Consider the following 53284-nt stretch of genomic DNA (forward strand, 5'->3'; position numbering starts at 1 on the left):
TCTGAAGCGGTTGAAACAAATCAACATTTTGCTTGAAGAGGCCAAGCGCAACCTCGACCGCCAGATAGATAATGAGGACCTCGTGGGACTGTCGCGCCTGCAGGATAGCTTGACCTACTTTATCACCTCTATCCGTGGCAACGAAACGTTGCTTTCGAAGCTCAAGTTTAAGTTGCCCGTCGATGAATTGGACGCCGACCTCATTGAGGACGTGACCATTGAGATGAACCAGGCGCGCGAAACAACCAACATCTACACCAACATTCTCGACTCCACCATGGAGACGTATGCCAGCATTATCAACAACAACATGGCTGGCGTGATGAAACAAATGACCTCGGTGTCCATCATACTGATGTTCCCGACACTCATAGCCAGTATCTTTGGTATGAACCTCGTGAGCGGAATGGAAACCGTTTGGTGGGGTTTCCCCGTAGTAATCATTGCCTCTATCGTGGTGACAGGCATTTTTTATGGTCTGTTCCGCTGGAAAGCTTGGATTTAAGGCCAGTAAGGCAAAGTTTTTATCCGATTTACTTGGCGTATACGCATTTATTGTGCAAATTTGCAATTCCCACACATGGGTGTGGGCTACTACATATATAACTCACGTACGATCCTATCCTATTTATTATGGACGAAATTAAGAACACTGCTGAAACAGAAGAACAAAAGGTGGTGGCTGCCGAAGCCAACAATGCCGAAACTGCTTCAGCCGAAGTAACAACAGACACTGCTGCTCCCGAAAAGCGTAACGAACCGACCACAAAGGCCGAGGTGATTGATCGCTTGAAGGATATTGTATATAATGGCGGTAATGTGGAGCGCGCTGAACTTGACCACTTGAAGATGCTTTACTACCGCATTCACAATGCCGATGTGGTTGCTGCCCGCGACAAATTTGTTGAAGAAGGTGGTAAGCCTGAGGACTTTATGCCGGCTCCCGACACTGAGGAGGAGAACTTCAAGGCTCAACTGTCGCTCATTCGCGAACTCCGCAACAAGGCAGCCGAGGAACAAGAGAAGGAAAAACTGGCCAACCTGAAACGCAAGCAGGAGATTATTGAACGCATCAAGGAACTCTCTGCCACTCCCGACGACGCCGACAAGGGCTACAACGAGGTGAAGGACCTGCAGGCCGAATGGAAGGATATCAAAGCCGTGCCGGCTGAGAACGCTACCGAACTGTGGAAAAACTACCAGCACTATACGGAGCAGTTCTACGACCAGTTGCGCCTCAACCACGAGATGCGCGCTTACGACTTTAAGAAAAATCTTGAAATAAAGACGCACTTGTGCGAGGCTGCTGAAAAGTTGGCCGATGTGGAGGACGTTATTTCGGCCTTCCACCAGTTGCAAAAGTTGCATCAGGAATATCGCGAAACTGGCCCCGTGGCCAAGGAGTTGCGCGACGAGATATGGAAACGCTTCAAAGATGCCTCGACCGTCATCAACAAGCGTCATCAAGACCACTTCGAGGCCATCAAGGCTAAGGAAGAGGAGAACTTGGTAAAGAAAACCGAACTCTGCCAAAAGGTGGAGGCACTTGAATTTGGCGAACTCAAAACCTACAACCAGTGGGAAGACATGACCAAGCAGGTGCTGGCCATGCAGGCTGAATGGAAAACAATCGGTTTTACGCCCCGCAAGGTGAACAATGAGGTGTTTGAACGCTTCCGCGTGGCTTGCGACCGATTCTTCCAGGCCAAAACGGCTTATTTCAAGGCTAACCGCGAAAAGCTCAACGCCAATCTTACTGCCAAGAATGCACTCATCGAAAAGGCTGAGGCTTTGAAGGATAGCACCGATTGGGGTGCCACTACCAACAAGTTTATTGAACTGCAAAAGGAGTGGAAAACCATCGGCCCCGTGGCGCACAAGGTGTCAGATGCCGTGTGGAAGCGATTTAACGACGCTTGCAACTACTTCTTCGACAAGAAGAACGAGGCTAATGCCGGACAGCGCAAGGAGGAGGAAGCTAACCTCGAACTGAAAAAGGCGGTGATTGCCGACCTTGAAAAGCTGGCCGAGAACGCTGGCGACAACTTGCTGCAGAGCGTGCGCGACCTGCAAGCGCGTTGGAACGAGATTGGCCATGTGCCTTATAACAAGAAGGAGAAGACTTATCGCCGCTACCGCGAGTTGTGCGACAAAATTTACGACACGCTGCACGAAACTGCTGGTCGACGCCGCATGGACAACTTCCGCAAGACTGTGGCAGATAAGGGTGGCTCTGAATTGACGCGCGAACGCAGCCGTCTGCAAAATGCCTTCGATGGCAAGAAGCAGGAAATTCAGACTTACGAAACCAACCTCTCATTCTTCCGTACCAGTTCGAAGAAAGGTAATTCGCTCGTGGCCGACATCGAAAAGAAGGTGGCCCGCTTGAAGGAGGACCTCGAAGAAATTGGCCAGAAGATTAAGGCTGTGAACGAACAAATCAAGGCTGAAAAGGCTGAGAAATAACATTGTAGAGCACAAGTATCAAGTATAAGTGTGGGTGGAGCGCCATAGGGTGGCTCCGCCCACATCTTTTTTGTAAGTCATGCTGTAGCACCGGAAGAAATCCCCTCTCAATTCATTGCGCAAATCAATTGATATACTTACCTTTGCAATAACAGAAATCGCTTGCATACCGCCTTATCTGCAAGCAAGTCGTTTTATATATGAACCAGAGAACGAGTGTAGTTTTTAGTGTTATTTCATAGTAGAATGAGGTCAGAATGAGAATCAAACATATATTCATTTCGCAACAGCTTATACGCCATATTACCTACCGCAGCGCATTGTACGCCCTTGGTTTGGTATGCGCCTTTTGGTTGCTTGTCATGCCCATGGGGTGCCACAAGCGCGATGCACAGCCCAATGAGGTGCAAGCCCCAACGGCTGCCGACTCTGTGCGCCGGTTGGTCATGACGGTGCGCAGCAGTGCACGCTTGTATGTGACCGAAATGCAGGTGCACAAACTCGTGACCAACACCGACGAACCCGTGTTGACGGGGCAGGTGCTCGGCATGCCGGTCAATATGCCGACACGCATTGGCAAACGACGCGTGCTCATTCCGCTCGACGTGACCATAAAGGCATACATCGACCTGCAACACTTTGACGAGCGCAACGTGGAGCGCACCGACAGCACCCTGATTGTGACGCTGCCCGACCCGCAGGTGGTTATAACAGCATCGAAGATTGACAACAAGGGTATACGCCAATATGTGGACATGGCGCGCTCACGCTACACCGATGCCGAAATTACGGCTTTGGCACGGCAGGGCGAGGACAGCATTGCACGACACATGGCCCACTATGGCATAGAACGCGAGGCACAACGCAGCGCTGCCAACCAACTGTTGCCGCTATTGCAGCAAATGGGCTATAAGGAGGGGCAGGTAACAGTGCGATTTAAGAAGACATTTACTGACAACGATTTTGTACGCATGACGCGCAGACAATGAAGCAGACTGATAAACAACATAGCATCATGACATGGCGCAAGGCTATTGGCAGCCTGTTGCGCTGGTGGTGGGTGGGGGCTGCTGCCATAGTGGCAGTGGCTGTGGCCTATATATATAAAGGAGTGACCGACAATCCACCCGTCAGTTTGCGTGTGGTGCATAACACGCGCATCGATGTCACGCCCGAACAAATAATGGCCGTGCGCGACGTCGGGCAGTGGGAGTTTCTCACCATCAACACCGAGGAGGTGGTGGAGTGGGAGCACAAGCGCACTTTCGGCACCGACCGCCTGGTGCGTATCTATCAGGGCACATTGCGGCTCGGGGTGGATATGCAAAAGGCTTCGGACGGGTGGTTTGTGTCATTGCCCGACTCCACAGCTCAACTCACCTTGCCACCAGTGTCGCTGCTCGACGAGCGTTTTATTGACGAGGCCGGGACGCGCTCCTTCTACGAACGGGGCACGGTGACACCCGATGTGCTTGACCAACTTTATGCGCAAGCGCAGCAAAAAATGCGACGCCGCTGTTTGACACCACAGAATATGCAGGCAGCGGAGAGCAACGCGCGGCAGCAATTCGAACGCATTTTCCGGCAAATGGGCTTCAAGCGTGTCATCGTCAAATTTGATGGCAAGCAATGAGTGAGTCTTCAGAGTTTATGGCTGTCCTGTAAAATGTTCAAGCACCAAACGCTACCACCAAACGCTACCACTAAACGCTACCACCAAACGCTACCTCTAATGGGGGCGACGCGTCTCGCGTTAGCGGCAAATGTCATAACTTAGAACCACCCATTAAAGATTGCGCAATTTGTTTGCTCATTCGCGCCAATTACAGTAATTTTGCCTGCAAATTCAATACATAAAATACACATAAAGTATTATGGCAAAGAAAGCACTTCTTATGATTCTTGATGGTTGGGGCATTGGTAAGCACAACCATGGTGATGTTATCTACGAAACTCCCACACCGTTTATGGACCACCTCAACGCTACATACCCCCACTCACAGCTGTTGGCCTGTGGCGAAAATGTGGGTCTGCCCGAAGGCCAGATGGGAAACTCAGAGGTGGGTCACCTCAATATCGGTGCCGGCCGCATCGTTTACCAGGATTTGGTAAAGATTAACCGTGCCTGTGCTGATGGTTCAATCATGCAGAACCCCGAGATTGTGTCGGCTTACGAATATGCCAAGAAGAATGGCAAGGGCTTGCACCTCATGGGCTTGACCTCAACCGGCGGTGTGCACTCATCACTCAACCACCTGTTCAAACTTATTGGCATTGCCAAGGAATATGGCGTGGCAGAGAATACTTACGTTCACTGCTTTATGGACGGTCGTGACACCGACCCGAAGAGCGGCAAGGGCTTTATCAAGGAACTTCAAGGCGTATGCGATGAAAATGGTGCACACATTGCCAGCATCATCGGCCGTTTCTATGCCATGGATCGTGACAAGCGCTGGAACCGTGTAAAGATTGCTTACGACCAGTTGGTTGAAGGCAAGGGACGCAAGGTGACCGACATGGTTGAAGGTGTGCAGAGCTGCTACGACTCAGACTCTGAGGAGCACAAGAACACTGACGAGTTTATGGAACCGCTCGTTAACGCCAATGTGGACGGCCGCATCAAAGAGGGCGATGTGGTAATCTTCTTCAACTATCGTAACGACCGTGCCAAGGAACTTACGGTGGTTCTCACACAGCAGGATATGCCTGAGGAGGGTATGCACACCATTCCCGGTCTGCAGTACTATTGCATGACTCCCTACGATGCCTCATTCAAAGGCGTGCACATTCTCTTCCCCAAAGAGAACGTACATAACACGCTGGGCGAATACATCTCAAAGCAGGGCTTGAAGCAGTTGCACACAGCTGAGACTGAGAAGTATGCACACGTAACATTCTTCTTCAATGGTGGTCGCGAAACACCCTATGAGGGTGAGGACCGCATCCTGGTGGCTTCGCCCAAGGTGGCTACTTACGACCTCAAGCCCGAGATGTCGGCCTTTGAGGTGAAGGACAAGCTGGTTGCCGCTATCAAGGAGAACAAGTACGACTTCATAGTAGTGAACTTTGCCAATGGCGACATGGTAGGCCACACCGGTGTGTACGAAGCTATCGAAAAGGCTGTAAAGGCCGTTGACAGCTGCGTGAAGGACGTGGTGACTGCCGCTAACGAAATTGGCTACGAAACTATCATCATTGCCGACCATGGTAATGCCGACAATGCAGAGAATGCTGATGGTACACCTAACACTGCCCACTCACTCAACCCCGTGCCTTTCATCTATGTAACAGAGAACAAGCAAGCTAAGGTGAAAGACGGCGTGTTGGCCGACGTGGCTCCGTCAATTCTGCATATCATGGGTCTGAAGCAGCCTGCCGAAATGACTGGCAAGGACTTGATTGAGGACTAATAACCTGAGCATAAAGCACTTTGTGGGTGTGTAAGCCCACATCAACAGGCGAGGCATTCACTCTCGACAAACCATATTATTAACTGAGTTATCAACAGGTAATATGGCATTTGCCGGGCGTGGGTGCCTCGCTTTTTGGTGGGGCTTATGTGGGTGGCAAGGCGTTTGTAAAGGCCCGTAATGCCCCGTAATGCAGCCATGTTTTTATTTTTTTATTACACCAAACACGTAATGCAATCACAGATATGTTTAACTTTGCATAATATCTATCTCAAGTTTCGCATTAAACTTGAACGGGCTGAAGGCCCAATGAATTTCATAGCCCAAGGCAGCACCTTGGGTTATCAGCAAGAGGAAAAGTGACGCCCTGTAAGGGCAAAAGTATGATGAAGTGTTTCTACTTCTGCCCTTACAGGGCGTCACAACCTTGCTCAATTTCACCCAGGGCGTTGCCCTGGGCTAAGTAAATACTTGGGCCTTCAGCCCGCCCATGCCAAATCCGAAACTTCAATAAAATAATATAGAGCACCATCTTAGCATATATGGAACACTCCAAAACAAATCAATTCAATGTGTTGGCAGAAAAGCCGGTAGGTTCGCTGCTCATGCAATACGCCATACCAGCTATTGTGGCCATGGCCGCATCGTCGGTGTATAACATCATCGACGGCATTTTTATTGGTCAGGGCGTGGGGGCAGAGGCTATCATGGGACTGGCCCTTACCGGTCCGCTCATGTCGCTCACTGCTGCTTTTGGCGCCATGGTGGGCGTGGGTGCTGCCACATTGATGAGTGTGAAACTCGGACAAAAGGATTATGGCACAGCACAAAAGATATTGGGCAATGTGGTCATTATGAACCTCACCCTCGGCATTGTGCTCGGTTTGCTGCTGCTCGTGTTCATCAACCCCATTCTACGTTTTTTCGGTGCCAGCGATGTCACGCTGCCATACGCTCGCAACTTTATGTCAATCATACTCGTGGGCAACGTGGTTACACACATGTACCTTGGCCTTAATGCTTTGCTGCGTTCAACCAACCGGCCGCAAAAGGCCATGTGTGCCACCATTGGCACCGTTGTGCTCAACTGCATTCTGGCCCCGATATTCATATTTGTGCTGGGGTGGGGCATACGTGGCGCAGCCACTGCCACTATTATGGCACAGATGATTATGTTGACGTGGCAGTTGCGGTTGTTCTCAAACAAGGACGAACTGATTCACTTGAACCGCAGCATAATCAAGCTCGATGTAAAGATAGTGAAGGAATCGCTCCTTGTGGGACTTCCCCAGTTCCTGATCAACCTATGTGCCTGCCTTGTGGCCGCCATGATGACACGCAGCCTGACCACTTATGGCGGCGATATGGCCGTAGGTGCTTTTGGCATCTGCAACCGGTTCATACTCTTTATCGTGATGGTGGTAATAGGCCTCAACCAGGGCATGCAGCCAATAGCCGGTTACAACTTTGGCGCACGCCGCTATGACCGTGTGCTCGGTGTGCTGGGCAAGGCCCTCATATTTGGGTCAGTCATTACGCTGATGGGCTTTGTCATTGGCGTGTTCTTCCCCACACCATTTGTCAGCGTCTTTGCCAAAGACTCTCCCCAGCTCATCAAGCTGTCGGCCCATGCACTGAGTTGCATGGTTATGATGTTCCCCATAGTGGGCATTCAGATTGTGTCGACCGCCTTCTTTCAAAGCATTGGTTATGCGCCTAAGAGCATCTTTCTGTCGCTCACGCGCCAACTCATATTCCTTGTACCTGCCATATTTATCCTGCCCCACTTGTATGCCGACCCGCTCGAGGGCCTGTGGCACGCTGCTCCTGTGGCTGATGGTCTGGCCTCAGTGTTGGCCATCACATTGTTGGTGCTGCAGGTAAAGAAGTTCAAAAAGCAGATGCAAGCTCCTGTCGAAAATATGCACACACCATTATAATACTACGACCATGACACAAACAGCAAATAACCCCGAACCATTCATCATCAACATAGGCCGCTCGCTTGGCAGTGGCGGCCGCGCTATCGGCCACATCTTGGCCAAGGATTTTGACATAGCCTATTACGACCGCGAGATACTCAACCTTGCGGCAAAGGAAAGCGGTTTCTGCGCCGAAGTGTTTGAACGCAACGACGAAAAAAATCGCTTCCTGCGCACCTTAGGCAACATCATACCCTTTATAGGCGGTGGGGCCACCTATTATGACAATGAATTGTCAAACGAGAACCTCTTCCGCATACAAAGCGAGGCCATACGCAAGGCTGCGGCCGACCATTCGTGCATCTTCATAGGACGCTGTGCCGACTATGTGTTGCGCGACAATCCGCGTTGCGTCAATGTGTTTATTACTGCCAACATGGAAGACCGCATTGCCAGTGTGGTGAAATGGAATAATTGCACGGCCGAAAAGGCACAAGAGATTATTGAAAAGGGTGACAGCGAACGTGCCAGCTTCTACAACTTTTACAGTTCCGGCACATGGGGCGCTGCCAGCACCTATCACCTGTGCATCAATTCATCGGTGCTGGGTATTGAAGAGACGGCAGTCCTCATCAAGAACTTCGTTATCCAAAAACTGAAATTGCCACAATGAAACAACAATTTGTCATACTATTACTTGCCCTGTTGTCGGCCCTGCCAGCTTCGGCACAACAGGCCCTTGTGATGAAGCGTAGCCAAACGCCTTTGCTTTATCCAGAATTTCGCGAGGCCAAGATACTTCAACCCTTCGGCCGTTTTGTCACAGCCAAGGCCAACATTTTTCTGAAGGACGGCTCCTTGGTCTATCTTGACGACAAAACGGGCAAGGTGATGCGCGCTTATGTCAGCAACATCATTGGGGTCAACTTTGGCGACAGTGTGCGCTATCTCAAGGTCGACTCCGTCATGGCACGTGTGGTGGCCGAAAAGAACTACAACTATCTGTTGTGCAACACCCACGTAAACATGTCGCTTTATCGTGAAGAGACTGATGGCACACGCGGCATGGACTTTTTCGATATGCCCGACAGCGGGGTTTTTCTCAATCTCGACTCGCAAAAGCGTAACGACGACAACGGCATACCTTTGACCGACACTTATTACTTCAGCATCAAGGGCACCATAATCAAGGCCAATGAGTCTGAGTTCAAAAAGTTTGTGAGCAAAGACCAGATGCAAGCCTTCAAGGTGCTCAAGGAAAACCGTTTTTGGAGTTGGAAAGACGCAGAATCTCTTAAAATGCTGCTCGACTTCCTGCCGCAGTAATCTACCTCAAAATAAAGTGTGACTGTGTGGCGTGACATAAATTCAGCGGCTTGGACATGCCGCATGGTCGCACCTGCTTATTAAACACCAAGTTAACCATAAAGGGTGGTTCTAAAAATTCTGTTTTAGAGTTCTGCTATTCTGAAATGTGATTTGCACACTCTCGAAAGTGCCTTTTTGAAAGTTAGTTCGGTCACATAGCCCGCTATGCTCCCTCACAAACTTTCAAAAATACACTTCCGATAGCGCACAAATCCCTATTTCAAAATTATTAGAACCACCCTAATCCAATTACATCGCAATGAACGACTACTTCTACATCGATGCTTCAGGCCAGCAAAAAGGCCCCATACCCCCCTCACAATTCTCAATGTTCAACGTCAGTGCCGACACCCTTGTATGGTGCAAAGGCATGGCCGACTGGCAGCGTGCAGGTGCCGTTGACGAGTTGAGGGCATATTTAGACAACGACGCCAATGGCGCCACCCCGCCGCCCACTCCCGGCACTGCTGGTACTGCCGGCACAGCCAGTGGCGCACCCTACGACAATGTGCACCACAGCATGGGCAGCGGCACCCCCAACCAGTCAATGCCTTGCCCGCCAAGCAATTTGGTGTGGGCCATCGTGTCAACCATATTGTGCTGCCTGCCTACCGGTATTGTAGCCATAGTATATGCTTGTAAGGTCGACAACCTCTACCTCATGGGCGACTATCAAGGAGCTGTCGAAGCCTCCAACAAAGCACGTAACTGGGCGATTGGCGGATTGATAGCCAGCATTGTGTTCTACTTTGTCTACATTCTGGTTCTTTTCAGTGTCGGTTTCGGCTCCATTGCAAGTATGTCTAATTTATAAATAAAGCCTTTTTGACCTATGAATCGAAACGCACTCCCCCCATGTCCTAAAAACCACATGGCCATGGCCGTCATTTCAACCATATTCTGCTGTCTGCCATTTGGCATTGTGGCCATTATCAAAGCTGCACAAGTCAATTCGTTTTACATGAACGGCTTTTACGAACGGGCGCAAATTTCGGCCAACGATGCTCAAAAGTGGATTATCATATCAGTCATTACAGGCCTGCTGTCGTGGGGCTGTTGGTGCGGACTGAATTTTATAAACTAAATGTCGAACACCTTTGACAGAATAGGTTGACAAGTTAACGGGTAAGTTTGTTGTATGCTATTGATTGATTAGTCAGAATGGTAAGAAACTTTAGAAGTTTGGCAAACTTACCCGTTAACCCGTCAACCCGTCAACCAAGTATTCACACCATTCCGAACACCAAATCAAGATGTATTCAGCACTATTCATGTTAGCCACATTGGTGGCATACTTCATACTGCTGTTGCTCGTTTCGCACCATGCCACGCGGCATGGTGCGAAAGGCAATGACGCCTTTTTCCGTGCAGGCCGCCAATCTCCCTGGTGGATGGTGGCCTTTGGCATGATAGGTGCCAGCATATCGGGAGTCACGTTCATTTCGGTGCCAGGTTGGGCAGCCTCAACGGGCATGACCTACTTGCAGATGTGCCTCGGTTTCATTGTGGGGTATGTGGTAGTGGCCTTTGTGCTGTTGCCACTCTACTACAGGCTGCGCCTCACCAGCATCTACGCCTATCTTGGCACACGTTTTGGCACTTCGGCCCACCGCACGGGGGCCTTGTTCTTTGTGCTGAGCAAACTCACCGGAGCCGCCGCCCGCCTATATTTGGTGTGCATGGTGTTGTGCCAATTCGTGGTACAGCCACTTGCCGGTGACGGTTTGCTCCCATTCATGGTCACCACATTGGCTGTGCTCACTCTGATATGGCTCTACACCCGCCGCAGCGGACTGCAGACCGTAGTGCGCACCGATGCCCTGCAAACCGCTTGTTTGTTGTTGGCTGCTGTGGGCATTATTATAGCCGCCGCCATACAGATGAACCTCAATTTCGAAGGCGTTATCCACACCATAACCCACAGCGCCATGTGCCGTGTGTGGGAGTGGGACGCAGCCAGTCCGCAAGCCTTTTGGCGCCAGTTCTTGAGCGGCGTGTTTATCGTCATTGTCATGACAGGACTCGACCAGGACATGATGCAGAAAAACCTCACCTGCCGCAATCTGCGCGAGGCGCAAAAGGACATGTGCACCTACGGCATGGCCTTCTTGCCAGTCAATGCCCTGTTCCTTGGTCTCGGCATACTGCTCTACACCTTGTGTGCCCAACAGAACCTCACCCCTCCAGCCGCAGGCGACAGCCTGTTGCCCTGGCTCATCAGCAGTGGTGTGTTGGGGCAGTGGGTCATTGTGCCCTTTACCATCGGCATCGTAGCCGCCGCCTTTTCGAGTGCCGATTCGGCCATGACAGCGCTCACCACCACTATCTGCATCGACCTTTTAGGCATGAGCGAGGCCCGCGAGCAACAACGTGCCGCATTACACACCCGTCATATCGTACATCTGTGCGTAGTGGCCGCCTTTGCGCTGTGCATCATCTTGTTCAAGGTGGTGGGCAATAGCAATGTGCTCAATGCCATCTATGTAATGGCCTCATACACCTACGGCCCGTTGTTGGGCCTTTACACCTTTGGTTTGTTTACCCGCCGCAACACCAATTTGCGCTGTGTGCCAATTATCTGTGTGGCAGCTCCCACAATTTGTGGGCTGCTCGACCACTTTGCGCCAATATGGTGGAACTACACCTTTGGCTACGAACTGCTTGTGCTGAATGGCCTAATAACCTTTGTCGGATTATGGGTGTGCAAGGCAGACTCTGAAACAAAAAAGACTTTACAACCATGCTAAAATATTGGATACTCGCTGCGCGGCCCAAAACGCTTACGGCCGCTCTCATTCCCGTGCTCACCGCCACGGCATTAGCCTACAGCGAAGGGCATGGCCGCTGGCAGCCCGCGCTGTTGTGCTGCCTGTTTGCGGCCATTATGCAGATAGCGGCCAACTTCATCAACGACCTGTTCGACTATCGCAAAGGCACCGACCGCGAAGACCGTCTTGGCCCCGAGCGCGCTTGTGCCCAAGGGTGGATAACCCCGCGGGCCATGACACGTGGCATAGTCATCACACTCATATTGGCTTGTGCCGTGGGGTGCGGCCTGTTACCCTTTGGCGGGTGGCCCCTGGTAGGCATTGGCGCAGCCTGCGTGTTGTTTGCTTTTCTCTACACCACACTGCTTTCATACATGGGGTGCGGCGACATATTGGTATGGGTGTTTTTCGGCATCGTACCAGTGTGCGGCACCTACTATGTGCAGGCACAAATGCTCACCCCCAGCGTGTGGTGGCTTGCTGCGGCAAGCGGGTTGGTAATCGACACCTTGCTGGTGCTCAACAACTATCGTGACCGCAAACAAGATGCGCTGAGCGGCAAGCGCACCCTCATCGTGGCATTAGGCGAGCAATTCGGCTCCATGTTCTATTTGTTACAAGGCGTGGCCGGCTGCGTCTGCGTGGCCATGCTGGCATTTTACGACCACACGCTTTGCGCCATCTTGCCCCTGTTGTATCTCGTGCCGCATAGCCTTACCTGGCGCGAAATGGTGCGCATCAACCAGGGCCGCACGCTCAACCGCATATTGGGCAAGACATCGCGCAACATGCTCATCTTTGCCGTACTCACTGTTTTAGCACTTCTATGACCGAAAAAACATTAAAGGAAAAAACCGCCAATGGCCTGTTCTGGGGCGGCATAAGCAACGGGGCACAACAGGCGCTGAACCTCGTGTTTGGCATATTCTTGGCCCGTTTGCTCTCCCCCGCCGACTATGGCATGGTGGGCATGCTCACCATATTTTCGCTCATTGCCACCACACTGCAGGAGAGCGGCTTCATATCAGGACTCAACCGCAAGCAGCACATCACCGATGCCGACTACAATGCCGTGTTTTGGTTCAACGTGCTTTGTAGCGTAACGGTCTACATCGTACTCTTTTGCTGCGCGCCACTCATAGCTGCGTGGTTTCGCCAGCCCGTGCTTGTGCCGTTAGCCCGTTTGTCGTTTTTGAGTTTCGTCATCTCCGCCCTCAACACTGCGCCACGCGCTTGGCTCTTTCGCAATATGCGGGTGCGCGAAACCGCCCTGCTCACCATGCTATCCCTTGTCCTTTCGGGCATAACCGGCATTTGCCTGGCATGGAATGGGTTTGCCTATTGGGGTATAGCCATACAGAATCTCATGTATTGCATAACCATGACCGTCGGCAGCTGGTGGTTTGCGGGTTGGCACCCCACCTGGCACATCAATCTGCGTCCGCTGCGAGGCATGATAGGTTTCAGTTCAAAACTGTTGGCTACAAACATCTTCACCCACATCAACAACAACATCTTCAGCATATTTTTTGGCCGCCTTTATGGCGAAAAGACGGTGGGCTACTACAATCAGGCCAACAAGTGGACAGGCATGGGCTACAACATGCTCACCGGCATGGTGTGGAGTGTGACACAGCCCCTTTTTGCACGTCTTGAGAGCGACGACAATGGCCGCATGTGTCAGATATTTCGCAAAATGTTGCGTTTCACTGCCTTCCTGTCCTGCCCGGCGTTGTTCGGGCTGGCGCTCATAGCGCCCGAGTTCATCACCATTGCCATTACCGACAAGTGGCTCACCAGTGCGCGGCTCATGCAGCTGCTCAGCATAGGGGGCGCTTTCGTGCCGGTAGCCTCATTCTACGCCAATTTTATTATCAGCCGTGGCAAGAGCAATATCTTTATGTGGAACACCATAGCCCTGTGTTTGGCACAGATGTTGCTGCTCGTAGTCTTGTACCCCTATGGCGTGGAGGCAATGGTAGTGGCCTACATCACGCTCAACACATTGTGGCTGTTTGTGTGGCACTGGTTCGTACGCCGCCTCATCGGTCTGCGTTTGAGGTATGCCCTGCGCGACGTGTTGCCCTTCGCCGCATTGGCCGCCTTGGCCATGGCTGCGGGGTGGGCCGTGTCGCAGTTGGCCAATGGCAACATCTACATCTCGCTATTGCTCAAAGTTGTCACAGCCGTAGTGGTGTATGCAGGCTCATTGCGTTTGCTCGGTGCGCAGATATTCGCCGAGTGTACGGCATTCATCAAAAGCAAGTTAGGCCATAAGGCCACCCCTTAACCCCTTAACACCCCGTAATTTACAAACCTTGCATAAATATCTTCAGTATGTATTTAATCCTATTTATTGGCATCGCCATACTCAGTTATGTGGTGCAAAGCAATCTTAACAGCAAATTCAAGAAATACTCTAAAATACCCATAGCGTCGGGCTTGAGCGGTCGCGAAGTGGCCGAAAAAATGCTGCGCGACAATGGCATCAATAATGTCACGGTAACCTGCACCCAAGGTTACCTCACCGACCACTACAACCCCGCCAATGGCACTGTCAACCTGTCCGAGGCTGTGTACAACAGCCGTTCTGTTGCCGCAGCCGCGGTAGCAGCCCACGAGTGCGGTCATGCCGTGCAGCACGCTGTGGCATACGCGCCGCTCACCCTGCGTTCGGCCCTGGTGCCCGTGGTATCGTTTGCCTCCAATTGGGTGCAATGGGTGCTGCTTGCCGGCATCATATTGATACATTCCATGCCGGGCATACTGTTGGCCGGTGTTGTGTTGTTTGCCCTCACCACATTGTTCAGCTTCATCACCCTCCCCGTCGAGATTGACGCCTCGCGCCGTGCCACCGCCTGGCTGCTCAGAGCCGGCATCACCTCGGCATCTGAGCAACCCATGGCCGTATCGGCCTTAAAGTCTGCCGCCTACACCTATGTGGTGGCAGCACTCAGCTCTTTGGCCACTTTGGCATACTACGTCATGATATTGGTGGGCGGCCGTTCAAGAGATTAAAGAGTCTTAGTTGACAGGTTACCCCGTCAACTAATTAACTTATCAGATAATGATTAAGCCCTGGCTTTCCTTGCGAAAGTCGGGGCTTTTTCATACCTTTGTCTCAAATACCTAATACTAATCAACAATCAAGCTAAGAACATGAAGCACAAGCTACTATCGTTTTTGCTGCTGCTGTCTTTGTTGCCAGGGGCAACATGGGCACAGACATTCGTAAACCTCACCCCGCGTCCAGCCTCCATGACAGTTGGTACGGGCTCCTTGGCCTTGCCCTCACAGTTCACTGTGAGCTATACTGGGCTTGACGAGGATGGCGTGAATGAGGTAAACCAATTTGCCAAGTCATACACCGACGTGACTGGCGCCGCAGTCAGTGTGGCTGCCGACGATGCCAGCGCCCTCTTCCAGGTGTCGCTGCTCCCCGCCTCGTCTTCACTGAAGACGGACGGCTACAAACTCGACATTACCGACAGCAAGGTCACCATTCAGGCCAAGAGCGCCTTAGGCCTTTTCTATGCCTTCCAGAGTGTGAAAAAGATGTTGCCCGCCAATGTCATGGCTGGGGTAAAGGACGCCACTGTCACTTCGTACCCCTTGCCCGTGGTGAGCATCACCGACCAGCCGCGCTTTGACTACCGTGGCTTTATGCTCGATGTGTCACGCCACTTCTTCACCGCCAACGAGGTAAAGCGCATTATCGACCTCATGGCCGCTTACAAGATGAACACCTTCCATTGGCACTTGACCGACGACCAAGGCTGGCGTGTACCCATCAAAAAGTATCCCAAACTCACTACCATCGGTGCTACAGCGCCCAACAGACGCTATACCGATATGTACGAACTGACACAGTACTGGATAAATAAGCCCTACGGCCCTTACTCTTACACCGAAGAGGAAATAAAGGACGTGGTAGCTTATGCCAAGGCTCGTCACATCGACATCGTGCCCGAAATTGACATGCCCGGCCACTTCTCAGCAGCCATGACGGCCTATCCCGAATTTAGCTGCACACCCGACGGCGCCCACAACGTGTGGGACGATGGCGGCATCTCTAACGACATCTTGAATGTGGCCAACCCCAAAGCCGTACAATTTGCCAAGGATATTTTAGAGGAACTCATGGAACTCTTCCCCGGCAAATACATTCACATTGGTGGCGATGAATGCCCCACTTATGCTTGGGAGAAAAATGCCGAATGCCAAGCATTGTACAAGGAACTCAAACTGACCAGCTACCGTCAGTTGCAGAGCCACTTCATTCAGCAACTCGACGAATTTGTCAAGTCTAAAGGCCGCCATTTGGCCATTTGGAACGAAGGCATCACTGCAGCAGGCGCCGACACCGACATCATGAAGTCTACTGGTGCGGTAGTATACTGTTGGACAAACCCTGAAGCCGCTGTTAATCAGGCTAAGAAACTTGGCATGCCAAGCATCTACACCCCCTGGGGACCCTACTACATCAACCGCCGCCAGGGCAATGGTCCCACCGACCCTCCTGGTGCAGGCTCTGGTTCCGACAATGTACAAGCTACTTACAACCAAACTATCCCCAGCGCCACCACATACGGTGTGCAGGGCACTTTCTGGTGCGAACACGTGTCTGACACCGACTATTTGGAATGGCTCGCTTTGCCGCGTCTCATAGCTGTGGCCGAGCGTGGCTGGACACCCGAATCGGGCAAGAATTTCAGCGACTTCCAAAAGCGTATGTCGGCCGATACCGTCATGCTTAACTATGGCAACTACAAATATTGCAAGTACTTCATGCTTGACAACGGCCACGGAGGCGAAACCACAATGGTAATGCCTCATGCCAACACCGCCGACAAGAAATACTACTACCGCATCATTTCGGGTGGTACAGACAACACACGTGCAGGCCGCTGCATCGAACTCCTGGCCGACGGCTCGTCACTCATCTCTGCCAACAGTGGCAAGGGTGCAAAGGCCGGCGTACTTTGGACAAGTCCTCAGGCTGCCGAAGGTGATGCCAACTACAACTACCAGTGGTGGAGCATCGAGGAAGACCCTGCCAACCCGGGCAAATATGCGCTCGTATGTATGGCACAGCCCGATGGTTCAGTCAAGCCCGATCCGAGTGCGGTAAGCACAAGTGGTCGCTGGAGCTACGACAACTCTGCCAAGCACTACAACTTTGTACTCGGTAGCGGCTCATACGGCAAGAAGGGCGACAACTATTACTACACCATAGCAAGCGACAAGGTAAACGGACAGTACCTCAATTCGTCAATGGGCGGTCAGGGACTTGCTGTCAATCTTTATAGCAATCCTAACGACGGCAATGGCGGTTGCTGGGAGTTCTCACCCAAGGAGGATTACGGCGGCGGTTCAAGCACCAAGCCTGTCACCTTCGACTACCTTGAAGAGGGCAAGACCTACATGCTGACAAATGCTGTCGAAGGCTTTGAAGGCATCACACTGAGCGATGACAACAGTGGCAACAGCCTTAAGGCTAACAACAATGCCTTTGCCAATAACGCATGGACGGTTGAGGCTTCAACCATCAATGCCGACGGCTCACAAACTGTCAAGGTAAAGAACGTTGCCACAGGCCGCTACATCAACTCGCTCGGTGCGTATGCCGACCGTGTGGGCTGTCCCGTCAATATGGGCAACGCCACTGCCGATGCCAACGTCACCATCAGTTATGTAAAGAACTATAATGATTTGCGCATCAAGGTGGGAGGCAAGAGCCTCTTTGCTGTGCCATCGGGCGTAGCCAATGCAGGTGCCACCACTGGTGCCGGTGTGTCATACGATGCCGCCCGCAACCAAGGCGCTGAATGGACTGCCACCGAAGTGAAAGTTGTTACCCTCAACTGTCAGGACGACAAGGGTGTGCACCTTGGCACATTCAAGCGCAGCGTACCCGTCAGCGTAACCGAAATCACTGGCGACCTTTGCCCCACATTTAAGAACACTGCAGTTGAGCATATCGAAGCTGATGGCGACAACAACTATAACGTAACTTACAAGCGTTCGGCATACACGCTCAACATTGTTTGTGCCGACAAGGCCGGTGTACTCATCAGCAAGGACGAGGTAACTGTGCCCGTGGGCGAAAGCTACACCATGAAGGTGCCCGAAGTAAAGTATTGCACATTGCTCAACAGCGATGTGGCCGACGGCACACAAATCACTCCCGATGCCGACCGCACCATCAATGTGACTTACGAAATCAATGCCATTGTAGGTGTAAAGGCTGAGGGCGAACCTGTGAAAGAGTTGAAGAGCAACAACAAATATTTGTTCTACGATGCCACCACTGCTGCTGGTCGTGCCGGCTATCGTGCCATCAGAGACAATAATGTCATCAACCGTTACCTCTCTGCCGAAGGCATGCTTCCTACTGGCGTGTGGACACTCCAGGGCAGCGGCAACAAGTTCAAGGTGTTGAACGAGTATACAGGCTTGTATGTGCCGCAACTCAAAAATTCAGCAGCTACAACGGCTACAAGGGTTGGTGGCGACACATTCACCTTTGCTACCAATGCCGACGATACTTGGAACATCAAGAGCACCAGTGGACAGTATTGGGACGGTTTGGCAAGCGGTGACCTCGTAGGCTGGAACGGCGGCACAGGCCACCCCATACGTATTTCAACATTCTACGCTCAGCCCATGTTCACCGTCAACATCGTTTGCCGCGATGCTGATGACGATAAGGTTATTTTGAAGCAGAGCAGCGACTTGGTTGTAGCTGGCACTGCTTACCCCATCGTTATCCCCACCATCGAGGGTTACACCATGCAGAGTGTAACGGGCAACGAAACCTATGGTGGCACGGTTGAGGACTTTGTCAACATCGTTGTGACTTATAAAAATAACGCAACTGTTGGCATCAACAATGTCAGCACAGACAAAGCCTCTGCAGCCGTTCGCATTTACGACCTTCAGGGCCGCCGCGTGCAGCGTGTGCAGCAGCCGGGTCTCTACATCGTTAATGGCAAGAAGACTTTGGTTAAGTAACACCTTGCACACTTTCTCACGCTCTAAATAATAAGAGCGTGCACTAATTAAGAATGCCTTTCAACGTTAGCACCGCACAAACGGGTGTAAATGTTGAAAGGCATTTTTCGTTTATTGCTGTTCGGTGAAACCATTCTGATATTATGCTCACGGATCACACCGATTGCACGGATTTTTTTCGCTTGTACAACGTGCTTTAGCACCACGGAGATGACGGAGATGACGGATTTTGTGAGCATTGCATGCTCACTTCGCTATTGGCCCGTAACGTACCCGTGGCGAAATACGTTAGCACAGATTATGTAGTAAAGTACCTATCCGCTGCAACGAGCTAATAGCGAAGTGAGCATGCAATGCTCACAAAATCCGTAAAATCCGTCATCTCCGTGGTGCTAAAGCACGTTGTACAAGCGAAAAAAATCCGTGCAATCGGTGTGCTCCGTGAGCGATAATATCAGAATGGTTTTACCGGACAGTTCCCTTTGCCAGAATGGCAAACAAGTTGAGATAATAACAAAGATGATATTTTGAACTTTGTTATATAGAAGCAATAACTTGGAATAAAACTGGCGTCAACGCAAGTAACATTTTTGCTAACATTAATAATAGCAAATCTCTACCACAAAGTGTTTAGGAAGAACTATCTTGCATCTTACATAAACTCTATATAACAAACTGAAAATCAAATGATTACGCAGTGTAGGATACCTCGTGCAACATCTTACACTCCGCCAGTAAAGTTACACACTTCATGCAGGTCGGGTATACCTTGTTGTCTGCACTGTATGATGGTACATACACTTGTGTTTGTCTGTATAGGGAGAGCCGATTTTTAGTCGGATAGACAGAAAATCCTACCTCACATTGCCCGAAAATGTCTCCCCCGTTACCACACAACGTGCCTGGCACCACAGAATATGACATGTGTAAGATACTAAGGTGTGCAAGAAGGTGTGTAAGATGCTTCTAAGTATATCCTACACTGTTGAACGCTTTGAAAATCAGTTGTTTATGGTCGTTTTGTGTAAGATGTATGAAATGTGCGTGATAAAAAGATGTAGTGTAATATTGTCCGGCAAAACGCAAACATTCGAACGGACTCAAGCACCAAGCGCTACGGGACGACGCGTCTCGCGGGAATTAAGGCAGAAGCTCACAGACAGACGTGTAATTGGTACTGTTTGCGAGTCTATATTTAGTGTATGAACATTGCATTTTTCCCGCGGGACGCGTCGTCCCCATTAGTGCTTGCGTTCTTTGCAGCGTTTTGTTGGGTGTTTTTGTGGCATTTCGTTGGGTGTTTTTGTGGTATTTTGTTGGGTGTTTTTGCGGTGGTGCATAACAATTCGGCTTAGAATTGTTTGAGCTTTATGCGAATTGCATAATGAAAGCGTTTGAGTTCGTTTGCCTTTGTTGAACTTATTTTTTACTCAAGTTTCGGATTTGGCAAGGGCTTTCCCACTTGTTAAATCCGAAATTTCAGTTATATTATAGGGGGTGTTTTACAAAATAGTGTATTGCATGTTAGTCCTTCAAGCAAGCGAGGGGTATGATCTTGACACCATCAGGACGGGTGTAGGCCATTTCTCCTCCAGTTATAACCATAAGCAGATCCGGTTCACGCAGTTTAATTTGTTTTTCAGTCGTATTGTGCTCTTGCACAAGTCTTTTTATTTCCTTTAGGTGTTCTGCTCCTTCTTCAATCTCTCGACTGCCCAGTTTGAATTCGATTAGAGCATATCGTCCATCCTCAAGATGAAGAACTGCGTCAGCTTCCAAATCGTATCTGTCATGATAATATGAAATGGTCCCACCAAGGGATAATGAATAAGCTTTTAGATCGCGGATTGCCATACATTCGAACAAGAAACCGAATGTTTTCAAATCAGTATAGAGAGCTTCAGGTGACAGGCCTAAAGCTGCAACAGCAATAGAGGGGTCAACAAACTCACGTTTCAAACCTCGTCGTATGGCAGATGCAGAACGGATAGCAGGGCTCCACGCTTCTATGTCTTGAATAACAAACAAACGTTCAAGAGCATCAATATATGTGTCGAATGAAGTCTGGCTAACACCATCTAAATGCTCGTTTGTATCTTTGTATACTACGTTCTTTTTGGCTAATGTTGAGATGTTGCGAGCATAACTTTTAAGTATTGTGCTTGCAACTTTTTCATTCCTCTTTATTCCATCTATTGTCGAAACATCAATACTGCATACTGTTTTTACATAGTTCTTGGCAATTTGCAGTTTTGCTTTGTCAAACTTTGCATGCAACGATGCAGGCCAACCACCGCGGCAAGCTGCAAATATCAGTTCTTCAATAGACATTTCAGACGTTATACCATCGATGTCTAAATCCTTGTTGTTAAACAATTCTTTTAGCGAGATTCTGCCGTTAGATTCCAAAGATTCATGCAGGCTCATAGTAAGCATTTGCATCTTTGCAATTCGTCCACTGCCAGAATGTTTGATAAATTCTTTTTTCTTATGGGGATCAATCGAGTTAGAACCTGTCATAATGAATTGTCCAAATTCATTACGTTTATCAACCATAGCTCGCACCGAATCCCATAGAACGGGAGCTTCCTGCCATTCATCTATAAGACGTGGCGTGTCGCCTGCCAGAAGAAGTGAAGGTTTTATTCTGATGGTGGTTTGGTATCTGTCGCGCATGTCAGGATCCTGCAGACTGATAGTGCTATTTGCATGTTGCTCTGCAGTTGTTGTCTTGCCACACCATTTTGGACCTTCTATGAGCACGGCTCCAGAGGAAGCCAGTAGCAAACTCAAATGCTCGTCAGCAGTTCTTTTAAGGTATTCCATGTCGTTTGTTGTATGATTTGTTGCAAAGATACAGATTCTTTGCCAATTCTGTATTTTGTTTGGTGTTTTTGTGGCGTTTTGTTGGGTGCTTTTGTGGTATTTCGTTGGGTATTTTTGTGGTATTTTGTTGGGCGTTTTTGTGGCGTTTTATTGGGCGTTTTTGCGGTGGTGCGTAACAATTCGGCTTAGAATTCTAAAAACAGAATTTTTAGAACCACCCTTACATTTGTTCCCCTCGCTCCCATTCACATAGTGGGCTATGTGAATGGGAGCGAAGGGAACATCTGCAACCCCGACAAAGCGCTTTCAACGTAAAGGGTGCCCCCCCTTGTCAGTAAAGCAAACCACGCAAAGTTGAAATGGCTTGTTGCGCTTGCCGCTCCGTGTCGAGCAGCGTGGTGCGTGCCGTGTAGTAAAACGACATTTCAAGCAGATAGTCGAGCAGCGAAATCTGACCCTCGTCCAGGGCGCGGCGCAGCAGGGTGGTGTTGCTCGTGGTAGATAAATCGCTCCGCAACTTGTCAGATGCGTCAAGCAGATGGCGCGCAGTGGCGTATTGCTGCATGAGTTGTGACGACTGTTGGTGGCGCACATCATCGGCATCGAGCTGGCGAGCAACCACCTCGGCCTTAGCTTGCTTCACTTTGCGGCGCGTGTTGCCCCACAACGGCAGACTAAAGCCTAATGACAGACCGCTGTAATTGTTATCTTTGATGTATTCGCCTTGAAAGCCCACCATGAGAGCCGGCAAAGCCTCGGCTTTGGCCAGTTTTACCTCAGCTTGCTGCTGTGCCACGGCAGCCTGCGCAGCAAGCAAGGCCGGCGACTGTGCCACAGCACTTTGCAAGTCGGCCAGTGCGGGCAGCGGCTGGTTGGCGTTGGGGTAACAAGTGTCGGCCAGTTCGAGAGGTTGCCCGCCGTTGAGGCGCTGCAGTTGCAGCAGCAATTCCTGTCGCTCGTTGCGTGCGCGTTCAAGTTCGGCCTGGCTCACCGAGGCATTAAGCTTCACCTTGTTCACCTCAATCTGGTTGATGTCACCTTGTGCAAACTTTTGTTGGTAGAGTTGGCACACCTCGTTGGCCAAGGCAGCACGCTGCGCCAGTTCGGTGCACAACTTGTTGTAGTATACAACCGAAGTGAGCGTTTGGTCGGCCTCGGCAAGTAATTGCTGTTCCGCCTGACGGTAAGCCGCTTCGGCCACTTGGTTGCCAGCCCCGGCCAACTGCTTGCGGCGGCCCGTCAGCACACCCCAATCGAGCGTTTGTGTCACGCTCACATTGGTGCGGTTGGGCACGCCTTGCGGACTGCCAAACAAATAAGCCACCTCGGCCTCTGGGTCGGGCAGTTTGAGCGTTGTGCCGTTGGCCAGCCGCGAGGCTTGCAACTGGCTGCGGGCAGCCTTGAGTGTAGAGTTGTTGTGCACAATGCCCAGCAGGGCGTCGCCCCAGGCAGAGTTTTGTGCGTTTTGAGTTTGTGCGTTTGCCACGGCAGTGCAGCAGCCAGCGAGCGCAGCTATGATGATGTGTCGGTATTTCATTTTTTACGCGTTTTGAGTGGGGCCATGATGGGCACAATAAACAGGTTGAGCAGGGTGCTTGTGAGCAGTCCACCAAGCATGACCTGGGCCATGGGACTTTGAATTTCGTTGCCAGGCAGCGTGCTGCCAAGTGCCAGCGGAATGAGGGCCAATGCCGAGCAAAGCGCCGTCATGAGTATGGGGAGCAAACGGTCGGTTGAGCCCTTTGTCACCACTTCGATGCGTGAAAGTCCGCGGTGCGACAGCTCGTTGTAGCGGTCGACAAGCAGCATGCCGCCACGGGTGGCCATGCCAAAGAGCGATATGAAACCAATGATGGCCGGAATGCTCACCACACCGCCCGTAAACACCAGTGCCAATACTCCGCCAATGAGTGCCAATGGCAAATTGAGCAGCACCACAACAGCCTGTGGCCATGAGCGGAACTGCAGATAGAGCAGTAACAGTATGACGATGATGCTGACAACCGACAAGCCGAGCAGCAAACGCGATGCGGCGGCTTCGCTCTCAAACTGTCCGCCATATTCGATGTGGTAGCCTTCGGGCAGCTTTACTTGTTGGTTGATGGCCCGTTGCATGTCGTTGACCACCGAGCGCATGTCACGTCCTGTGGCATTGGCCGATACCACCAATTTGCGTTGCGCATTTTCGCGGCTGATGGTGTTGGGGCCGGCTGCTGACACCACATCAGCTACGTCGGCCAGTGGCACTTGACGCCCGTCGGGGGTGTTGATGAGCAAGTCCTTTATATGTGCAATAGAGTTGATGTCGTCGTCGGCCATGCGCACGGTAAGGTCGAGGCTCTTGGCGCCGTCCTGCACCTGGCTCACCACCTCGCCACCGATGGCGGCATTGACAAACTCGGCAAACTGCGGCAGGGTGATGCCGTAGCGTGCAAGCAGTGTGCGGCGTGGACGAATGTTGAGTTGCGGACGTTCCACCTGTTGCTCCACGTTGAGGTCTGTCACCCCGTCAATGCCCTTGGTGGCTTGCCGAATTTGCGTGCCGATGGCATGCAGTTGTGTGAGGTCGGGGCCAAACACCTTGATGGCAATGCCGGCCTTTGTGCCCGACAGCATGGCGTCGATGCGGTGCGATATGGGTTGGCCTATTTCGATGTTGACACCAGGCAGTGTGCGCAGCCGCTGGCGAATGTCGTTCATGACCTCGTCCTTGCTGCGCTTGTCCAGTGTAAAAGGCACTTCCATTTCGCTGCCGTTCACCCCCTGTGCGTGTTCGTCAAGTTCGGCACGCCCCGTTTTGCGTGCCACATCGCGCACCTCGGGTATTTGCAGTAGCAGTTGCTCGGCTTGGCGCCCTATGCGGTCGCTCTCCTCAAGCGACACCCCGGGCAGTGTGCTCACGTTGATGGTGAACGAGCCCTCGTTGAACGAAGGCAAGAATGAGCGCCCTAAGGTGAAGAACAGGCTTACCGTCAGTACCACCAGTGCCGCTGTCACGCCCAATATCCAGCGAGACGGTTTGCGGCCCAAGGCCCACATCAAGGCCTGTTCGTACCGAACCTTGAGCCGACGTACCCAGCGCGGTTCGTAATGGTGCACCTTCTGCGTCACGGCACCTGGTGTAAGTTGCGCTTGAGGGTCCTTGAGCAGCAGACGACAGAGCACGGGGGTGAGTGTGAGTGCCACGAGCGTTGAGGCAAAGAGCGATACGATAAAGCTTACGCCGAGCGGTGCAAGCATGCGGCCTTCGAGCCCGCTCAGGAAGAACAGTGGCACAAAGCTCACCACAATAATCAGTGTGGAGTTGAGTATGGGCATGCGCACCTCTTTCGAGGCATTGAATATGACCTCGGTCATGCGCAGCCTTTCGGCTTCGGACTTGCGGGCATTAAGGCGCAACCGCTTGTACACGTTTTCAACGTCCACTATGGCATCGTCTACCAGCGAACCAATGGCTATGGCCATGCCGCCAATGCTCATGGTGTTGATGGTGAGACCCATAACCTTGAGCACAAGTAGCGTGATGAGCAATGACAGGGGTATGGTGACAAGCGAAATAAGCGTGGTGCGGGCGTTCATCAAGAATATGAACAGAATGAGCACCACAAATATGCCGCCTTCGACGAGCGACTTTTTAATGTTCGAAATAGAAGCGTCGATAAAGTCCTGCTGGCGGTAAAGGTGCGTGTTGACCTTTACGTCGGCCGGCAGCGAGGGCTTGAGCGATGCCATGGCCGAGTCGAGCTGCGTGGTGAGGTCGAGCGTGCTGATGGACGGCTGCTTGGTGACGGTGAGCAGCACGGCGGGACGGCCCGACACGGAGGCCAGTCCTGTTTTGGGACTTTTGGCGCCCAGCTTGATGTCGGCCACGTCGGCCAACACAATGGGCTGGTTGGCGGCGTTGCGTTTGATTACGGCTTGTGCCATATCGTTGGTGCTGGTGGTTGACAGCACCCCGCGCACAATGTATTCGTTGCCGTGCTCATACAGCACCCCGCCCGTGGCATTGCGGTTCATGTTGCGCACGGCGGTCATAACCTCGTCAAGTGCCACACCATAGTGACGCATGCGCTCGGGGTGGAGGCGTATTTGATATTCGAGCAAGTCGCCACCCATGACAGTGACTTGTGCCACGCCGCCGGTGGAGAGCAGCCGCGGACGTATGGTCCAGTCGGCCAGGGTGCGCAGCGAGCCGAGCGAGGTGGTGTCGGCTGTGAGGCCGATGAACATGACTTCGCCCATGATGCTCGATTGCGGACCGAGGGTGGGCTGTCCTACGCCTTCGGGCAGGGCATCGCCAATGGTGGCCAACTTTTCAGACACTATTTGGCGGTCGCGGTATACGTCTGTGCCCCAGTCAAATTCTACCCATACGACAGAGAAACCTGTGGTGGACGATGAGCGCACGCGGCGCACATCGGTGGCGCCATTGAGGGCTGTTTCGATAGGGAAGGTGACAAGGCGTTCCACCTCTTCGGCCGCCATGCCCTTGCCTTCGGTCATCACCACCACGGTGGGGGCATTGAGGTCGGGGAATACGTCCACCTCCATTTTCCACGCTGTCCAGCAGCCGGCAATGATAAGTAGCAAACTGAAGAACAGTATGACTGGCCGGTTGCGCAGCGAAAAAGCTATTATTTTGTTAAGCATAGTAATATCAAGAGTTTTATGAGGGGGTTAGGGGGGAGAGGGGGATAGGGGGTAGAGGGTTAGAAGGTTAGGGGGTTAGAAGGTTAGGGGGAGAGAGGGTTAGAAGGTTAGGGGGTTAGGAGGTTAAAAGATTACCTTGTTCTCCCGTTAACTTCTCAACTCTTCAACTTCTCAACTCTTCAACTTCTCAACTCTTCAACTCCTCAACTTTTCAACTTTTCAACTCTTCCCCCTCTTCCCCTCCTTCCCTAATGTGAATGTCCTTCGGGTACGGCGCCACTGCTGGCAGCCAGTCGCACTTGGGTGGCGCCATGCGTGACGACCTTGTCACCCGCCTTGAGGCCGCTCACAATTTCGGTGCGCAGTCCGTCGGTAGCACCAATTTTAACCTCCTGGCGGCGGTAGCTGTCGGCATGCTCCTGCACATACACAAAGTACAGACCTTGCGCTTCGGTAAGCGCTTCGGTTGGCACGGCCAGCACACCGTGGCGCTGCTTGCCTTGAAGGTAAATCTGCGCCATGCTGCCGGCCACAATGTTGCCGCGGTTGTTAAACTCAAAAATCACAGGTACGAAATTGCCATTGGTGGCGGTAGATTTGCCTTTCGATACAAGGCGGCCCCCAAGTGTGTTGAGGGCAACAACTTGTGCAGACTCTTGATATGTTAAACGGAAATTGGCAGATGTGATGTCCGCCAAAAAACGGTAATAGCGTTCGGGCACATCGGCTCGCAGTTGCAAATGTTGGCTCTGTGTGATGGTGGCCAGCGGTTGGCCAGCTGCCACATAATCGCCGGGCTTTACAAGCAAATCCTTGATGTAGCCGCCAATGGGGGCACTGATGCCACGGCTTTGTGCCGCATTGCCCAAACTTTGTGCTGTGGCAGCGGCCGCCTGATAGCGTTGGCGTGCGTCCTCTAATTCGCGTTGCGCGATGATGTGCTCGGCGGCCAACTTCTGTGCCCGCTCATAGGCACTTTTGGCAGCAGCCAGTTCGCTTTGTGCCACGGCCGCCGGGTTGCCGTCGGCCATGGGCTTGCCGTTTATTACAAACAGTGTTTTGCCATTGCCTACGGCACACCCCTCGGTGAGTGCGTTGCTGGCATATTTTACAATGCCTGCCATGGTGGCTGTAACGGTGGCCTCGCTGCCAGTGGCGGGCAGCACTTGCCCTGTGACCTCTATCACTTCGGCAAAAGTGGTGGGTTGTAAAGTGGTAATTTGCAGTTCTGCAGCCTTGGCTTGTGCCTCGGTAAAGGTTATTCCGTCGGCACCGTGGTCGTGGTCGTGCTCGTCGGCATCGGTGTGCTCACCTTCGTGCGCTTCGTGCTGGTGGGCATTGTGGCATGCGCCAAAGAGCGTAACCGATAGTGCGGCTACACTTATAAGAAAAATGTTGAAGTTCATGTGTTATGCTGTGTTGTTGATATGAGAATAAATAGCAGAATGTGTTTATCAACAACATGCAGGTGGCCCACGCCGCGTGACGTGTTTGCCAATACGGAAAACGGTAGTAGAAACGGGACATTTGCCACAAAGTGCTTCTCCCGAAGTGGTGATAATAATAGTGTGGCGTTGCTGCCAAAAGTCGGTTGGCAGGAAGCAGGGTAGAGGACCGCCGCCAAATGGGACGGAAAGGGTGCGCTGCGGCACATTTTGCACACTGTGCCAATAGCACAAATGCCGGTTGTCGCCGGCATGGTGGCGGGTGTGCACATCATTGGCACGTCCGTCGTCATGGCATATTTCTGATGTCCAACAAGCTGCCCCGCCATCATGATGGTGGTGGGGAAACAGTGTGAGCAGCATGAGCAGTACAACTGCCAGCGCCACGTGATATGTGCAGCGGGTGGATTTCATTTTATGCAAAGATGGTGCAAGGTGAGCGTAGAACACTAAACGCCGCAGCCTATCTTGTGCAAAGATAGGCAATGTTGTTTGCAACTCCGTTGCATGTTCGGCTTGTTTGACAGGTTTGTCAGTTGCGTATGCGCCACTCCTGTGGGTAGAGGTTGTTGGCGCGTGCTCCCAAATTGTTTAAGAACCCGAGCGCATGGCCTTTGTAACTGGCCACAACATAGCCGCGTGGCACATCGGGTGGGAGCGTGATGCCCTCGCGGCGCAGGTAATTTAGTGCGTCGTCGAGTGAGAGTTCGGCCACGGGAAATGCCTCCTTGGCGCGTTGTACTGACAGGGCAAGGGCGTGTTGCGGAATGCGTTTCCGGCCTTTCTCCTCAACCAGCATGATGCCGGCCGTAAGGGCCCGCACCGAGCTGCACACGCGTTGCACGTCGTCGGCAAGCGATTGGCGTACAGCTATGACGTGCGCCTCGTCGGTGCGCAACAACTTGAATTCGTGGCTGTTGGCTATCCATTTAATGATTTCGGCACCGCCCTGTATGCCGGGCTGGTTGTTGTTGCCACGTTGCTTTTTGCCTTTCTTCTCTTTGGCAACCGGTGCTTCAGATGTCTTGCGTAGCAGGGCAAGGAAAAGCCCCTCGCCCTTGGCCTTGTGTGGAAAGAAATGGTACACTGGCAAATTGCGCCCCGTGGTGTCGCCCGCAATGCCCCACTCGGGTTGGGTGGCAATGGGTACAAGTTCGGCACCGAGTTCGTTGCAGATGCGCACCACATTGTCTTCGTCCTCCTGGCGGTTGTAGGTGCATGTGCTGTACACCAAATAGCCGCCTTGGCGCAGGGCGGGCCATACACTTTCGATAATCTGCCACTGGCGGGCCGCGCAACTGTCGACGGCCTGTGGCGACCATTCGTCAATGGCCACAGCGTCCTTGCGGAACATGCCCTCGCCCGAGCACGGCACATCGGCCGCTATCACATCGAAGAAACTGCCCAATGGGGCAAACTCGTCGGGGTAGGCCGAGGTGCATACCACGTCGGGGTGTCCCCATTTGGTCAAGTTCTCGGCCAATATCTGGGCACGTTGGCGGATAGGCTCATTAGCCACAAGCAGGTCGCCGTCGCACATCAAGCTGCGCCACAGGGTGCTCTTGCCGCCAGGGGCTGCACAAAGGTCGAGCAGACGGTGGGGCGTAAAGTCGGTTGTGATTTGCTTGTAGGCTTGCTCTACAAACATTGATGCGGCCTCTTGCACATAGTAGCACCCGGCATGCAGCAGAGGGTCGTAGGTGAAGCGCGGACGTTCGACAAGGTATTGCCCCGCAGCACACCAGGGCACTGCACCGTCGGTGGGGGCGCGCAGTGTGTCAGATGGTTTGAGCGCATTGACGCGCACACTGACGGGCGGCGTGCTTTGCTCTATGGCTTGTGTCAGCATGTTGGCTTCGTCTTGACCCAACAAGGCCTCCATTTGTATGCAGAAATCTTGCTTCATGCTATGTGCTTCGTATTGTTTGTTATTAGAACCACCCTAATGAGGTTCTTTGCAGACGGAATGGCTTGATGAACTTTCATTCACAGCCCTTCTCCTTTATACCGACACCTGTGCCGAGATGTGTGGCCATGGGTCGTAGCCCTCGAGTTTGAAATCCTCAAACTTAAAGTCGAACAGGTCCTTTACCTCGGGGTTGATAATCATGCGCGGCAACTGGCGCGGGGTGCGTGTGAGTTGCAAGCGTGCCTGGTCAAGATGGTTGAGGTAGAGGTGCGTGTCGCCCGTGGTGTGTACAAAGTCGCCGGCTTTGAGTCCGGTTACCTGTGCCATCATTTGCAGCAGCAAAGCGTAGCTTGCTATGTTGAAAGGCACACCCAGGAAAGTGTCGGCAGAGCGCTGATAGAGTTGCAGAGACAGTCGGCCGTCGGCCACATAGAACTGGAAAAGCAGGTGGCAGGGCGGCAAGTTCATTTTGCCAAGGTCGGCCACATTCCATGCCGACACAATCATGCGGCGTGAGTCGGGCGTCTCCTTTATCTGTCGTATCACTTCCTTTATTTGGTCAATGTGTCCGCCGTTGTAGTCGGGCCATGAGCGCCACTGGTAGCCGTAAATGTGGCCAAGGTCGCCTTGGGCGTCGGCCCATTCGTTCCAGATGCGCACACCATGCTCCTGCAGGTAGTGTACATTGGTGTCGCCACGCAGAAACCACAGCAGCTCGTAGATGATGGACTTGAGGTGCAGCTTTTTGGTGGTGAGCAGCGGAAAGCCCTCTTCAAGGTTAAAGCGCATTTGATGGCCAAAGATGCTCTTTGTGCCGGTGCCGGTGCGGTCGCTTTTTACCACACCGTCGTCGAGTATATGTTGTAGTAAATTGAGGTATTGTTTCATTTAAGCACGTTTTGTCGGCAAATTTACACAATATACGCTACCTTTGCATCATATAATTGTATAAAATAACCTGTTGGCGGAATTAATTTAGTGCATACTTAATTCTGCCAATGGGCTTGTCGTTAATGAAGTTTACGTATTGCAGAATGGTAAGTGCACTAATTTTGCCAATGATCCTGGCAAACAAACCATTCGTTATTTTCGCATAGTTCCTGATGACCAAGAACTGGTCTGTAAGTTGTGAGAATATTGTCTCAATCCTCTTTCTTGCCTTTGCAAACGGAATGAATGTCGGTTTCCAATCCTTTTGGTTGAGCCGATACGGACACTCCAGTCTTATGTGTGCGGTTTCGAACAAGTCAAGCTGTACGTCAGCTCCAATATACCCTTTGTCACCATAGATGCTACAGTCGTGATAAGTATGTTTTACATCCTTCATATAATGGAGGTCCGCCACACTTGCCTTTGACAGATCATAGGAATGGATAACTCCACTTAACCCACAGAGAGCGTGTAACTTATAACCAAAATAATACGTGTTCTGCGAAGCACAGAAGCCGAAGTCGGGAGCTTGCGAGAAATTGCCGGTACGTCCCATCTTGCAACGTTTTCCTCTTGCAACCCTACAGACCTCTATCGGCTTGGAGTCAACAAAGAATTGTTCCTCTCCGCCATCCATTTCCATGGCAATCCGCTTGCGCAGTTCCTCACACAGGCCTGCCGTTTTCTTCCTGCGGTCATTGAACTGTCTCCTTGATATGAGATTAGGAANAAGTCAAGCTGTACGTCAGCTCCAATATACCCTTTGTCACCATAGATGCTACAGTCGTGATAAGTATGTTTTACATCCTTCATATAATGGAGGTCCGCCACACTTGCCTTTGACAGATCATAGGAATGGATAACTCCACTTAACCCACAGAGAGCGTGTAACTTATAACCAAAATAATACGTGTTCTGCGAAGCACAGAAGCCGAAGTCGGGAGCTTGCGAGAAATTGCCGGTACGTCCCATCTTGCAACGTTTTCCTCTTGCAACCCTACAGACCTCTATCGGCTTGGAGTCAACAAAGAATTGTTCCTCTCCGCCATCCATTTCCATGGCAATCCGCTTGCGCAGTTCCTCACACAGGCCTGCCGTTTTCTTCCTGCGGTCATTGAACTGTCTCCTTGATATGAGATTAGGAATGTTGTCCTTGTACTCTTGCAATTTATAGTCGAACAACCACTTCTCACTATCAATGCTCTCGGTCTCTGCCGTCAAGGATAGCGCCACCACTTCCAAATCCGAAAACTTGGGAACAGGACCACGACGTGGAACATTACCCGATTCATTGACGAGATTTTCAGAGAATTGCTTGCATATCTCGAGTATTTTGACGAATTTTGTATAAAGGTTGTACATACGATGGTTTGGACTTAATGTTTTGAACACCACTAAGTTACTAAAAATCAGCGATATGTGCAACTTTTTACTCATATTTATCAACTTAAATTAATTCCGCCAACGGGTATAAAATAATGACATTATCCATCATTTGTGCGCTCACTGCAAACAGCGCCATAGGCAACAAGGGCGGCTTGCTTTATTACTTGCCCGCCGATCTTAAACATTTCAAGAACCTGACCACGGGGCATACTATTGTAATGGGACGCAAGACATTCGAGTCGCTGCCCAAGGGCGCTCTGCCCAACCGCCGCAATGTGGTGATTACCCGACAAACCGATTATTCGGCACCCGGCATTGAGGTGTTCCACTCATTTGACGAGGCACTGCAGGCTTGCACCCACGACGACGAGGTGTATGTGATAGGGGGCGAGAGTGTGTATGAAGCTGCATTGCCAGTGGCCGACCGCTTGTGCCTGACGCATATCGATGCCGTGCCCGACGAGGCCGACACGTTCTTCCCCGATTACGACCATGCACAATGGGAGATCGAGGAAACTGAACACCATGAGCCGGACGAGAAAAACAAACTGGCTTATACCTTTACAAACTACCGTCGCAAATGAAGCGTTTCTGCTCCTTTGTTTGTGCCGCACTAATTTGACTGCTGTTGGGCTGGCACAAACCTGTGAGGTGAATAAAGTGCCACAAGCACACGTCCGTCGCCGGGCTGTGCTTGTGGCACTTATTATATATATTAGTAAATAAGTAGGTGCTCAGAATAATCTTGAACACCTACTTATATGCTTATCTGTGTAAAAGTTCAATAAATCGTAGTGGGCAGATTACTCACCGCGCTGCACGTAGGCAATGACATCGCCCTTGTTGATGCGTGCACCCTGCTTGGCGTTAATCTCAACCAACTTGCCACCAAGGGCTGCGGGCAGTTCGATAATTTGACCGTGTGTGTTCTCAATGTAGCAGAAGCGGTCGCCCTCGTTGTATTCCTTGCCAATAAACGGTTCGATGCTCTTTACGCACTCGCCGTCGCCGCCAATTTCCCACAGAATGGTGCCGCTCTCGGGAGCCACAATGGCGTCAGCCTTGGCGTGCTTGAAGGCGGTAGCCTCTTCAATGCTCATGCCGCTGGCACCAGCCTTGTCCTTGGCAGCCTGCAAGTCGGCCAGGAAACGTTTCTTGGCGGCACCGCTCTTATAGTCGCGGTATTGCGTTTCGTGCATGGCAAACTCAAGGAGTTCCTCATCATCTTCGCCGCGTTCCCAACCATTCTCTTCCATCTCCTTGATAAAGCGGTCGAGGTCGTCGGGATAGTAGCTCTGCGGGTCAGCATCGGTAAACTCAAAGCCCTTCTCCTTAGCCAGTTCCTTGATTTCGGGAGCCACCTCACCGGGCAGACGTCCACTCTTGCCCAAAATCATGCCCCAGATAGAGTTGTCCATCATAGAGTAGCGTGGCTTGCCCATCGACTCGGTGAGCAGGTTCATCAAGGCAATGTTCTTGACATACTGTGAGAAAGGTGTTACCAAGGGAGGATAACCCACACGCGGCCACACGTAAGCCACCTCGTTGAACAGCTTCACGAGCAGTTCGTCCTCAGAGAGTTCAGCCTCGCCCTTAGCCTTGCGGTTGTTGTTGATAGCGCCCATCACACCAGTAAGGTCGGCCATCATCGAGCCCATCATGCCGCCCGGCAGACCGCAGCCCAGCAACAGCGATGACATCAACTTGTTGGCAGGGTTCATAAAGTAGCCAAGGAAGTCGTCAATAAACTCCTGTGTCAGCTTGCGGGCCTCCATGTAAGCGTCCATGTTGATTTCGGGCACATCAAAACCAGCGTGCTTCAGCATAGACTGTACCGAGATAACGTCCGGGTGAACCTTACCCCACGACAGCGGCTCGATGGCAGTGTCAATCACGTCGGCACCATTGCGGCACACCTCCAGAATGCTGGCCATTGACAGACCAGGACCAGAGTGGCCATGGTATTCGATAATCACCTCGGGGTGCTTGTCCTTAATCATCTTGGTCAGTTTGCCAAGCATGGCGGGCTGACCGATACCGGCCATATCCTTCAAGCAGATTTCGGGTGCACCGGCTTCAATCAGCTGGTCGGCAATTTTGGCGTAATATTCAGCAGTGTGAATGGGCGAGTTGGTGATGCACAGCGTAGCTTGCGGCGTCATGCCGGCCTCAAGTGCATAGTGGATAGACGGAATGATGTTGCGCACATCGTTCAAACCACAGAATATGCGGGTGATGTCCACACCCTGAGCGTGCTTCACTTTGTACATCAACTTGCGCACATCAGCCGGCACGGGGAACATACGCAGAGCGTTCAAGCCACGGTCGAGCATGTGGGTCTTGATGCCCACCTCGTTAAAGGGTTTGGTAAAGGCGCGTACCGCCTTGTTAGGGTTCTCGCCATAAAGCAGGTTAACCTGTTCAAAGGCACCACCGTTGGTTTCAACACGGGCGAAGCAACCCATCTTTATGATAACAGGTGCTATGCGTTCAAGCTGGTCCTTGCGCGGCTGAAACTTGCCGCTGCTCTGGAACATGTCGCGATAGACAAGACTGAATTGAATCTTACGCTTTGTCATTATAGTAGGAGTATATATATTATATATGTGTATACTACGCAAATTGCGCAAATCTTGCTTTTTTGCGCAGTGCGCTGCAAAAGTACAAAAAACTATTTACACCGCGCACATATATAACTGCAAATGTGGCAAACCTCCCGTCAATAAGTTAAGGGTGGTTCTAATAATTCTGAAATAGGGATTTGTGCGCTATCGGAAGTGTATTTTTGAAAGTGTGTGAGGGAACATAGCGGGCTATGTGACCGAACATACTTTCAAAAAGGCACTTTCGAGAGCGTGCAAATCACATTTCAGAATAGCAGAACTCTAAAAACAGATTTTTTAGAACCACCCTTAAGAGCTAAAAACAATACGGAACTTGCCGATATCGGCAAGAAAACAGTATAGTTGCTGCTAAAAATAATACAAAACTTGCCGATATCGGCAAGGAAACAGCGTATTTGCTGCTTAATTGATTGATTTTATGCCGATAAGAATGATGATGTGTATTTCAACAAAAGAATATGCAAAGGCACACGGACTCGTAGAACGAACGCTTGGTGAGTATTTTTCTAAAAAAAACTAACGATTTGTTTGTCAAGAATAATATTTGTATTACTTTTGCCATCGGAAACAAGCTCATAACGACTGTTTGAAAAGTTTCAAGGTAGTAAATGCTTGCAAAACGAAAGCAAAAGCTGCATATTGTCAACACAGCGTCAAGGCTTGCATATATACACCAACAACAAACTGATACACCACATGCTGACTAACGCATTCTACTTTTACGGTTTTTATTTTTACTTTGCCGGACAAGCAGAGCGGGATGTCGCATGCCAACATCAATAAATTGAAACGCATACAAAAATCCCGCTCCCATGCAAGGAGCGGGATTTTTGGTATAAGGCGCACGCAATAATACCACATGAAGAAGATTGCAATACAAGGCATCAAAGGGTCGTTCCACGACATTGCCGCACACCAGTACTTTCACGACGACGATGTAGAACTGATATGTTGCAACACCTTTGAGGACATATTCCGCCAAATGCGCGACGACTACTCACGGCTCGGCCTCATGGCCATCGAAAACACCATAGCCGGTTCGCTGTTGCACAACTACGAGTTGCTGCGCGAAAGCGGAATGACCATCATTGGCGAGCACAAGTTGCACATTGAGCACAGCCTCATGTGCCTGCCCGACGACGATTGGGACACCATCACCGAGGTTAATTCACACCCCGTGGCCTTGATGCAGTGTCATGACTTTCTCAAGCAACACCCCAACTTCAAGGTAGTTGAGGCCGAAGATACCGCCGGTTCTGCCGAGATGATAAGCCGCAAGCATATGCGTGGCCATGCCGCCATTTGTCATGCAGGAGCCGCACCGCTTTACGGCATGAAGGTGCTCGAGCAGGGCATCGAGGACAACAAACACAATTACACACGTTTCCTCGTGCTGTGCGACCCCTGGTCGGCCGATAAGTTGCGTGACCTGCACCACACCAACAAGAGCAGCATCGTATTCTCGTTGCCACACGAGGAAGGCTCCCTCTCGCAGGTGTTGAGCATCTTCTCATTCTACAAAATCAATCTGACCAAAATACAATCGCTCCCCATCATCGGACGCGAATGGGAATACCTGTTCTACGTAGACGTGACATACGACGATTATGTGCGCTACCGCCAAAGCATTGATGCTGTGCGCCCCTTGTTACGTGAACTGAAAATATTAGGAGAATATGCAGGAAAATAGCTACAACATACAGCCCGCCCAACGCCTGCAGAGCGTGAGCGAATACTACTTTTCGCGCAAGGGCAAGGAGGTGGCCCGCCTCAATGCCGAGGGCAAGGACATCATATCTTTGGCCATTGGCAGCCCCGACATGCCGCCTTCGCCCGAAACCATCGAAACGCTTTGCACCGAAGCACGCAAGCCCAATGCTCACGGCTATCAGCCCACAACGGGCATACCCGAGCTGCGCCAGGCCATGGCAGGTTTCTACAAGCGTTGGTTCAACGTCGACCTCGACCCAAAGACCGAAATCCAGCCCCTTATAGGTTCAAAGGAGGGCATACTTCACACCACATTGGCTTTTGTCAATCCCGGCGAGAAGGTGCTCGTGCCCAATCCGGGCTACCCCACCTACACCTCGTTGTCAAAGTTGCTTGGCTGCACCATAGTCAACTACAACCTGCGTCCCGATAACGGCTGGCAGCCCGACTTCGACGAGCTCGAGGCCATGAACCTCGACGGTGTGCGCCTCATGTGGTGCAACTATCCCAACATGCCCACCGGTGCGCCTGCTTGTCGCCAAACGTATGAGCGCCTTGTCGACTTTGCCCGCCGCCACAACATTGTAGTTGTCAACGACAATCCCTACAGCTTCATCTTGGGCAAGGAACACCTGAGCATATTGCAGGTGACAGGCGCCAAGGACTGCTGCATAGAGTTCAACTCAATGAGCAAGAGCCACAATATGCCCGGCTGGCGTGTAGGCATGCTTGCCACCAATGCCACCTTTGTAAGCTGGATACTCAAGGTAAAGAGTAATATCGACTCCGGCACCTTCCGCGCCATGCAGCTGGCTGCCGCACAGGCTTACCAAAACTCCGACGAGTGGCACACCGAGGCCAATGTCAACGTGTATGCACGCCGCCGCAAGTTGGCTGGCGAGATAATGGACGCCCTGCATTGCCACTACGACCCCTCGCAGGTGGGCATGTTCCTCTGGGGACGCATACCCGACACTTATGCCGATGTGGAGGACCTCACCGAAAAAGTGCTGCACGAGGCACGCGTGTTTATCACCCCCGGCTTTATATTCGGCTCAAACGGCAAACGTTACATACGCATCTCGCTCTGTGCCAAGGAGGAAAAACTTGCCGAGGCGCTGACACGCATCAAACAAGTGTTCTAACTTATTAAGAACCACCCTTAACCGCAAACTCTTAAAATCTTAATTATATGGAACTCAATCTCACTCCACTCAATTTGACAGACCAGGACAACAAACGTCCTATCGTGATAGCCGGTCCTTGCTCGGCCGAGACCGAAGAACAAGTAATGAACACCGCCACCCAGCTTTCAAAGAAGGGCATAAAGCTTTTCCGTGCCGGTATATGGAAACCCCGCACCAAGCCCGGAGGCTTCGAGGGCGTGGGCGAACCTGGTTTGGCATGGCTGCAGCAGGTGCAGAAGGAAACTGGCATGAAGGTGTGCACCGAGGTGGCCACTCATGCCCATGTTGAGGCTTGTCTTAAAGCAGGTGTCGACCTGCTTTGGATTGGTGCGCGCACCGTGGCCAACCCCTTTGCCATGCAGGAAATTGCCGACACGCTGAAGGGTGTAGACATTCCTATATTGGTAAAGAACCCCGTCAATCCCGACCTCGAACTTTGGATTGGAGGTTTGGAGCGTATCAATCAGGCCGGCATCACCCGTCTCGGTGTCATTCACCGTGGTTTCTCAACCTACGAAAAAAAGCTTTACCGCAACTTGCCCATGTGGCACATACCCATCGAGTTGCGTCGTCGTTGCCCGGGCTTGCCCATCTTTGGCGACCCCAGTCACATTGGCGGCAAGCGCGAACTCGTGGCACCACTCTGCCAGCAGGCCATGGACCTCGGTTTTGATGGTTTGATTGTTGAGAGTCACTGCAACCCCGATGCAGCTTGGAGCGATGCCAGCCAGCAGGTAACGCCCGATGTGCTCGACTTTATTCTCGACAAACTTGTCATTCGCAAAATCACCGAGACCACTGAAAGCCTTTCAGCCCTCCGCCATCAGATTGACGAAATTGACAACTCGCTCATCGAGCTCATGGCCAAGCGTATGCGTATCAGTCGAGAGATTGGTGAGTACAAGCGCCAGCACGACATGACGGTTGTGCAGACCACCCGTTACACCGAAATTCTCGACAAACGTGGTGCGCAAGGTGTGCTCTGCGGCATGTCGTCTGACTTTATCAAAGATGTGTTCGAGAGCATTCACGAGGAAAGTGTACGTCAGCAAATTGAGATAATGAATCAATAAATCGGCAAGATCGATTTATGACAGAATTAGTAAACGCGTTGACAAGTTAACGGGTTGACAGGTAAGTTTGCTAAGTTTTTTAAGCTTCGCACCAGTCATACTTTAACATAATAAGTAGTGTATTGATATTTACCTGTTAACCTGTCAACTTGTAAACCCGTTAACCAAGAATTCCGCCAGCGGGTTATCACATTAGCATATTAGCACACCACAATGAAGATACTTATACTTGGAGCGGGCAAAATGGGGTCGTTTTTTGTCGACCTGCTCAGTTTCGACCACGAAACAGCGGTCTATGACGTTGACCCCAAACGCTTGCGCTTTATGTACAACACGCAGCGCTTTACTACGATTGAGGAAATTGAAGCCTTCAAACCCGAACTCGTGATAAACGCCGTCACGCTAAAGTACACCCTCGATGTGTTCCGCAGCATCATGCCGCATTTGCCCAAAGACTGCATCATCAGCGACATAGCCTCTGTCAAGACCGGCTTGCGCGAGTTTTATGCCGAATGCGGTATGCGCTACGTCAGCACCCACCCCATGTTTGGCCCAACGTTTGCCAATTTGGGCGCGCTGAGCAACGAAAATGCCATCATCATCAGCGAGGGTGACTATATGGGCCGCCTTTTCTTCCGTGACCTTTACAACCATCTGGGCTTGCATATCTGCGAATACACCTTCGACGAGCACGACGAAACCGTGGCCTATTCGTTGAGTATTCCCTTTGTCAGCACATTTGTGTTTGCAGCCGTCATGAAGCACCAGGACGCACCTGGCACCACCTTCAAACGTCACATGCAGATAGCGCGTGGCGTATTGGGTGAGGACGACACCCTGTTGCGCGAAATATTGTTCAACCCCCGCACAAGCGGTCAAGTGTCAAAAATCCGCGACGAGCTGAAAGACTTGCTGCACATCATTGACAACAAGGACGAGCAGGCGCTCAACGAATATCTTAAGCGCATTCGCGAACATATTAAGTAACGAGGCTGCTGAAAAAAACGACGCGGGACGCGCCGCCCCCATTAGTGCTTGCGTTTTCTATCAGACTGACAGGTTAAAAAGCGGATTTGAAGCCGTGGGAAGAACTGTTATGCCAGAAAATTGCGCTCTAATGGGGGCGACGCGTCTCGCGTCGGGCATTTTTCAGCAACCTCAGTAACGTTCCGCCCCTCGCAAACGAAAAATAACGAGGGGTGCTGAGAGAGACAAACAGTTGCACACACCTCCCTGCATAGGTAGGGAAGGAATGCAGCTTTTTGTCTCTTCTTTTGTTTATAGTTATCTGCGTTAGCGGTCCGCTACGGTGTCAGCCCTTATGTTTCTTTGGCCACGCGGACGTTAGTCCGTGGCCAGCCGCGTAGCGGCCTTGTGTGTATTTTACGTAAACTTATGTTGCTTATGTATTCTGCGCTAAGCGGGCTAACACAAGCGTTATATCTTTTGTTCTTCTGTCCTTTTGTTCTTATGTCCTCCGCGTTAGCGGCAAATCTCATAGAGCACCACAATATCCTGATTCCATCACTTTCTGAGCCGTTGAATGGCGCGGTCACTATCGTGTTACGCACCAGTTTGCTCACGGGCACAAACCCTTTGTCCGTCTGGTCGCGCCATTGCACCTCGGGCGTGCGGTCAAGCACATTATAGCTAATGTTGCACTGTTCGTCCATAAGGGTAATACCGCAGTCCGTGGTGTTGTCAGTTGTTTGCGGTGCGCAGTCAGTGTTGTTACCCATGCTTTTTTGCGGCTGGGGTGTTTCAGCGTTTTTAGTTTGCGGTTCCGCACTATGCGCGATAGTGTCTATCAGTTTGTCCACGCCACGTTTCACAATGGCATCGGCATAGTGCAGCATTCTGTTAAGCATTCGTTTCATGGTAGTCAATAAAATTTGGTTTTGTACAAAAGTGCTGCAAAGGTAACACCGAGGCATTGCACCCAACAAAAAAAGTGTACAATTTGTACACAAATATTTGCCCCCTCCCCGTCATCCCTCATGTAAAAGAGTGCGTGTGTTTTTACTGCCATCTTACACTTTTTGCACGTAACAAGTTGATACACAGAGGTTTCAAGAGTGTAAGATGATTTCAAAGTATCTTACACTCCCTTGCATACATCTTACACACCTTACCCCGCTGCCACGCAGTCGGTTTGGACGTATGCGGCGGATTTTACGCCATAGGGACGTAGGAGAATCTGTCGGAGCAACAGACTTTTCTGTTCCCCTATGCCGTAATATCGCTCTCCCATGCTTGTGCCGTGTGGCAGCGTGCAGGTTGTGTAGGTTGTGTGTAGGTGGATTTGGCAGCATCTTACACTGCGTAAAATATTGATAGCCAATGAGTTATGACGTATTTGTGTAAGATGTAAGATATTCGGTATGTAAAGCTATTGTAGCATTGTAAGCTAAATTGCACATATTTAGAATTGTTCAGTTAATGCCTTCAGCGGGAGCACGCATTAACAGAACAATCCTGTTTTAGGGGGCCTAAATATGTTTTTTCGGTTTTAGTATATGATTTTATGTGCAAAACGTGACAAATGTAATTTTTTATCACTATGTTTGTAAACAAAACGAGATGTAAGAATATATGGTGAAAGATAATTTTCCGATAAGGCTGAAAGAAGCGCGTTTGATGATGGGCTTCAGCATGGACAAACTTGTGGAGCGCGCGGGTGGTGCCATTACCAAGCAGAGCATATCCCGCTATGAGAGAGGCATAATGCACCCGAAGCATAAAGCACAGGCTTCCTTGGCCAAGGCTCTCAACATCAGCATGGATTACTTCAATGGTACCAATCTTAAGATTGACCTGCCAATGCTTCGTACTACCTCAGGTAACCAACTGACAGAAGAGGAACTTGTTGCTTTAGAAGCCAAGCTCTCCTTTTGGGCGGAGCAATATCTTGACAAGGAAAAGAAAGCAGGTATTTCCACTTCTTTTACGAATCCAATTCCGAAGACTCCAGTCTCAGAATTGGAAGACATCACACGCATGGCAAACTTCCTTCGGCAGGAATGGCACTGTGGCGACGGCCCCTTGCCATGTATATTGCGACTGTTGGAGCGAAAAGGCATCAAAGTTTTGATAACAGAACTTCCTGGCGATGTGTGGGGCGTGAGCACGTGGGCCGACAAAGTGCATCCACTCATCGTGATAGACCCATGTCCTGGTAAGACTACCACAGATCGCCTCCGCTTTACTGCGGCACACGAGCTGGCCCATCTGTTCCTCACCTTTCCGAAAGATATGGAGCCGGCACAAATAGAGAAACTATGCAATATGTTTGCCGGTTTTTTCTTGTTCCCGAAGGACACGTTCATCGACGAGATGGGAGGCCCCAAACGCGCGCAGCTCACACTGGAAGAACTGATAGACCTCAAGGAGGTGTATGGTGTGTCGGTTTCTGCCCAAGTGCACGAGGCCAAGGACTTGCAGATGATATCCGATGAGCACTACCATTGGTGGTACAACGAGCGAATTAAAAAGAACAGCATGGAAACAGGGTGGGGAGACTACAAAATTTCAGAAACGATTGGCAGAGAGAGAAGGATAGATTCGAGAATAGGGAAAAAGGAAGATTTATGAAATACATATCTCATATATATCAAGACCAAGCAGGACATTGGATTATACAATCCAATGAAGCCCATACTGCTGGTGTCGCAAAACTTAGTTCTCAATTTGCTGCAGAATTTGGCATGGGTGTATGGGGTAAGGTTTTAGGCCAATTCCATGATAAGGGAAAAGAAACAAATGCTTTTCAGCAACATATTAAGAAGGATAGTGGATTTGCTCCAGAAACTAAGGTTGTAGGTGATTATCATCATGCGTATATAGGTGCTATTATTGCAAGAAACCTTTATGGAAAAACTGCTGATAATTTCTTTGTAAACCAAATATTGTCTCATCATTCAGGGTTGCATGATTCGTGTGAATTGGACGGTGAAAAAAGCGAACTTAAAAAGGATATACCAGCGGAGGTTAATACAAATGCGGAGAAAGATGTTTTAGATAAATTATCTTTCAAATGCGGAGCAAGTGATATACATCATTTGTCTCGTATGTTGTACTCTTGTCTTGTAGATGCAGACTATCTTGATACTGAAGCTTTTATGGACAAAGGGTCCTCAGAGTTGCGTGCAAATAAGACTGCATTAAAAGATTTGCTGCCAAAATTGGAAGCCTATCTTCGCAATCTGAAAGATAGAGCGGAGAATACAGAGGTGAACCATATAAGGTCAGAAGTGCAGTTGCGATGTGTTCAAACAGCTGTGTCGCCTATAGGTTTTTATAGTCTGACAGTTCCTACAGGTGGGGGCAAAACGCTTTCATCGTTGGTTTGGGCCATGAAGCATGCTATCCATAATGGACAAAAGAGAATTATTATAGCGATACCATATACAAGTATTATCGTACAGACTGTAGCTATATTGAGAGACATCTTTGGGGCAGAGAATGTATTGGAGCATCATAGCAATGTTGACCCAGAGCAAATAAAAGATGAGAAGCTCAGAGAACAGATGAAGTTGGCGACCGAAAACTGGGATTATCCTATTGTGGTCACAACCAATGTGCAACTGTTTGAGTCGATGTTCAGCAACAAGCCGTCTGTTTGTCGCAAACTGCATAACATTGTCAATAGTGTACTGATTTTGGACGAGGTGCAGACGCTCCCCATGGGTTATTTGCAACCAATTGTAGATTCTTTGAAAACCTATAATAGTTTATTCAAGGTGTCTGTATTATTCACCACTGCAAGTCAGCCTGTCCTGAGTGGCCTAATAGAGGGGTGCAATCCAATGGCATCATTTCAAGGAATAAAAGCAATCAATGAAATCATTCCCAAAGACTTTGGACTCCATGAGCGATTGAGAAGAGTAAAACTTGATATAGATAATTCGGGCAAATCATACGATGAAGTAGCGGAGATGCTTAAAGCACACAAGCGGGTGCTTTGCATCGTGAATACACGAAAGGACGCTAAAGAACTCTATGAACGTTTACCGCAAGAAGGCATAACCCTGCATCTTTCGAAGATGATGTGTCCTGCACATATTAGCGAGACAATAGAGCAGATAAAGACTGCGCTCAAAGATGATGACAATGAAATTATCCGTGTGGTATCTACCCAATTGATAGAAGCTGGAGTTGACATTGACTTTCCCATTGTGTTTCGGCAAGAAGCAGGATTGGACTCCGTATTGCAGGCCGCAGGCCGTTGCAACAGAGAAGGAAAGAAGAAAGTATGTACAACATTCGTTTTTAGTCTTGCTAAAGAGCACAACCTTCCTAAAGGCGGAATACAAAATGGTAACAATGCAAGGCTTAGCTTGGATCCGTCATCTGATTGGTTTGCTCCCGAAACGATGAGTAGTTATTTCCGTCAACTCTATTGTCGAAATGATAGTTTTGACAGAAAGGACATAAAGCATTACTTATACGATGTGCATAATATGTGCTTTGCCAGTGCAGCAGAGAAATTCCGGCTTATAGAAGATGCAGGAGAAACGGTTGTTGTATGTTGGGAAAATAGCATGGAACTGGTGCAGAAACTTCTGCAGAACGGACCTTCATATCTGCTAATGAAGAAAATCTCAAAGTACTGTGTCAATATCTATCAAAGAGACTTTGAGGCATTATGCAAGATGGGAGTCGTGACAGAGAAAAGAGATGGACTGTTTGTGGTAGATTACGCACAACAATATGATGAGCGCGTCGGTTTGCGCATTGATAACAATTGGGCAAATGAGTCGCTGATAATTTAAGAACTAACAATAAAAATAACTATGGAATATACAGACAAAGAATATTGCTTGGAAGTTTGGGGCGATATGGCTTGCTTCACTCGGCCAGAGCTAAAAGTGGAACGTGTAAGCTATGACGTTATTACGCCATCTGCTGCACGTGCCATATTTGAGGCTATATTTTGGAAACCTGCCATTCATTGGCAAATAACCAAGATAGAAGTACTGAATCCTATAAAATGGACATCGGTACGCAGAAACGAAGTGGGTGCAGTTGCAAGCACTTCCTCTAAATCTCCCATATATATTGAGGAGAAAAGACAACAGAAAAACAGCCTCCTTCTGAAAGATGTACACTATCGTATTTGGGCAAAAATGGAATATCGTTCGGTTGCCAAACGAAAAGCGGAAGGAGATTTGTTCTCTCACGAACCGGGCAAAGATGAGAATCCTATGAAGTATTACCAAATGTTTGAGCGAAGAGCAAACAATGGCCAATGCTTCAACCAACCATACCTTGGAACTCGTGAGTTCTCGGCTTCGTTCCGTCTTGTCAATACAGAGGCTGATGACTTGAAACCTGCAATATCACCTGAGCAGGGCGGCAACAGAGATTTGGGAATTATGTTCTATGACATGGATTTTTCAGATCCAAAGAATGTTCAGGCTATGTTTTATCGTGCAGAGATGAAACAAGGTGTAATCATTGTTCCACCATTAAATAGTGAGGAGATTTTAAGATGATACTAAAGGCATTGTATGATTATTATAATAGGTGCGAGGGGCTCACTCCAAAAGGATTAGAAAATAAGGAAATCGGCTACTTGATTGTAATTGAACCAGATGGCACGTTTGTTCGGATAGAAAGTAGAATGCAAGATAAAAAGACTGCAGCTTCATTTGTTGTTTTACAATCTGTCAAACGATCAGGAACCAAATTTACTCCTAATTATTTTTGGGACAATTACGAGTATGTTATTGGAGGTAAAGAAGCAAATATTAAAAAACATAATGCGTTTATTCATATTATTGAATCTTTCAAATCCGGACTTCCTGAAAATAAGAATATAAATGCTATTTCAAACTTTTACAAAAAGTATAATGACATAGAAAAAGTTATTGAAAAGGATTCTTTATATGAGGATTTCCACAAGTCCAAAAAGAATATCTCGTTTCTTATAAATGGAGAATGCATGATTGCCGCAGAAGATCCTGATATTCATGACTTAGTTTTGGCACAAAAGAATGAAGATAATAAAAAGGGTTTATGTTTGGTGTTAGGTGAAGACAGAAGTATATCAAGACTTCACACTACTATAAAACTTACAAAAGATACAGGGCCTTTAGTTTCATTTAAGACAGACCGAGGTTACGATTCGTATGGAAAAGAACAAGGTTACAATGCCCCAATCAGTGAAGATGTCGAATTTGCCTATACTACGGCTCTTAACACGATGTTGCAAAAAGGCTCACATAACAAGTTCATGGTAGGCAACCGTACCTTTGTGTTTTGGGCTTCGTCAAGCAAAGAGATCGCAGAGGAAGCAGAGGAGAGTCTTTTTGATATGTTGGGTTATTCAGATACAAAAGCGGATAATCCTAATGCCAAAATAGAGCAGGTTCGAAAGGTCTTTACCTCAATTTACTCAGGAGTGCTTAAAACCAACTTAGATGATCGATTCTATATATTAGGACTCGCTCCAAACTCAGCTCGAATAGCTGTAGTCTATTGGTCGGACACTTCTTTGAGAGATTTTGCAGGTATGGTTATTCGCCATTTTAATGACATGGAGATTGTGGATAACACCCGCAAGGATAAGAGGCCCTATATGGGTATAAGAGAAATTCTATCAGCTGTCACCCTCGGCGGCAAACAATCTGATGTTACTCCTAATTTGCCAGAAGCTGTAGTTAAGAGCATTTTTCAAGGAACACCTTATCCGTATACGCTCTTTTCTTCATGCATTAGGCGCATTAGGGCAGAAATCGGGGATAATGGAGCTAATAGAATTACTCGTATGGCAATTATAAAGGCCTATCTGAACAGACAAAATGATAACAACAAAAAAATAGAAGTTATGTTAGACAAAAGCAACACAAACCAAGGCTACCTTTGTGGTCGCCTCTTTGCGGTTCTTGACAAAATCCAAGAAGATGCAAACAACATTCATAGTATTCGTGAACGTTACATGAATGCAGCAAGTTCAACGCCAGCTTCGGTGTTTGCAACCATTCTGAACCTTTCTTCTCATCATTTGGAGAATCTTTCCAACGAGGGAACGAAAGTGTTTTATGAGAAACTAAAGCAGGAAATTATTGACAAAATTTCTGCTGATGGTTTCCCCGCGCATCTTGATTTGCAAGACCAAGGACGTTTCTTCGTAGGGTATTACCATCAAAGACAGGACTTGTTTACGAAGAAAGAAGAGAATAAAGACTAAAATATAAACACTTAAAATATAAATATTATGGCAACATTGAATAATCGTTTTGATTTCGTTTACATGTTTGATGTACAGGACGGTAACCCTAATGGTGATCCTGATGCAGGTAATCTTCCCCGTATAGATGCAGAGACGGGCATGGGATTGGTAACAGATGTGTGCTTAAAAAGAAAAGTGCGCAACTATGTGCAAATTGCCAAGGGACTTTCCGACGGATTTGATATTTTTATCAAAGAGAAAGCTGTTCTCAATGACGAGATTGACAAGGCACATGACGATTCTGAAGTAAAGGGAATTAAAGATGCTAAAGAAAAAACTGCAGCTGCCCGTCGTTTTATGTGCAAGAACTACTATGACATTCGCACATTCGGCGCAGTGATGTCAACAGGTAAGAACGCTGGCCAGGTAAGAGGACCTATCCAGTTGACTTTTGCTCGTTCTGTAGATGCAGTAGCGACAGCAGAACATTCTATCACACGTATAGCAGTAGCAACTCCAGGTGAGGCTGAAAAGCAAAATGGAGAAAACCATACAATGGGGCGTAAAGCAACCATTCCTTACGGACTCTACGTTTGTCATGGCTTTATCTCAGCCAACCTTGCCCGGCAGACCGGTTTCTCTGAGGAGGATCTCCAACTCTTTTGGGAGGCTTTGAAGAACATGTTTGATATGGATCGTTCTGCGGCTCGTGGCTTGATGAGTGCTCAGAAGCTTGTTGTATTCAAACATGATTCTGTGCTTGGAAATGCTCCTGCTAACAAATTGTTTGATTTGGTTAAGGTTGAGAAGAATACAGACTCAGCACCAAGATCTTTCAAAGATTACAATGTAACGATTGACAAAGATGCCTTACCATCAGGTGTGACTGTAGAGGAACTCATTTAGTATCATTATGTATACTGAAGATGAAATGCTCATGTTGTCGGGGATACAGCACTTTATGTTCTGCCCCCGACAATGGGCTTTGATTCATATTGAACAGCAATGGGCTGACAACAAGCTGACGGCGGAAGGGAATATCCTGCACCAGAATGTGGACAACCCTTTCTATCGTCAGAAAAATGGCGATGTCATAACCCTCCGCTCCTTGCATATAGCGTCTAAGGAGCTGGGGCTTTATGGCATAACCGATGCGGTGGAACTGTTGCCTTCTGACTCTGAAGAAGATGCCATCACTCATCAGAGATACAAAGGATATTGGAAACCTTATCCCGTGGAATATAAAAGAGGACACAGTAAACCTGACGAAAGAGATGAGGTGCAATTAGCCGCACAGGCTATGTGCCTGGAGGAAATGTATGGTATCAACATTCCCTTTGGTGCGTTGTACTACGATGAGGTTAAGCATCGAGAAACTATTGCCATCTCAGACCACTTGAGAAAAACGACCCGGCAATGTGCCGTTCAAATGCATGACATCTTCAAAAGTGGCAAGATGCCGCCAGCGATAAAGAAGCACCATTGTAAGAACTGTTCACTAAAAGACATTTGTATGCCGGAAATGACTGATTGCATAAAAGTTTCAACGTATCTAAACAAAAATCTATATGAGGATATTACTTAACACATTGTATGTCACTACGCCGGAGGCTTATCTCAGCAAGGATGGGCTTAATGTCGTTGTGTCAGTCAAGCAGGATGAGGTGTTTCGCATACCAGTCCACAATATAGAGCAAATAGTGACGTTTGGCTATATGGGGGCAAGTCCGGGACTGATGAAATTGTGTGCAGACAATGGCGTAGGTCTTACCTTTCTTTCTCCACAGGGAAGGTATATAAGTCGTTCACAAGGGCCGACAAGGGGAAACGTGTTGCTTCGTAAGGCACAATACAGGTACTCAGACGAGCCAAACTATGCCTTACATCTCTCCAAGTTGTTCATTGCCGGTAAGATACAGAACTACCGGAATATTCTCAGGCGGTTTGTGCGTGACAATGGCAGTGATGAGGCTGTAGAGATTGCGGCAGAAAGCCTGTTACGGTGTAAGCGTAAGGTGTTGAATGCAGACAATGTCGACAGTGTGAGAGGTATAGAAGGTGAGGCTGCAAATTATTATTTCGGTGTGTTCCCTCGGCTTATTTTGAATCAGAAGGCAGACTTTGCGTTTGATGGGCGTAACCGCCGTCCGCCAAGGGATGCTGTTAATGCAATGCTGTCGTTTGTATATACACTTATATGTAATGACATGGCTTCAGCCTTGGAGACGGTGGGACTTGATCCCTATGTGGGATTCTTGCATACGCTAAGGCCAGGACGGGTCTCGTTGGCCTTGGACATGATGGAGGAATTGCGTGCCTATTTGGGTGACAGACTCGTCCTTTCACTTATAAACAGAAAGCAAATATCAATCAAGGACTTTCTGAAACGAGGTGACGAGGGAATTGTCATGACTGACTCTGGACGTAAAACGATAATCTCTGCATGGCAAAGTCGCAAGAGAGAACAGATTACCCATCCTTATTTGAATGAGAAAGTGAGCATTGGTTTGTTGCCTTATATACAGTCAATGTTGTTAGCAAGGTTTATACGCAGGGATTTGGAAGATTATCCTGTATTTTTAATAAATTAGTTTGCTTATGTTTGTACTGATAACTTACGATGTGAATATAACGTCACCGAATGGTGCAAAGCGTTTGAGAAGGGTTTCAAAAGTTTGTCTGGATTATGGGAAAAGGGTTCAGAATTCGGTGTTTGAATGTGTGTTGACCGAAACTCAGTTCGTTCTTCTTAAAAATCAGTTGAAAGGTCTTATTGAAGAAGAGCAAGATAGTGTGAGATTTTATCTTTTGGGGAATAACTGGAAACGTAGAATAGAAACGATTGGTAAGAATTTTGGACTTGATTTTACTGGTGAATTGATCATATAGAGCAATGAGAGTGCGAACCTCGAGTGCTGCATAAAAACATGGGAGGTTCGCAGTTGTTGTTTCTCAATATTTTATATTCATTTTTTTTGTCTCGCATTTATTATATCAATATTTTTTGACTAACTTCGCGAAATGCTTACCTTATTAAGTTGATATTCAGACATTTGCTGAATATACAGTCGCACCCCGTGTGGGTGCGTGGATTGAAACTCTATTCCATTGCGCCAAATTCCACTCATTTTGTTGGTCGCACCCCGTGTGGGTGCGTGGATTGAAACTTGTATAGAATTTTTATAGTCCATAACTTTATATTGTCGCACCCCGTGTGGGTGCGTGGATTGAAACTTAGACCATGGCGTATATTTACCTCGCATTTCCGGTCGCACCCCGTGTGGGTGCGTGGATTGAAACATCGGTTAATTGTCTTGCAATGTATGACGAGCTAAAGTCGCACCCCGTGTGGGTGCGTGGATTGAAACCAAAAGTCGAAATCATGGTTAAAGGTCCAGTTATGTCGCACCCCGTGTGGGTGCGTGGATTGAAACCTTTTGTTCCTTTTTATCTTTGTACTTGGTCTTGGTCGCACCCCGTGTGGGTGCGTGGATTGAAACTACAAAATCCGAGATAGGAGTATTTGCAGACAAAGTCGCACCCCGTGTGGGTGCGTGGATTGAAACATGCAAGTTGCCTTGATAATATCCTTTTTGATGCGGTCGCACCCCGTGTGGGTGCGTGGATTGAAACTGCACAATAAAGGTAACGAAAAGAGTATTTTTTGGTCGCACCCCGTGTGGGTGCGTGGATTGAAACACTCCAGTGTCTATTATGATGTCCTCGTTTCTAAGTCGCACCCCGTGTGGGTGCGTGGATTGAAACTGAAAATGCAGTTAAATCACTTTCTATTATTTCTGGTCGCACCCCGTGTGGGTGCGTGGATTGAAACGTATATGTCGGGCTCTGCATGTATTTCACCATTATGTCGCACCCCGTGTGGGTGCGTGGATTGAAACTCGGATTTTGCCTTACCCGAATATGATAAACTCGGGTCGCACCCCGTGTGGGTGCGTGGATTGAAACTCGCATGATGGCAACCCGTAAGTTGTTGCAATATGTCGCACCCCGTGTGGGTGCGTGGATTGAAACCGAAAAAAAACTGCAAGCTCTTGACCCCAGTGAGTCGCACCCCGTGTGGGTGCGTGGATTGAAACCAAAAACTTTTGTTTAGCTTGAGCAGCACGCAAAGGTCGCACCCCGTGTGGGTGCGTGGATTGAAACTGTCCTTACCGCCAAAGTCAAAGCCCTCACCGCTGTCGCACCCCGTGTGGGTGCGTGGTTTGAAACTTAGTACCCTCTGTTGTACCTAATCGTTGGCACATGTCGCACCCCGTGTGGGTGCGTGGATTGAAACTTAAAATCGCTTGATTTTGTAGCCCTCCCAAATTGGGTCGCACCCCGTGTGGGTGCGTGGATTGAAACAAGTTTACGCTCAGAAATAACGAAATCAATATCACGTCGCACCCCGTGTGGGTGCGTGGATTGAAACAGCGGGCAAACCACATTTTACAAGTTCCGCAACGTCGCACCCCGTGTGGGTGCGTGGATTGAAACATCTTCATGCGCCGAACTATCGTACGGGCGTCTACGTCGCACCCCGTGTGGGTGCGTGGATTGAAACTTTGCCTTCTCTGCTATTGCTTTATCCTTAGCCACGTCGCACCCCGTGTGGGTGCGTGGATTGAAACGAGTTCGTTTTGGACCGACAATAAATCCAAACCGCGTCGCACCCCGTGTGGGTGCGTGGATTGAAACTGCTTTTAATGTAAAATTATCTGTTGACATTTTGTCGCACCCCGTGTGGGTGCGTGGATTGAAACTTTGTCATAGGACTTGGCAAGCCGTTCAGCCTTACGTCGCACCCCGTGTGGGTGCGTGGATTGAAACAGCTGCGACAACTGCAAAGGCTGGTGTGATGACGTCGCACCCCGTGTGGGTGCGTGGATTGAAACATTTAATGCGTACCTTTGTGGTATAAAATAAAGGCGTCGCACCCCGTGTGGGTGCGTGGATTGAAACTCGCTTTTCGGTTGCTTTAATCTCTTTTGCGGTGTCGCACCCCGTGTGGGTGCGTGGATTGAAACCTTTATATCTTCTTTATTAGAATAATGCTTTATATGTCGCACCCCGTGTGGGTGCGTGGATTGAAACCCATTCATCATCAAGGTAAGCTTTCTCCTCCTCCGTCGCACCCCGTGTGGGTGCGTGGATTGAAACATGGGTGCGTCAGTGGGACGGACAGACTACCGAAGTCGCACCCCGTGTGGGTGCGTGGATTGAAACACTGCACAGAAAACACACCTAAAGCGTGCCAACCGTCGCACCCCGTGTGGGTGCGTGGATTGAAACAATATGTTAGAGAGGAATTTGGCAGTAATGATTACGTCGCACCCCGTGTGGGTGCGTGGATTGAAACTGGCAGCGCACATACTGCCCAGAAATCAGCATGGGTCGCACCCCGTGTGGGTGCGTGGATTGAAACCGATAGTACCTTTGTGTTTTCCTCTAAAGTGGTGGTCGCACCCCGTGTGGGTGCGTGGATTGAAACAGACTTCGGTTAATGGCACAACTAAGAACTACATGTCGCACCCCGTGTGGGTGCGTGGATTGAAACACGAACCCCAAGAAAGGCAAGAATATTTGCACATGTCGCACCCCGTGTGGGTGCGTGGATTGAAACCACAACATCTTTTTTAAGGTAGCACTTGCTTACGTCGCACCCCGTGTGGGTGCGTGGATTGAAACTGCTTTACAATCGTACTACAATATTCAACCGCTAGTCGCACCCCGTGTGGGTGCGTGGATTGAAACGAGCACACTGCCGAACTCCCAACTATCCATTAAGTCGCACCCCGTGTGGGTGCGTGGATTGAAACCTTGCGTGATAGGGTCCGCCGAAAGAACAAGTCTAAGTCGCACCCCGTGTGGGTGCGTGGATTGAAACTTAATAAACGCTTTCAACTTCACCGTTAAAGAATGTCGCACCCCGTGTGGGTGCGTGGATTGAAACACCCGTCAACTATTGTGTCGGCATACACTGCCTCGTCGCACCCCGTGTGGGTGCGTGGATTGAACCCCCCGATGTCGAAACTTTGGCCGCCTCGATGATTGTCGCACCCCGTGTGGGTGCGTGGATTGAAACTTATTGTTCATCTCGCTTACTTGACCTTACCAAAGTCGCACCCCGTGTGGGTGCGTGGATTGAAACATTAACGAGGTCATTTTGTGCCTTTACACCTTCAGGTCGCACCCCGTGTGGGTGCGTGGATTGAAACTGCAATATCTTGGCTATTACAAAAGCACTCGTAAGTCGCACCCCGTGTGGGTGCGTGGATTGAAACAGAGATACGGAAACCTGTTGGCGGAATTATGGGTTGACGGGTAAGTATGCGATACACTTTATTATGTTAAAGTATGAATGGTAAGAAGGCAAACTTACCTGTCAACCTGTACACTTGTCAACTTGTTTACTAAATCCGC

Annotated in this window: 37 protein-coding genes, 2 pseudogenes and 1 CRISPR repeat array (1 of these 40 only partly in view); of the genes and pseudogenes, 28 read left to right on the forward strand and 11 right to left on the reverse strand. The window is 49.6% G+C overall.

All coding sequences use genetic code 11. The features are described 5' to 3' along the window. From BQ5453_RS03890 to BQ5453_RS03965, 15 genes are all read left to right on the forward strand, one after another. Positions 1 to 505 carry the 3' portion of a magnesium transporter CorA family protein gene (locus BQ5453_RS03890; protein WP_022101643.1) on the forward strand. The gene continues 422 nt to the left of window position 1, outside the view, so the window shows 505 of its 927 coding nt (coding positions 423-927); its start codon lies off the left edge, out of view; its stop codon occupies positions 503 to 505. 128 nt (positions 506 to 633) lie between these two features. Continuing rightward, positions 634 to 2466 (forward strand): DUF349 domain-containing protein, encoded by a 1833-nt coding sequence (locus tag BQ5453_RS03895; RefSeq protein ID WP_071122231.1) that lies wholly within the window; start codon positions 634 to 636, stop codon positions 2464 to 2466. Positions 2467 to 2723: 257 nt separating this feature from the next. Further along, positions 2724 to 3455: a DUF4230 domain-containing protein gene (locus BQ5453_RS03900; protein WP_083361120.1), complete on the forward strand. Its 732-nt coding sequence runs from the start codon at positions 2724 to 2726 to the stop codon at positions 3453 to 3455. Further along, positions 3452 to 4099, forward strand: coding sequence for a DUF4230 domain-containing protein (locus tag BQ5453_RS03905; protein ID WP_083361121.1), 648 nt, complete (start codon positions 3452 to 3454; stop codon positions 4097 to 4099). Before BQ5453_RS03900 ends, BQ5453_RS03905 begins: the two co-directional genes overlap by 4 nt. 241 nt (positions 4100 to 4340) lie before the next feature. Continuing rightward, positions 4341 to 5876 (forward strand): 2,3-bisphosphoglycerate-independent phosphoglycerate mutase, encoded by a 1536-nt coding sequence (gpmI, locus tag BQ5453_RS03910; RefSeq protein ID WP_071122232.1) that lies wholly within the window; start codon positions 4341 to 4343, stop codon positions 5874 to 5876. 542 nt (positions 5877 to 6418) lie between these two features. Beyond that, positions 6419 to 7816, forward strand: a complete 1398-nt coding sequence (locus BQ5453_RS03920; RefSeq protein WP_071122234.1) for an MATE family efflux transporter — start codon at positions 6419 to 6421, stop codon at positions 7814 to 7816. Between the two features lie 10 nt (positions 7817 to 7826). Then, on the forward strand, positions 7827 to 8471 hold the full coding sequence (locus tag BQ5453_RS03925; protein WP_071122235.1) for a cytidylate kinase-like family protein: 645 nt from the start codon (positions 7827 to 7829) through the stop codon (positions 8469 to 8471). Beyond that, positions 8468 to 9124: a hypothetical protein gene (locus BQ5453_RS03930; protein ID WP_022102494.1), complete on the forward strand. Its 657-nt coding sequence runs from the start codon at positions 8468 to 8470 to the stop codon at positions 9122 to 9124. Before BQ5453_RS03925 ends, BQ5453_RS03930 begins: the two co-directional genes overlap by 4 nt. A 301-nt stretch (positions 9125 to 9425) precedes the next feature. Further along, positions 9426 to 9980, forward strand: a complete 555-nt coding sequence (locus BQ5453_RS03935) for a CD225/dispanin family protein (RefSeq protein WP_071122236.1) — start codon at positions 9426 to 9428, stop codon at positions 9978 to 9980. A gap of 18 nt (positions 9981 to 9998) precedes the next feature. Further along, positions 9999 to 10250: a CD225/dispanin family protein gene (locus BQ5453_RS03940; RefSeq protein WP_071122237.1), complete on the forward strand. Its 252-nt coding sequence runs from the start codon at positions 9999 to 10001 to the stop codon at positions 10248 to 10250. A 169-nt stretch (positions 10251 to 10419) separates the two neighbouring features. After that, positions 10420 to 11913, forward strand: a complete 1494-nt coding sequence (locus tag BQ5453_RS03945; protein WP_071122238.1) for a sodium:solute symporter — start codon at positions 10420 to 10422, stop codon at positions 11911 to 11913. Then, a complete protein-coding gene (menA, locus tag BQ5453_RS03950) occupies positions 11907 to 12764 on the forward strand; it encodes a 1,4-dihydroxy-2-naphthoate octaprenyltransferase (protein WP_071122239.1) in 858 nt (285 codons plus the stop codon). Before BQ5453_RS03945 ends, menA begins: the two co-directional genes overlap by 7 nt. After that, positions 12761 to 14224: a lipopolysaccharide biosynthesis protein gene (locus BQ5453_RS03955; RefSeq protein WP_071122240.1), complete on the forward strand. Its 1464-nt coding sequence runs from the start codon at positions 12761 to 12763 to the stop codon at positions 14222 to 14224. The genes menA and BQ5453_RS03955 overlap by 4 nt, the downstream gene beginning before the upstream one ends. 47 nt (positions 14225 to 14271) lie before the next feature. Beyond that, positions 14272 to 14952 (forward strand): zinc metallopeptidase, encoded by a 681-nt coding sequence (locus tag BQ5453_RS03960; RefSeq protein ID WP_071122241.1) that lies wholly within the window; start codon positions 14272 to 14274, stop codon positions 14950 to 14952. A gap of 141 nt (positions 14953 to 15093) precedes the next feature. After that, positions 15094 to 18948, forward strand: a complete 3855-nt coding sequence (locus BQ5453_RS03965; RefSeq protein ID WP_071122242.1) for a beta-N-acetylhexosaminidase — start codon at positions 15094 to 15096, stop codon at positions 18946 to 18948. Positions 18949 to 20472: 1524 nt separating this feature from the next. On the opposite strand, the gene BQ5453_RS03970 is transcribed toward BQ5453_RS03965, so the two are convergent. From BQ5453_RS03970 to BQ5453_RS04010, 9 genes and pseudogenes are all read right to left on the reverse strand, one after another. Further along, a complete protein-coding gene (locus tag BQ5453_RS03970; RefSeq protein ID WP_071122243.1) occupies positions 20473 to 21774 on the reverse strand; it encodes an ATP-binding protein in 1302 nt (433 codons plus the stop codon). A gap of 331 nt (positions 21775 to 22105) precedes the next feature. Next, complete coding sequence (locus BQ5453_RS03975) at positions 22106 to 23311, reverse strand: TolC family protein (protein ID WP_071122244.1); 1206 nt, start codon at positions 23309 to 23311, stop codon at positions 22106 to 22108. After that, complete coding sequence (locus tag BQ5453_RS03980) at positions 23308 to 26424, reverse strand: efflux RND transporter permease subunit (protein ID WP_071122245.1); 3117 nt, start codon at positions 26422 to 26424, stop codon at positions 23308 to 23310. Before BQ5453_RS03980 ends, BQ5453_RS03975 begins: the two co-directional genes overlap by 4 nt. 248 nt (positions 26425 to 26672) lie before the next feature. Next, on the reverse strand, positions 26673 to 27830 hold the full coding sequence (locus BQ5453_RS03985) for an efflux RND transporter periplasmic adaptor subunit (RefSeq protein ID WP_071122246.1): 1158 nt from the start codon (positions 27828 to 27830) through the stop codon (positions 26673 to 26675). 48 nt (positions 27831 to 27878) lie between these two features. Further along, the gene (locus BQ5453_RS03990) at positions 27879 to 28283 is read right to left on the reverse strand and encodes a hypothetical protein (protein WP_071122247.1); all 405 of its coding nucleotides are present in this window, start codon (positions 28281 to 28283) and stop codon (positions 27879 to 27881) included. A gap of 118 nt (positions 28284 to 28401) precedes the next feature. Continuing rightward, positions 28402 to 29775, reverse strand: coding sequence for a methyltransferase RsmF C-terminal domain-like protein (locus tag BQ5453_RS03995; protein WP_071122248.1), 1374 nt, complete (start codon positions 29773 to 29775; stop codon positions 28402 to 28404). Between the two features lie 96 nt (positions 29776 to 29871). Continuing rightward, entirely contained in the window at positions 29872 to 30666 is a 795-nt protein-coding gene (locus tag BQ5453_RS04000) for a thymidylate synthase (protein ID WP_022102825.1), read from the reverse strand. Positions 30667 to 30748: 82 nt separating this feature from the next. Further along, positions 30749 to 31435: pseudogene (locus tag BQ5453_RS04005) on the reverse strand (IS982-like element IS1187 family transposase); the annotation flags it as partial. Continuing rightward, positions 31435 to 32145, reverse strand: a pseudogene (locus tag BQ5453_RS04010) (IS982 family transposase); the annotation flags it as partial. The pseudogenes BQ5453_RS04005 and BQ5453_RS04010, both read right to left, overlap by 1 nt. 41 nt (positions 32146 to 32186) lie before the next feature. Between BQ5453_RS04010 and BQ5453_RS04015 the strand changes: the two are divergent. Continuing rightward, the gene (locus BQ5453_RS04015) at positions 32187 to 32678 is read left to right on the forward strand and encodes a dihydrofolate reductase (protein ID WP_071122249.1); all 492 of its coding nucleotides are present in this window, start codon (positions 32187 to 32189) and stop codon (positions 32676 to 32678) included. A gap of 219 nt (positions 32679 to 32897) precedes the next feature. On the opposite strand, the gene BQ5453_RS04020 is transcribed toward BQ5453_RS04015, so the two are convergent. Beyond that, on the reverse strand, positions 32898 to 34673 hold the full coding sequence (locus tag BQ5453_RS04020) for an oxaloacetate decarboxylase (protein ID WP_071122250.1): 1776 nt from the start codon (positions 34671 to 34673) through the stop codon (positions 32898 to 32900). 904 nt (positions 34674 to 35577) lie between these two features. On the opposite strand from BQ5453_RS04020, the gene BQ5453_RS04025 reads away from it, so the two are divergent. The 4 genes from BQ5453_RS04025 (at position 35578) to BQ5453_RS04040 (ending at position 39675) form a co-directional block, all read left to right on the forward strand. Then, on the forward strand, positions 35578 to 36408 hold the full coding sequence (locus tag BQ5453_RS04025; RefSeq protein WP_022102828.1) for a prephenate dehydratase: 831 nt from the start codon (positions 35578 to 35580) through the stop codon (positions 36406 to 36408). Continuing rightward, on the forward strand, positions 36395 to 37573 hold the full coding sequence (locus BQ5453_RS04030; RefSeq protein ID WP_071122251.1) for a pyridoxal phosphate-dependent aminotransferase: 1179 nt from the start codon (positions 36395 to 36397) through the stop codon (positions 37571 to 37573). Before BQ5453_RS04025 ends, BQ5453_RS04030 begins: the two co-directional genes overlap by 14 nt. Positions 37574 to 37620: 47 nt before the next feature. Further along, the gene (locus tag BQ5453_RS04035; protein ID WP_071122252.1) at positions 37621 to 38688 is read left to right on the forward strand and encodes a bifunctional 3-deoxy-7-phosphoheptulonate synthase/chorismate mutase type II; all 1068 of its coding nucleotides are present in this window, start codon (positions 37621 to 37623) and stop codon (positions 38686 to 38688) included. 213 nt (positions 38689 to 38901) lie between these two features. Continuing rightward, positions 38902 to 39675, forward strand: coding sequence for a prephenate dehydrogenase (locus BQ5453_RS04040; RefSeq protein WP_071122253.1), 774 nt, complete (start codon positions 38902 to 38904; stop codon positions 39673 to 39675). A 332-nt stretch (positions 39676 to 40007) separates the two neighbouring features. Here the strand turns inward: BQ5453_RS04040 and BQ5453_RS04045 are convergent, their stop codons facing one another. Continuing rightward, positions 40008 to 40565 carry a hypothetical protein gene (locus BQ5453_RS04045; RefSeq protein WP_143033290.1) on the reverse strand — a complete coding sequence of 186 codons (558 nt, stop codon included), beginning with the start codon at positions 40563 to 40565 and terminating at the stop codon, positions 40008 to 40010. 715 nt (positions 40566 to 41280) lie between these two features. Between BQ5453_RS04045 and BQ5453_RS04050 the strand changes: the two genes are divergently transcribed. Genes BQ5453_RS04050 through cas2 form a run of 8 tightly spaced genes read left to right on the forward strand, consistent with a single transcriptional unit; the run spans position 41281 to position 49750 of the window. Then, positions 41281 to 42279: a helix-turn-helix domain-containing protein gene (locus BQ5453_RS04050; protein WP_071122255.1), complete on the forward strand. Its 999-nt coding sequence runs from the start codon at positions 41281 to 41283 to the stop codon at positions 42277 to 42279. Beyond that, complete coding sequence (locus BQ5453_RS04055) at positions 42276 to 44459, forward strand: CRISPR-associated helicase/endonuclease Cas3 (protein WP_071122256.1); 2184 nt, start codon at positions 42276 to 42278, stop codon at positions 44457 to 44459. The genes BQ5453_RS04050 and BQ5453_RS04055 overlap by 4 nt, the downstream gene beginning before the upstream one ends. A gap of 21 nt (positions 44460 to 44480) precedes the next feature. Beyond that, complete coding sequence (gene cas5c, locus BQ5453_RS04060; protein ID WP_071122257.1) at positions 44481 to 45182, forward strand: type I-C CRISPR-associated protein Cas5c; 702 nt, start codon at positions 44481 to 44483, stop codon at positions 45180 to 45182. Further along, on the forward strand, positions 45179 to 46879 hold the full coding sequence (gene cas8c / locus BQ5453_RS04065) for a type I-C CRISPR-associated protein Cas8c/Csd1 (protein WP_071122258.1): 1701 nt from the start codon (positions 45179 to 45181) through the stop codon (positions 46877 to 46879). Before cas5c ends, cas8c begins: the two co-directional genes overlap by 4 nt. Before the next feature lie 27 nt (positions 46880 to 46906). Then, positions 46907 to 47767: a type I-C CRISPR-associated protein Cas7/Csd2 gene (gene cas7c, locus BQ5453_RS04070; RefSeq protein WP_071122259.1), complete on the forward strand. Its 861-nt coding sequence runs from the start codon at positions 46907 to 46909 to the stop codon at positions 47765 to 47767. Positions 47768 to 47774: 7 nt separating this feature from the next. Further along, positions 47775 to 48446, forward strand: a complete 672-nt coding sequence (gene cas4 / locus BQ5453_RS04075) for a CRISPR-associated protein Cas4 (protein ID WP_071122260.1) — start codon at positions 47775 to 47777, stop codon at positions 48444 to 48446. Continuing rightward, positions 48430 to 49452 carry a type I-C CRISPR-associated endonuclease Cas1c gene (gene cas1c, locus BQ5453_RS04080; protein WP_071122261.1) on the forward strand — a complete coding sequence of 341 codons (1023 nt, stop codon included), beginning with the start codon at positions 48430 to 48432 and terminating at the stop codon, positions 49450 to 49452. Before cas4 ends, cas1c begins: the two co-directional genes overlap by 17 nt. A gap of 7 nt (positions 49453 to 49459) precedes the next feature. Then, positions 49460 to 49750 carry a CRISPR-associated endonuclease Cas2 gene (gene cas2, locus BQ5453_RS04085; protein ID WP_071122262.1) on the forward strand — a complete coding sequence of 97 codons (291 nt, stop codon included), beginning with the start codon at positions 49460 to 49462 and terminating at the stop codon, positions 49748 to 49750. A gap of 178 nt (positions 49751 to 49928) precedes the next feature. Then, positions 49929 to 53145: a CRISPR direct-repeat array (repeat unit 32 nt; unit sequence GTCGCACCCCGTGTGGGTGCGTGGATTGAAAC). The last annotated feature ends 139 nt before the right edge of the window (positions 53146 to 53284 follow it).

It is taken from the genome of Prevotellamassilia timonensis, assembly GCF_900106785.1.
Lineage (GTDB): Bacteria > Bacteroidota > Bacteroidia > Bacteroidales > Bacteroidaceae > Alloprevotella > Alloprevotella timonensis.

Bases quoted from the DNA above. Each gene is read 5' to 3' on its own strand.
- BQ5453_RS03895 (WP_071122231.1), top strand. From the start codon at position 634: ATGGACGAAATTAAGAACACTGCTGAAACAGAAGAACAAAAGGTGGTG.
- BQ5453_RS03900 (WP_083361120.1), top strand. From the start codon at position 2,724: ATGAGAATCAAACATATATTCATTTCGCAACAGCTTATACGCCATATT.
- BQ5453_RS03905 (WP_083361121.1), top strand. From the start codon at position 3,452: ATGAAGCAGACTGATAAACAACATAGCATCATGACATGGCGCAAGGCT.
- gpmI (WP_071122232.1), top strand. From the start codon at position 4,341: ATGGCAAAGAAAGCACTTCTTATGATTCTTGATGGTTGGGGCATTGGT.
- BQ5453_RS03920 (WP_071122234.1), top strand. From the start codon at position 6,419: ATGGAACACTCCAAAACAAATCAATTCAATGTGTTGGCAGAAAAGCCG.
- BQ5453_RS03925 (WP_071122235.1), top strand. From the start codon at position 7,827: ATGACACAAACAGCAAATAACCCCGAACCATTCATCATCAACATAGGC.
- BQ5453_RS03930 (WP_022102494.1), top strand. From the start codon at position 8,468: ATGAAACAACAATTTGTCATACTATTACTTGCCCTGTTGTCGGCCCTG.
- BQ5453_RS03935 (WP_071122236.1), top strand. From the start codon at position 9,426: ATGAACGACTACTTCTACATCGATGCTTCAGGCCAGCAAAAAGGCCCC.
- BQ5453_RS03940 (WP_071122237.1), top strand. From the start codon at position 9,999: ATGAATCGAAACGCACTCCCCCCATGTCCTAAAAACCACATGGCCATG.
- BQ5453_RS03945 (WP_071122238.1), top strand. From the start codon at position 10,420: ATGTATTCAGCACTATTCATGTTAGCCACATTGGTGGCATACTTCATA.
- menA (WP_071122239.1), top strand. From the start codon at position 11,907: ATGCTAAAATATTGGATACTCGCTGCGCGGCCCAAAACGCTTACGGCC.
- BQ5453_RS03955 (WP_071122240.1), top strand. From the start codon at position 12,761: ATGACCGAAAAAACATTAAAGGAAAAAACCGCCAATGGCCTGTTCTGG.
- BQ5453_RS03960 (WP_071122241.1), top strand. From the start codon at position 14,272: ATGTATTTAATCCTATTTATTGGCATCGCCATACTCAGTTATGTGGTG.
- BQ5453_RS03965 (WP_071122242.1), top strand. From the start codon at position 15,094: ATGAAGCACAAGCTACTATCGTTTTTGCTGCTGCTGTCTTTGTTGCCA.
- BQ5453_RS03970 (WP_071122243.1), bottom strand. From the start codon at position 21,774: ATGGAATACCTTAAAAGAACTGCTGACGAGCATTTGAGTTTGCTACTG.
- BQ5453_RS03975 (WP_071122244.1), bottom strand. From the start codon at position 23,311: ATGAAATACCGACACATCATCATAGCTGCGCTCGCTGGCTGCTGCACT.
- BQ5453_RS03980 (WP_071122245.1), bottom strand. From the start codon at position 26,424: ATGCTTAACAAAATAATAGCTTTTTCGCTGCGCAACCGGCCAGTCATA.
- BQ5453_RS03985 (WP_071122246.1), bottom strand. From the start codon at position 27,830: ATGAACTTCAACATTTTTCTTATAAGTGTAGCCGCACTATCGGTTACG.
- BQ5453_RS03990 (WP_071122247.1), bottom strand. From the start codon at position 28,283: ATGAAATCCACCCGCTGCACATATCACGTGGCGCTGGCAGTTGTACTG.
- BQ5453_RS03995 (WP_071122248.1), bottom strand. From the start codon at position 29,775: ATGAAGCAAGATTTCTGCATACAAATGGAGGCCTTGTTGGGTCAAGAC.
- BQ5453_RS04000 (WP_022102825.1), bottom strand. From the start codon at position 30,666: ATGAAACAATACCTCAATTTACTACAACATATACTCGACGACGGTGTG.
- BQ5453_RS04015 (WP_071122249.1), top strand. From the start codon at position 32,187: ATGACATTATCCATCATTTGTGCGCTCACTGCAAACAGCGCCATAGGC.
- BQ5453_RS04020 (WP_071122250.1), bottom strand. From the start codon at position 34,673: ATGACAAAGCGTAAGATTCAATTCAGTCTTGTCTATCGCGACATGTTC.
- BQ5453_RS04025 (WP_022102828.1), top strand. From the start codon at position 35,578: ATGAAGAAGATTGCAATACAAGGCATCAAAGGGTCGTTCCACGACATT.
- BQ5453_RS04030 (WP_071122251.1), top strand. From the start codon at position 36,395: ATGCAGGAAAATAGCTACAACATACAGCCCGCCCAACGCCTGCAGAGC.
- BQ5453_RS04035 (WP_071122252.1), top strand. From the start codon at position 37,621: ATGGAACTCAATCTCACTCCACTCAATTTGACAGACCAGGACAACAAA.
- BQ5453_RS04040 (WP_071122253.1), top strand. From the start codon at position 38,902: ATGAAGATACTTATACTTGGAGCGGGCAAAATGGGGTCGTTTTTTGTC.
- BQ5453_RS04045 (WP_143033290.1), bottom strand. From the start codon at position 40,565: ATGAAACGAATGCTTAACAGAATGCTGCACTATGCCGATGCCATTGTG.
- BQ5453_RS04050 (WP_071122255.1), top strand. From the start codon at position 41,281: ATGGTGAAAGATAATTTTCCGATAAGGCTGAAAGAAGCGCGTTTGATG.
- BQ5453_RS04055 (WP_071122256.1), top strand. From the start codon at position 42,276: ATGAAATACATATCTCATATATATCAAGACCAAGCAGGACATTGGATT.
- cas5c (WP_071122257.1), top strand. From the start codon at position 44,481: ATGGAATATACAGACAAAGAATATTGCTTGGAAGTTTGGGGCGATATG.
- cas8c (WP_071122258.1), top strand. From the start codon at position 45,179: ATGATACTAAAGGCATTGTATGATTATTATAATAGGTGCGAGGGGCTC.
- cas7c (WP_071122259.1), top strand. From the start codon at position 46,907: ATGGCAACATTGAATAATCGTTTTGATTTCGTTTACATGTTTGATGTA.
- cas4 (WP_071122260.1), top strand. From the start codon at position 47,775: ATGTATACTGAAGATGAAATGCTCATGTTGTCGGGGATACAGCACTTT.
- cas1c (WP_071122261.1), top strand. From the start codon at position 48,430: ATGAGGATATTACTTAACACATTGTATGTCACTACGCCGGAGGCTTAT.
- cas2 (WP_071122262.1), top strand. From the start codon at position 49,460: ATGTTTGTACTGATAACTTACGATGTGAATATAACGTCACCGAATGGT.